The 57,671-nt window shown below is 48.6% G+C and carries 57 protein-coding genes and 1 pseudogene (2 of these 58 running past the window's edge); 40 read left to right on the top strand and 18 right to left on the bottom strand.

The features are described from left to right. The 7 genes from P401_RS0111540 to P401_RS0111510 form a co-directional block, all read left to right on the top strand. On the top strand, positions 1-224 hold the final stretch of the coding sequence (locus P401_RS0111540) for an Nramp family divalent metal transporter (protein WP_081834739.1). It extends 1,039 nt beyond the left edge of the window; only the last 224 of its 1,263 coding nucleotides appear in the window; its start codon lies off the left edge, out of view; it ends in the stop codon at positions 222-224. 200 nt (positions 225-424) lie between these two features. After that, positions 425-715, top strand: a complete 291-nt coding sequence (gene gatC / locus P401_RS0111535) for an Asp-tRNA(Asn)/Glu-tRNA(Gln) amidotransferase subunit GatC (RefSeq protein ID WP_023469336.1) — start codon at positions 425-427, stop codon at positions 713-715. A gap of 15 nt (positions 716-730) precedes the next feature. Next, positions 731-2,173, top strand: coding sequence for an Asp-tRNA(Asn)/Glu-tRNA(Gln) amidotransferase subunit GatA (gene gatA, locus P401_RS0111530; protein ID WP_029342575.1), 1,443 nt, complete (start codon positions 731-733; stop codon positions 2,171-2,173). Positions 2,174-2,187: 14 nt separating this feature from the next. Then, the gene (gene gatB, locus P401_RS0111525) at positions 2,188-3,621 is read left to right on the top strand and encodes an Asp-tRNA(Asn)/Glu-tRNA(Gln) amidotransferase subunit GatB (RefSeq protein ID WP_029342574.1); all 1,434 of its coding nucleotides are present in this window, start codon (positions 2,188-2,190) and stop codon (positions 3,619-3,621) included. A 147-nt stretch (positions 3,622-3,768) separates the two neighbouring features. Then, positions 3,769-4,731 (top strand): diacylglycerol kinase, encoded by a 963-nt coding sequence (locus P401_RS0111520; RefSeq protein ID WP_029342573.1) that lies wholly within the window; start codon positions 3,769-3,771, stop codon positions 4,729-4,731. Between the two features lie 25 nt (positions 4,732-4,756). Further along, a complete protein-coding gene (gene rlmD / locus P401_RS0111515) occupies positions 4,757-6,115 on the top strand; it encodes a 23S rRNA (uracil(1939)-C(5))-methyltransferase RlmD (RefSeq protein ID WP_029342572.1) in 1,359 nt (452 codons plus the stop codon). 128 nt (positions 6,116-6,243) lie between these two features. Further along, positions 6,244-7,167 (top strand): hypothetical protein, encoded by a 924-nt coding sequence (locus P401_RS0111510; protein ID WP_051656298.1) that lies wholly within the window; start codon positions 6,244-6,246, stop codon positions 7,165-7,167. Positions 7,168-7,224: 57 nt separating this feature from the next. On the opposite strand, the gene P401_RS18335 is transcribed toward P401_RS0111510, so the two are convergent. Both P401_RS18335 and P401_RS0111500 read right to left on the bottom strand, forming a co-directional pair. Then, positions 7,225-9,354 carry a bifunctional glycosyltransferase/CDP-glycerol:glycerophosphate glycerophosphotransferase gene (locus P401_RS18335; protein ID WP_081834738.1) on the bottom strand — a complete coding sequence of 710 codons (2,130 nt, stop codon included), beginning with the start codon at positions 9,352-9,354 and terminating at the stop codon, positions 7,225-7,227. A 101-nt stretch (positions 9,355-9,455) separates the two neighbouring features. After that, entirely contained in the window at positions 9,456-10,613 is a 1,158-nt protein-coding gene (locus tag P401_RS0111500; RefSeq protein ID WP_029342569.1) for a helix-turn-helix domain-containing protein, read from the bottom strand. Positions 10,614-11,058: 445 nt separating this feature from the next. Here P401_RS0111500 and P401_RS0111495 point away from each other — a divergent pair, with 445 nt between their 5' ends. Beyond that, complete coding sequence (locus tag P401_RS0111495; RefSeq protein ID WP_029342568.1) at positions 11,059-11,481, top strand: CBS domain-containing protein; 423 nt, start codon at positions 11,059-11,061, stop codon at positions 11,479-11,481. A 138-nt stretch (positions 11,482-11,619) separates the two neighbouring features. Further along, positions 11,620-14,406 carry a putative bifunctional diguanylate cyclase/phosphodiesterase gene (locus tag P401_RS0111490; protein WP_029342567.1) on the top strand — a complete coding sequence of 929 codons (2,787 nt, stop codon included), beginning with the start codon at positions 11,620-11,622 and terminating at the stop codon, positions 14,404-14,406. Positions 14,407-14,702: 296 nt separating this feature from the next. Here the strand turns inward: P401_RS0111490 and P401_RS0111485 are convergent, their stop codons facing one another. Next, positions 14,703-16,409, bottom strand: coding sequence for a M3 family oligoendopeptidase (locus P401_RS0111485; RefSeq protein WP_029342566.1), 1,707 nt, complete (start codon positions 16,407-16,409; stop codon positions 14,703-14,705). A gap of 175 nt (positions 16,410-16,584) precedes the next feature. Here P401_RS0111485 and P401_RS0111480 point away from each other — a divergent pair, with 175 nt between their 5' ends. From P401_RS0111480 to P401_RS0111445, 8 genes are all read left to right on the top strand, one after another. Then, a complete protein-coding gene (locus P401_RS0111480; RefSeq protein ID WP_029342565.1) occupies positions 16,585-17,088 on the top strand; it encodes a PTS sugar transporter subunit IIA in 504 nt (167 codons plus the stop codon). A gap of 157 nt (positions 17,089-17,245) precedes the next feature. Further along, positions 17,246-18,007 (top strand): ABC transporter ATP-binding protein, encoded by a 762-nt coding sequence (locus P401_RS0111475; RefSeq protein WP_029342564.1) that lies wholly within the window; start codon positions 17,246-17,248, stop codon positions 18,005-18,007. A gap of 16 nt (positions 18,008-18,023) precedes the next feature. Continuing rightward, on the top strand, positions 18,024-19,910 hold the full coding sequence (locus tag P401_RS0111470; RefSeq protein ID WP_236627115.1) for an ABC transporter permease: 1,887 nt from the start codon (positions 18,024-18,026) through the stop codon (positions 19,908-19,910). Positions 19,911-20,007: 97 nt separating this feature from the next. Then, the gene (locus P401_RS0111465) at positions 20,008-20,694 is read left to right on the top strand and encodes a response regulator transcription factor (protein WP_029342562.1); all 687 of its coding nucleotides are present in this window, start codon (positions 20,008-20,010) and stop codon (positions 20,692-20,694) included. Continuing rightward, positions 20,691-21,683, top strand: a complete 993-nt coding sequence (locus P401_RS0111460; RefSeq protein ID WP_029342561.1) for a sensor histidine kinase — start codon at positions 20,691-20,693, stop codon at positions 21,681-21,683. The genes P401_RS0111465 and P401_RS0111460 overlap by 4 nt, the downstream gene beginning before the upstream one ends. Next, positions 21,676-22,440: an ABC transporter ATP-binding protein gene (locus P401_RS0111455; RefSeq protein ID WP_029342560.1), complete on the top strand. Its 765-nt coding sequence runs from the start codon at positions 21,676-21,678 to the stop codon at positions 22,438-22,440. The genes P401_RS0111460 and P401_RS0111455 overlap by 8 nt, the downstream gene beginning before the upstream one ends. Continuing rightward, positions 22,406-24,337, top strand: a complete 1,932-nt coding sequence (locus P401_RS0111450; protein ID WP_081834737.1) for an ABC transporter permease — start codon at positions 22,406-22,408, stop codon at positions 24,335-24,337. The genes P401_RS0111455 and P401_RS0111450 overlap by 35 nt, the downstream gene beginning before the upstream one ends. 30 nt (positions 24,338-24,367) lie before the next feature. Continuing rightward, on the top strand, positions 24,368-24,997 hold the full coding sequence (locus tag P401_RS0111445; RefSeq protein ID WP_029342558.1) for a helix-turn-helix domain-containing protein: 630 nt from the start codon (positions 24,368-24,370) through the stop codon (positions 24,995-24,997). 48 nt (positions 24,998-25,045) lie between these two features. On the opposite strand, the gene P401_RS0111440 is transcribed toward P401_RS0111445, so the two are convergent. The 3 genes from P401_RS0111440 to P401_RS0111430 form a co-directional block, all read right to left on the bottom strand. Then, positions 25,046-25,474, bottom strand: a complete 429-nt coding sequence (locus tag P401_RS0111440) for a hypothetical protein (protein WP_029342557.1) — start codon at positions 25,472-25,474, stop codon at positions 25,046-25,048. Positions 25,475-25,540: 66 nt separating this feature from the next. Next, positions 25,541-26,740: an ABC transporter permease gene (locus P401_RS0111435; protein ID WP_029342556.1), complete on the bottom strand. Its 1,200-nt coding sequence runs from the start codon at positions 26,738-26,740 to the stop codon at positions 25,541-25,543. Continuing rightward, the gene (locus tag P401_RS0111430; protein ID WP_029342555.1) at positions 26,730-27,623 is read right to left on the bottom strand and encodes an ABC transporter ATP-binding protein; all 894 of its coding nucleotides are present in this window, start codon (positions 27,621-27,623) and stop codon (positions 26,730-26,732) included. Before P401_RS0111430 ends, P401_RS0111435 begins: the two co-directional genes overlap by 11 nt. A 178-nt stretch (positions 27,624-27,801) precedes the next feature. Between P401_RS0111430 and P401_RS0111425 the strand changes: the two genes are divergently transcribed. Next, positions 27,802-28,740, top strand: coding sequence for a VOC family protein (locus P401_RS0111425; RefSeq protein ID WP_029342554.1), 939 nt, complete (start codon positions 27,802-27,804; stop codon positions 28,738-28,740). Then, positions 28,737-29,333, top strand: a complete 597-nt coding sequence (locus P401_RS0111420) for an alpha/beta hydrolase (protein ID WP_029342553.1) — start codon at positions 28,737-28,739, stop codon at positions 29,331-29,333. Before P401_RS0111425 ends, P401_RS0111420 begins: the two co-directional genes overlap by 4 nt. Before the next feature lie 59 nt (positions 29,334-29,392). Here the strand turns inward: P401_RS0111420 and P401_RS0111415 are convergent, their stop codons facing one another. After that, positions 29,393-29,860 (bottom strand): hypothetical protein, encoded by a 468-nt coding sequence (locus P401_RS0111415; protein ID WP_029342552.1) that lies wholly within the window; start codon positions 29,858-29,860, stop codon positions 29,393-29,395. A gap of 333 nt (positions 29,861-30,193) precedes the next feature. Further along, positions 30,194-30,934 carry an SGNH/GDSL hydrolase family protein gene (locus P401_RS0111405; protein ID WP_029342551.1) on the bottom strand — a complete coding sequence of 247 codons (741 nt, stop codon included), beginning with the start codon at positions 30,932-30,934 and terminating at the stop codon, positions 30,194-30,196. Positions 30,935-30,976: 42 nt separating this feature from the next. Between P401_RS0111405 and P401_RS0111400 the strand changes: the two genes are divergently transcribed. Then, entirely contained in the window at positions 30,977-32,038 is a 1,062-nt protein-coding gene (locus P401_RS0111400) for an acyltransferase family protein (RefSeq protein WP_029342550.1), read from the top strand. A gap of 57 nt (positions 32,039-32,095) precedes the next feature. After that, a complete protein-coding gene (locus P401_RS0111395) occupies positions 32,096-32,428 on the top strand; it encodes an Asp23/Gls24 family envelope stress response protein (RefSeq protein WP_029342549.1) in 333 nt (110 codons plus the stop codon). 38 nt (positions 32,429-32,466) lie between these two features. Here P401_RS0111395 and P401_RS0111390 read toward each other — a convergent pair whose 3' ends face one another. After that, positions 32,467-33,228, bottom strand: a complete 762-nt coding sequence (locus P401_RS0111390; RefSeq protein WP_029342548.1) for an SLAP domain-containing protein — start codon at positions 33,226-33,228, stop codon at positions 32,467-32,469. Continuing rightward, positions 33,212-35,575 (bottom strand): accessory Sec system translocase SecA2, encoded by a 2,364-nt coding sequence (secA2, locus tag P401_RS0111385; RefSeq protein ID WP_029342547.1) that lies wholly within the window; start codon positions 35,573-35,575, stop codon positions 33,212-33,214. The genes P401_RS0111390 and secA2 overlap by 17 nt, the downstream gene beginning before the upstream one ends. Positions 35,576-35,854: 279 nt before the next feature. On the opposite strand from secA2, the gene pgmB reads away from it, so the two are divergent. Continuing rightward, positions 35,855-36,526, top strand: coding sequence for a beta-phosphoglucomutase (gene pgmB / locus P401_RS0111380; RefSeq protein ID WP_029342546.1), 672 nt, complete (start codon positions 35,855-35,857; stop codon positions 36,524-36,526). Between the two features lie 93 nt (positions 36,527-36,619). Here the strand turns inward: pgmB and P401_RS0111375 are convergent, their stop codons facing one another. After that, a complete protein-coding gene (locus P401_RS0111375) occupies positions 36,620-38,104 on the bottom strand; it encodes an N-acetylmuramoyl-L-alanine amidase (RefSeq protein WP_029342545.1) in 1,485 nt (494 codons plus the stop codon). 293 nt (positions 38,105-38,397) lie between these two features. Here P401_RS0111375 and P401_RS0111370 point away from each other — a divergent pair, with 293 nt between their 5' ends. The 4 genes from P401_RS0111370 to chrA all read left to right on the top strand — a co-directional run bounded on the left by P401_RS0111370 (position 38,398) and on the right by chrA (position 42,271). Then, positions 38,398-38,799 (top strand): Rok-like winged helix domain-containing protein, encoded by a 402-nt coding sequence (locus tag P401_RS0111370; RefSeq protein ID WP_029342544.1) that lies wholly within the window; start codon positions 38,398-38,400, stop codon positions 38,797-38,799. A 58-nt stretch (positions 38,800-38,857) separates the two neighbouring features. Next, positions 38,858-39,901 carry a glycosyltransferase family 4 protein gene (locus tag P401_RS0111365; RefSeq protein WP_029342543.1) on the top strand — a complete coding sequence of 348 codons (1,044 nt, stop codon included), beginning with the start codon at positions 38,858-38,860 and terminating at the stop codon, positions 39,899-39,901. A gap of 62 nt (positions 39,902-39,963) precedes the next feature. Continuing rightward, complete coding sequence (locus tag P401_RS0111360; RefSeq protein ID WP_029342542.1) at positions 39,964-41,067, top strand: DUF418 domain-containing protein; 1,104 nt, start codon at positions 39,964-39,966, stop codon at positions 41,065-41,067. Between the two features lie 52 nt (positions 41,068-41,119). Further along, the gene (gene chrA / locus P401_RS0111355; protein ID WP_029342541.1) at positions 41,120-42,271 is read left to right on the top strand and encodes a chromate efflux transporter; all 1,152 of its coding nucleotides are present in this window, start codon (positions 41,120-41,122) and stop codon (positions 42,269-42,271) included. Positions 42,272-42,327: 56 nt separating this feature from the next. Here the strand turns inward: chrA and P401_RS0111350 are convergent, their stop codons facing one another. The 3 genes and pseudogenes from P401_RS0111350 to P401_RS17765 form a co-directional block, all read right to left on the bottom strand. After that, entirely contained in the window at positions 42,328-42,744 is a 417-nt protein-coding gene (locus P401_RS0111350) for a GNAT family N-acetyltransferase (RefSeq protein WP_029342540.1), read from the bottom strand. Continuing rightward, positions 42,719-43,684, bottom strand: coding sequence for an LCP family protein (locus tag P401_RS0111345; RefSeq protein WP_231925653.1), 966 nt, complete (start codon positions 43,682-43,684; stop codon positions 42,719-42,721). Before P401_RS0111345 ends, P401_RS0111350 begins: the two co-directional genes overlap by 26 nt. Positions 43,685-43,819: 135 nt before the next feature. Next, positions 43,820-44,460: pseudogene (locus P401_RS17765) on the bottom strand (YigZ family protein). A gap of 99 nt (positions 44,461-44,559) precedes the next feature. Here P401_RS17765 and P401_RS0111335 point away from each other — a divergent pair. The 14 genes from P401_RS0111335 (at position 44,560) to P401_RS0111270 (ending at position 55,453) form a co-directional block, all read left to right on the top strand. Then, positions 44,560-45,732 carry a sensor histidine kinase gene (locus P401_RS0111335; protein ID WP_029342538.1) on the top strand — a complete coding sequence of 391 codons (1,173 nt, stop codon included), beginning with the start codon at positions 44,560-44,562 and terminating at the stop codon, positions 45,730-45,732. Beyond that, positions 45,729-46,421: a response regulator gene (locus P401_RS0111330; protein WP_029342537.1), complete on the top strand. Its 693-nt coding sequence runs from the start codon at positions 45,729-45,731 to the stop codon at positions 46,419-46,421. The genes P401_RS0111335 and P401_RS0111330 overlap by 4 nt, the downstream gene beginning before the upstream one ends. Positions 46,422-46,555: 134 nt before the next feature. After that, positions 46,556-47,404, top strand: coding sequence for a DegV family protein (locus tag P401_RS0111325; RefSeq protein ID WP_029342536.1), 849 nt, complete (start codon positions 46,556-46,558; stop codon positions 47,402-47,404). A 229-nt stretch (positions 47,405-47,633) separates the two neighbouring features. Next, a complete protein-coding gene (locus tag P401_RS0111320) occupies positions 47,634-48,842 on the top strand; it encodes a helicase-related protein (protein ID WP_051656297.1) in 1,209 nt (402 codons plus the stop codon). Positions 48,843-48,982: 140 nt separating this feature from the next. Continuing rightward, positions 48,983-49,480, top strand: coding sequence for a ComF family protein (locus P401_RS0111315; RefSeq protein WP_236627114.1), 498 nt, complete (start codon positions 48,983-48,985; stop codon positions 49,478-49,480). A gap of 42 nt (positions 49,481-49,522) precedes the next feature. After that, a complete protein-coding gene (locus P401_RS0111310) occupies positions 49,523-49,903 on the top strand; it encodes a hypothetical protein (RefSeq protein WP_029342533.1) in 381 nt (126 codons plus the stop codon). Positions 49,904-49,939: 36 nt separating this feature from the next. Further along, entirely contained in the window at positions 49,940-50,176 is a 237-nt protein-coding gene (locus P401_RS17760) for a flagellar biosynthesis anti-sigma factor FlgM (RefSeq protein ID WP_236627113.1), read from the top strand. 104 nt (positions 50,177-50,280) lie between these two features. Beyond that, positions 50,281-50,688 (top strand): flagellar protein FlgN, encoded by a 408-nt coding sequence (locus tag P401_RS0111300; RefSeq protein WP_029342532.1) that lies wholly within the window; start codon positions 50,281-50,283, stop codon positions 50,686-50,688. Between the two features lie 12 nt (positions 50,689-50,700). Then, positions 50,701-52,227, top strand: coding sequence for a flagellar hook-associated protein FlgK (gene flgK, locus P401_RS0111295; protein WP_029342531.1), 1,527 nt, complete (start codon positions 50,701-50,703; stop codon positions 52,225-52,227). Between the two features lie 7 nt (positions 52,228-52,234). Next, on the top strand, positions 52,235-53,173 hold the full coding sequence (gene flgL, locus P401_RS0111290; RefSeq protein ID WP_029342530.1) for a flagellar hook-associated protein FlgL: 939 nt from the start codon (positions 52,235-52,237) through the stop codon (positions 53,171-53,173). Positions 53,174-53,186: 13 nt separating this feature from the next. Further along, positions 53,187-53,765, top strand: coding sequence for a DUF6470 family protein (locus P401_RS0111285; protein ID WP_029342529.1), 579 nt, complete (start codon positions 53,187-53,189; stop codon positions 53,763-53,765). A 4-nt stretch (positions 53,766-53,769) separates the two neighbouring features. Further along, positions 53,770-54,210 (top strand): flagellar assembly protein FliW, encoded by a 441-nt coding sequence (gene fliW, locus P401_RS0111280; protein WP_029342528.1) that lies wholly within the window; start codon positions 53,770-53,772, stop codon positions 54,208-54,210. Further along, positions 54,210-54,434 carry a carbon storage regulator CsrA gene (gene csrA, locus P401_RS0111275; protein WP_029342527.1) on the top strand — a complete coding sequence of 75 codons (225 nt, stop codon included), beginning with the start codon at positions 54,210-54,212 and terminating at the stop codon, positions 54,432-54,434. Before fliW ends, csrA begins: the two co-directional genes overlap by 1 nt. A gap of 194 nt (positions 54,435-54,628) precedes the next feature. Continuing rightward, positions 54,629-55,453: a squalene/phytoene synthase family protein gene (locus P401_RS0111270; RefSeq protein WP_029342526.1), complete on the top strand. Its 825-nt coding sequence runs from the start codon at positions 54,629-54,631 to the stop codon at positions 55,451-55,453. 50 nt (positions 55,454-55,503) lie between these two features. Here P401_RS0111270 and P401_RS18595 read toward each other — a convergent pair whose 3' ends face one another. The 4 genes from P401_RS18595 to P401_RS0111250 form a co-directional block, all read right to left on the bottom strand. Continuing rightward, the gene (locus P401_RS18595) at positions 55,504-55,671 is read right to left on the bottom strand and encodes a hypothetical protein (RefSeq protein ID WP_156772520.1); all 168 of its coding nucleotides are present in this window, start codon (positions 55,669-55,671) and stop codon (positions 55,504-55,506) included. Positions 55,672-55,686: 15 nt separating this feature from the next. Continuing rightward, complete coding sequence (locus P401_RS0111260; protein WP_034786099.1) at positions 55,687-56,583, bottom strand: alpha/beta hydrolase; 897 nt, start codon at positions 56,581-56,583, stop codon at positions 55,687-55,689. Between the two features lie 23 nt (positions 56,584-56,606). Further along, positions 56,607-57,488: a YitT family protein gene (locus P401_RS0111255; protein WP_029342524.1), complete on the bottom strand. Its 882-nt coding sequence runs from the start codon at positions 57,486-57,488 to the stop codon at positions 56,607-56,609. A gap of 86 nt (positions 57,489-57,574) precedes the next feature. Continuing rightward, positions 57,575-57,671 carry the 3' portion of a sensor domain-containing protein gene (locus P401_RS0111250; RefSeq protein WP_029342523.1) on the bottom strand. 2,729 nt of this gene lie beyond the right edge of the window, so 97 of the gene's 2,826 nt are visible here — the last part of the coding sequence; its start codon lies beyond the right edge, outside the window; its stop codon occupies positions 57,575-57,577.

Below are 57,671 nucleotides of genomic sequence, written 5' to 3'. Positions count from 1 at the left end.
TGTTGCTGTTCTCCGGTTTTGATCCGACACGGGCACTCGTTCTCAGCCAGGTTGCCTTATCGTTCGGGATTCCGTTCGCGCTAATTCCGTTGATTCGGGCGACAGCAAGTGAGCGGTACATGGGAGAACACCGGAACAGTCGGTTCATGAACGCGTTAGCCTGGATCATCGTCTCGATTGTCATCGTCTTCAATGTCTATCTGCTCGTCGATGTCTTAGTATGAATATTCAGTATTTTTGTTTCGTCTGATTTAAAGCGGGTATTTCATAACTAGAAGCTTTCCGCCCGGAAGCTTTGCTACCCCTATAAGGACGATGGTGCGGACCTCCCCCCGATGCACCATCGTCTTTTTTGTCTGGACGAAAAGTGCTATGATTAGAAATAGTGTAAAATATATCGCAAAAGTTCCGGAGGTGGAATGACATGGCAAAGATTAATGAGGAGCAAGTCCGCCACGTGGCGCATTTGGCACGCCTTGCCGTGACAGATGAAGAAGTAGCACAATTCACAGGACAACTCGAGAAGATTCTTGGGTTCGCTGAACAATTAAATGAACTCGATACGACAGGCGTCGAACCGACGACTCATGTCCTCGATTTAAAGAACGTCCTACGTAAGGACGAAGTACGTCCATCACTTCCGCGTACGGAAGTAGAACGACTCGCACCCGATTGGGAAGACGGACAAGTCCGCGTCCCAGCGGTGTTCGAATAAGGAGGAAATGACCCGATGTCACTTTTTGAACATGGTGTCAAAACACTACACACACTCATTCAGGATGGCGAAGTCAAAGTTTCTGAACTCGTCCAAGAATCCTTTGATCAAATCGACCGCGTCGATGGAAAAATCGGTGCGTTTCTTTCATTGAACGAAGAAGCATTCGAGCAAGCAAAACGAATGGATGATGTCGCGAAACATGAAGCAAATCCATTGTTTGGTCTTCCAATCGGCGTCAAGGATAACATCGTCACGAAAGGGATGACGACGACATGTGGTTCGAAATTCCTCGAGAACTTCGTACCAGCTCATGATGCGACGGTCGTCGAGCGTCTGCATGAAGCAGGAGCGATCACGATCGGGAAATTGAACATGGATGAGTTCGCGATGGGTTCTTCAAACGAGAACTCAGCCTACAAACCGGTCCGCAACCCATGGAATACGAAACACGTTCCAGGTGGTTCTTCGGGTGGTTCAGCAGCAGCTGTCGCAGCAGGCGAAGTCTTGTTCAGCCTTGGTTCGGATACAGGTGGTTCGATTCGTCAACCGGCTGCCTATTGTGGTGTCGTCGGGTTGAAACCGACATACGGTCTCGTCTCACGCTTCGGTCTCGTTGCGTTCGCATCGTCGCTTGACCAAATCGGTCCGTTGACACGAACAGTCGAAGACAACGCGTATCTCTTGAGCGCGATCGCAGGACACTGTGAGATGGATTCGACGTCTGCGAACGTCGCAGCAACGGATTACACACAAGCGTTGACAGGTGATATCAAAGGGTTGAAGATCGCTGTTCCGAAAGAATATTTCGGTGAGGGTGTCAGTGAAGGCGTCAAAGCCAACATCCGGGAAGCAATCCAAAAACTCGAAGCACTCGGTGCGACAGTCGATGAAGTGTCACTTCCGAACTCGAAATATGCGCTTGCGACGTACTACTTACTTGCTTCATCGGAAGCATCATCGAACCTCGCACGCTTTGACGGCATTCGTTACGGAGTCCGTGCCGAAGCGGATGCACTTGAAGATGTCTTCAAGTATTCCCGTTCACAAGGATTCGGAGACGAAGTCAAGCGCCGGATCATGCTCGGAACGTACGCGCTCAGCTCAGGTTACTACGATGCCTACTATAAAAAAGCTCAACAAGCTCGGACGTTGATCAAAAAAGACTTCGACGATGTCCTTGCGAACTATGACGTCATCATCGGACCAACAGCACCGACACCAGCATTCGAACTCGGTGCACAACTGGATGATCCCGTCACGATGTATGCGAATGACATCTTGACGATTCCAATCAACTTAGCGGGTGTTCCAGCAATCTCGGTTCCAGCTGGATTCGTCGACGGTCTTCCGGTCGGCTTACAAATCATTGGAAAACATTTCGATGAGGCGACGATCTATCGCGCTGCGCATGCGTTTGAGCTTGCGACAGGCGGATTCGCGCTTCCGAAGTTATAAGGAGCGAATGTATCATGAACTTTGAAACGATCATCGGGATCGAGGTCCACGCCGAACTGAGCACGAACACGAAGATGTTCTGTGGTTGTGCGCGGGAATACGGCGCGGAGACGAACACAAAAACGTGTCCGATTTGTCTTGGACACCCAGGCGTCCTGCCGAAAGTCAACGAAAAAGCCGTCGAACTCGCTGTTCGTGCAGCAATGGCACTCAACTGCCAAGTAGCCGATCAAACGAAATTTGACCGGAAGAACTACTTTTATCCAGATACGCCAAAAGCGTATCAAATCTCACAGTTCGATCAACCGATCGGCTTCGATGGCTATATTGATGCGGAAGTCGATGGCAAAACGAAACGCTTCCGAATCGAACGTGTCCATTTGGAAGAAGATGCTGGTAAGATGAACCACACGGGTGCCAACCACTCGGTCGTCGACTTCAACCGGACAGGTGCACCGCTCATCGAGATCGTCAGTGAAGCGGACATGCGTTCACCGAAAGATGCGGTCGCCTACCTCGAACGTCTCAAGGAAGTCTTGCAATATGCAGGCGTCTCGGACGTCAAGATGGAAGAAGGATCACTTCGTTGTGACTGTAACATCTCCGTTCGTCCATACGGACAAGAGAAGTTCGGTACGAAAACAGAACTTAAAAACTTGAACTCATTCGGAAACGTCTTAAAAGGTCTTGAGTTCGAAGAAGATCGTCACCGTAAGTTGTTGCTTGCAGGTGGTGTGATGCGTCAAGAAACACTTCGCTTCGATGAGACGAAAAAACAAACCGTCCTCATGCGTGTCAAAGAAGGGGCGTCGGATTACCGTTACTTCCCAGAGCCTGACCTCGTCAAGCTCGTACTTGATCACGATTGGAAAGAAGCGATTCGTGCGGGTATCCCAGAACTTCCAGATGCACGTCGCGTTCGTTACCAAGAAGAACTCGGTCTTTCGGCGTATGATGCGAAACAATTGACAGTTACACGTGAGACGGCAGAGTACTTCGAAGCGACACTGGCAGCAGGCGCAGAACCAAAAGCAGCAGCCAACTGGACGGTCGGTGAGATCCAAGGTCACTTGAATAAATCGACGGAAACGTTCGAAACAGTCAAGATGACACCAGCTCGTCTGGCAGAAATGATCGACTTGATCGCAAGCGGAACGATTTCTTCGAAGATCGCTAAACAAGTCTTCACGGCCGTCATCGAAGAAGGTGTCGAGCCACGTGCATACGTCGAAGCAAACGGTCTTGCACAAATTTCGGACGAAGGGTTGCTACGTGGTCTCATCGTCGAGATGTTCGAAGCGAACCCAGCCGTCGTCGAGGAATTACTCGGTGGACGTGACCGGAAGAAAGGCTTCGTCATCGGTCAAATCATGAAGAAAACAAAAGGAATGGCGAACCCTGCCCTCCTTGATCAACTCTTCTATGAAGAGCTTGAAAAATTAAAATAAGTACCTGATCAAACAGCGTTCGTTCCTCCTTTACTTCTGCGAGGAAACGGACGCTGTCTTTTTTGGCTTTGTAATGTCTCGAGAGTTCATGTAAAATAAAACAGTTATGTATCAAATGAACGGTTGAGTCAAAAAGGAGAAAATCTTATGAGACCTAGAGCGCGCGTGATTTATAACCCGACTTCCGGGAAAGAGATGGTTAAACGAAATTTACCGTATATCCTCGACCGACTCGAAGCAGCGGGTTATGAGACATCTGTCTACTCGACGAAAGCGGTCGGCGATGCGACGTATGAAGCAGCACGAGCATGCGAAGCAGAATTTGATCTCGTCGTCGCAGCAGGCGGCGATGGTACGTTGAACGAAGTGATCAGTGGAATGGCTGCCTACAATAAACGTCCAAAGCTTGGTGTATTACCTGTTGGAACGACGAATGACTTTGGTCGGGCGATGCGTATTCCATTGACGATTGAAGGGGCGATGGATGTCATCTGCACAGGACATACGATGCCGGTCGATATCGGTAAGATCGAAGGCTCCGCAGGCGTCCATTACTTCATCAATATCGCTGGCGGTGGCATCATGACAGAACTGTCGTACGAAGTGCCTTCGAAGCTGAAGACGGCACTCGGACAGCTCGCGTACTACGTCAAAGGGATGGAGAAACTTCCGCAAATCCGACCGACATATGTCGAACTGGAGCATGAAAAGGGTATATTCAAAGGAGAAGTCATGTTGTTCTTGACATCCAATACGAACTCCGTCGGCGGATTCGAGAAATTGTCACCGAACGCGTCACTCAATGACGGTCGGTTCGATCTCTTCATTCTCAAGAAATGTAACCTCGTCGAACTGATTCGTGTCATGCGTCTTGCCTTGAAAGGGGATCATTTCTCGGACCCTTGCATCGAGCATGTCACGACCTCATTCGTCCGCATGAAGAATACATCAGAGATGAGCTTGAACATCGATGGTGAGTTTGGCGGCATTTGCGAAGGCGAGATGACGAATCTTCGCTCTCATTTCGAAGTCATGACACCAAAGTTCCGGATCGAAGAGATGGAACAAATCAATACACAACTACAAGAAGCAGAAACGAACCTCGCGTGAAGCGAGGTTTTTAAGGAGGATATTCATGATTCCAGTACAAAAGAACGATGAACACGTCGTCGAAATCGTCGACCTGACACATGAAGGGTCGGGGGTCGCGCGTATCGATGGGTACACGGTCTTCATCCCAGGCGCATTGCCGACGGAGCAGGTCAAGATCAAAATCACGAAAACGACGAAGTCTTACGGATTCGGTCGCATCATCCGTCAAAAGACGAAGAGTGTCGATCGTGTCGAGCCACCTTGTCCGGTTTACAACCAGTGTGGCGGTTGCCAATTGCAACATTTATCATACGATGCAGAACTCAAGTTCAAGCACAACCGTGTTCGTGATGCTTTCGCACGCCTAGCAGGTCTTGAAATTCCGGTCCACGAGACGATCGGGATGGAAGATCCGTGGGGTTACCGTAACAAAGCACAAGTACCGGTTGCATTCCAATCGAACAAATTGATGGCTGGCTTCTATCAAAAACGAAGTCACCGGATCATCGACATGGACTACTGCTTGATTCAAAACAAAGAAAACGACGAAGCTGTCCAAGCGGTGCGTAAAGTCCTCGCCGACTTAAAAGTCCCAGCATACGACGAGAAGAAAAAAGCAGGCGTCATCCGTCATATCATGGCGCGTCATGGCTACCATACGAACGAATTGATGGTCGTGCTCGTCACGAAGGTCAAACAACTTCGTGGGATCGATAAGATCGTCGAAGGGATCTTAAAGGCGTTACCAAACGTCACTTCGATCCAGCACAACATCAACCCGGATGATACGAACGTCATTCTCGGGAAAAAGAACGTCGTCTTGTACGGTCCGTCTGTCATCCGCGATCAGATCGCTGGATTGACGTATGAGATCTCACCGCATTCGTTCTTCCAAGTCAACCCGCTGCAAACAGAGAAACTCTACGCAAAAGCGCTCGAGTATGCTCAGTTGACAGGCGATGAGACAGTCGTTGATGCCTACTGTGGTATCGGTTCGATTTCATTGTCACTCGCTAAACAAGCGAAGCACGTCTACGGCATCGAAATCGTACCGCAAGCAATCGATGATGCCCGCCGGAACGCACAAGCGAACGGTATCGAGAACGTGACATTCGAGTACGGTGCAGCTGAGAAAGTCATGCCGGATCTCGTTAAAGCCGGTATCCAACCGGACGTCATCGTCGTTGACCCACCACGTAAAGGCTGTGACGAAGAGTTCTTGCGTGCTGCAGCAGATGTTGCACCGAAGCGAATCGTCTACGTCTCGTGTAATGCGTCAACACAAGCGCGTGACGCGAAGTTGTTAACAGAACTCGGTTATACACTCGTTGAAGTGACACCAGTCGATATGTTCCCACATACGACACACGTCGAGAGCATTGCCTTGTTCGTCCGGAACTAAATCGTTCATGCCTCTTTCCATTAGGAAGGAGGCATTTTTTGATTGACTTGGTGTATAAACGAAAGTAAATGAGAACCTCAATATGGTAAAATAATCAATTTATATATAAAAATATAGGAGGATTCGTGATGACGGCTAACGATGTTCAAGTGTACGCAACATTCCGATTGGAACAAGACGTATTGTATCGCTATCATACATACATTCAGTGGGGGGAAAGTGAGACGTCACTAGGGGCATGTCTGATGTTGAATCCAGGATCTGCGACAGTGGATCCGGCATTACGTCCACAACTTGAGATGATAGGACAAGCGACTGGTGAGGTTGGACAATTAGATAAAACGATGTGTCAGATTGTTCGTATCGTAGAAGGAATCTACGAAGGACAAGCCTTATCGGGGCGCTTTCATCTATACAATTTATTCCCTATGCAACACGGCAATGATGTCACATCGATCAATCGTTTCGAAGAACTCTGTCAGGAAACCTCCTTTGAAAAGCAGACGTTGTTTGCGTCAGTCGAAGAATTGCGTCGACATCCTTTCGTGATTACAGGATGGGGAGTGCAGAGACATCTTATCCGTTGGATACACTTACGACAAGCGAAAGTGGAGTGGATGAAGCGTCTCGAAGCATCAGGTATTCCGCACTTTGGTATCAAGCACCCACGAACAGATGATTTTTATCATCTGTGTCCGAATCTCGATGCTAGTCAGAAAATGATCAAAGAGCAAATCATCGCGCGACATCGTGAAGTCATGGTACCGAGTCGGAAGCGTCAATGGGAGCGAATCCTTCTGTACCGGATGGAAGGTGGACGTATCACCTTAATGGGACGCAAACGATCTGACGATACGTGGGTCTTCATGAGAACAACGGATGAGACAGCATTACTCGAAGAGGGGGATGTATCTGCGAAGACCTCTTCTGAAATCGTCGAACGATGGGACGACGTGGTAGAACATCTCCTCGGTGAGGTCGTCTTATCGTTACGTCCTAGTTTCGTCCATCCTGAGTTTAAAGAACGGATTGCACCGTATCGTAGACGATGATACGAAAAAGGAGAAAGAGCGCAAAAGCGCATCTTTCTCCTTTTTCATTGTGTCTCCTTATTCAGCATCTTCAACATCTGCTGAGCTTGTATTCGGGAACAACTCAGCAAGAACACGTTCACTTGCCGTACCATCGTCCAGACTGCAGAACCGTTCGAGGAAGCGGTCGTACTTTTCTTGGTAAGCGATGGATTTCGTATCGATCTGTTCGATATAATCGATGACTTGATCTGTCTCTTTCAAGAGTGGTCCCGGAACGACTGCTTCGAAATCGAAGTAGAATCCACGTAACGTCGACGCGTATTTCTCTAAGTCATACGTAAAGAAGATCATTGGACGCTGTAAGTGGGCGTAATCGAAGAAGACAGACGAATAGTCAGTGATCAGTACGTCACTGATCAAGTACAACTCTGCGATATCGCCGTACGAAGAGACGTCATAGGCGAATCCTTCGTGTCCACTGATGTCCATGTTTTGCGCGATCAAGTAATGCATCCGGAGCAAGACGACATAATCGTCACCGAGTCGGGCCTGCATCTCATTCAAGTCGAGCTGGAGATCAAAACGATATTTTCCACGAGCGATGAACTCGTCATCTCGCCATGTCGGTGCATATAAGACGACTTTCTTTTCAGCAGGGATGTCCAGGCGTGCTTTGATTTCACTGATGAGACCAGCTTGATCGTCTGCATACAAGAGGTCGTTTCGTGGGTATCCCGCCTCAAGCATCGTGTTTTGGAAACCGAACGCACTCTTGAAAATTTCGCTCGAATAGGCATTCGGAGAAATCAAGTAGTTCCATTCCTGTGCTTGGTTGTAGAAGTTCCGTTTGTAGCGGGTTGCATTCGTTCCTGCCATATGGACTTCTTCCATGTCGAGACCTAGTCGTTTTAATGGTGTACCGTGCCACGTTTGAAGGTAGATTGTCTCTTCGCGTTTCGTTAAGCTGAGTGGCTGACGCGTATTGAAGATCCAGTACTTCGCACGTGCCATCGCTTGGTAGTATGCGAAGCTGTTTTTGAGCACCCAGTTCGGGCAAGCTTCCTTGACGTCATCTGAAGGCTCATTCGCAAAAATCCAGACGAGCTCAAGTTCAGGACGTTGTTCTTTTAATTTCAGATAAAGAGCCTTCGGATTATCGGAGTAGCTTCGTCCGAGGAAACTCTCGAATAAGACAAGGTTCTCTTTGACCGGCATCTTTTGGAACAGACGATAGAGCATGAGACCGTTCTTGATTTTTTTACGTCGTGCCGTCCGTAACGTTTGTTTTGTCTTAACAGCAGTGATATATGAACGGAACATGATATACGAACCCGTTGACCATGCTTGCAGGTACTTACTCTGTGCCTTCGTTCGTCTTAAATCGTAAGCGACATGACGGAAGACGTCTGCCTGCTGACTTTTTGAAGAGCTTCGCTCAAGCAATGCGCGACCACGTTTTGAGATGAAACGTTTGTACCATGTATTCAAGAACTTTTGAACGTCATGATCCTGCGTATGGGCAGATAACATGCCATAAATTCGTGAGATATCGGACAAAGTCGTGATATCGCGTGCTTGGTAGAGCGATTGTCCTTCGAGTGGCGTACTGCGTGAGTTTCGACCATAGACAACGTAACTGACCGATGTCAGGTTCGTCAATTTCGAGATGATCGCATGGGCGATGATCGTATCGGCGAACCATCGTGTCTCAAGAACAGGTAGATCATTGAGCAAGTCCTTTTTAATCATCCAACCGTGAATCGTCGTCAAATGACGTGAACTGAACTTTGTACGGGTATAGAAGAAATAACGATCATCATCGATCGGCATGAGCCATTTCTTCTTGTTGTAGACGGGCGAGACTTTACCGATGATGACTTCACCGCGTGATTTCTCATAGGCTTTGATATACGTATAGAGCGCACGTGGTGCGAGGATATCATCGCTATCGAGGAAGGTAACGTAATCACCTGTCGCGACTTCAAGACCGCGTCGACGTGCAGCGTAAGTTCCTTGATGCGCCTGTTCCACGATCGTACATGTCGGATAGAGGGAACGGAGCTCATCGATGTATGTGCTCGGACCATCAAAGACGACGACGATTTCCACCGGGATAGATACCTTCTGGTCGAGAACGGATTGAATGGCTGCCTTCGTTTGTGATTCAGTTTGATAGACAGGAATGATGACACTAATTGAGTTCATGTTGATTCTCCTTTTTGATGAAAGAATCCGTCAAAAACGGATTCACGAAAATAGTTCCTGTTGAATAGGATATCACAAAACGAAAAAAAGGCACGACTCTCTTAAAATTCACTTCGTTGTCGATAATGCGTTGGGGTCTCACCGGTCGTCTGTTTAAAAGCTTGACTAAAATGACTTTGGCTCGAGAAATGCAACTTGTTTGAGATGTCAAGCAGCGAGTCGTCGGAAGAACGTAAGAGGCGCTTCGCTTCCCGGATGCGTTCCCGGATGACGTATCGGGCAAGTGGTAACCCTGTTTCATCTTTAAATAGAACGGACAAATAATTAGACGAGACATGGATGGCTTGACTGATCGATGAGACAGACAATGGTTCATAGAGATGTTGCTGAATATAGCGAATCGCAGCCAGTACATGTGGGGAATGCCGTAGCGCCTGAAGTTCCTTGACGGCTTCTGCAAATGACACCGTAATACGGACGTGACGATTGCGGAGTTTGGCAATACTCGTCGCTGCTTCGATCGTCTCGATCATCCGGTCGCTTAAAGAGAACGCTTCATCGGGTTCGAGTCCTCCGCGAATCGCAGCGCGTGCGCTCAACAGAACAGTTCCAAGCAACAGATTCTTTTCTGCACGTAACGGCTGATGTCGCGCGAGCGTTCCAAATTCACCATAAGCAGGTAAGGAGTAGGTCGTTGCGAGTCGCTCACTTTGACCCGTTGCGATCCAATCGATGATTTGTTGTTCCCGTTGCCATGCTTTACGATACGCGGTCACACCAGTATGCGAGGGAGCATCTGCGACGAGCGGAATTTCAGCTTCCTGAATCTCAGACAGCTGTTCGATTTCTCGCTTCGGCAATGCTTCCCCGTGCAACAAGCGATACATCAGATGGGCACAATCAATCAATCGGTTCTCCGTCGTGCGCGGCAAGACCTTATAAAACTGATGATACGCTTCGTCTTGAATGTGCGCCCGAAAAAGAGCGGATTGCAATAAAACAGGTCCAATCCGGTACATTCCTTGTTCCGGAACGTCTAAAAAGAGGTAAGCTGTTCCATCTTTCAGGGTATAGAGTAGAGGAGTCTTCTTAAGTACTGGCCATTCGTTCTCAATCGGCAAGGTTCCGGGATGAGGTGGAGCTTCTGGACGTAATGCAAGCGGAGTACCATGATGATCTCGGTACGTGACGAAAAAACCGGTCATCCCGTAAAGGTGCTCTGCGATTTGCGTCAAGTCAGATGTCGACAAGCGATTCATGACACGACTCCTTTCGAAATAAAGTGGATTGCTTCTAGTGTATGTCCTCTTTCACGGATAGTCGAGAACGAACCAAGAAAAAACGAAGCCTTCCGAAAAAGGCTTCGTCTGCACATGCAATCGGAAAAGCCGAGGGATCTTTTGAATCTTTCATCGTCCAGTAGTGCGAGAATGGATTCTTTACACAAAAATATTTCTTCTCAACAGGTAATCTCTTAAATGGATTCATCTGTCAAAGTAAGAATCTAGTCGGCAAGGCTTCTTCCGTTGCTTGCATCAACCCGTTGATGTTACCGGTCAGTTCATCTTTCATCTTGGAACATCGAAATAGTATAGCTAAATATGAAGGAATTATGTAGAGATTTTCATCATTTGAGAAATGAATCAACGCGGGGTTCATGATAAAATGAAAAGGGTGTCACAGAGTGGCTAGGGAGGAACAGAAATGAATATTGCTTTTTTCTTATTACCTAAAGATGAGGTGAAATATTTAGATCCTGAGTCAACGGTCAGACAAGCACTAGAAAAGATGAAACATCATCGTTTTACGTCGGTCCCACTCGTTGACAATAAAGGGAAATACGCAGGAACGCTGACAGAAGGCGATATCTTGTGGGCACTCGAAGCAAATCTCGAGCATGCCGATTATGACCACGTCTTGCAGACGCGATTAACCGATATCAAACAACGCGTCCGTTATAAACCAGTTTCAATTACAGCGCAAATGGAAGAGATGATTGAAGTCATTACCGATCAAAATTTCGTCCCCGTCATTGATGACGGAAGACATTTTATCGGGATCATCCGACGACGTGATATCATCGATTATTTTGCTAAAAAAGTAGCACGAGAGAATGTCAGTTATTAAAAATGAATAAAACTAGTAAAAAAAGCACTTATTTTCACAGAAATGTGGGAAGAAGTGCTTTTTATTGCCCCAAAACGACTTCACGAAACGGGAGGAGACGACGATATAGAAGCATAATGACAATTTAGGGAGGACGATGTGTTGCGACGTTTATCACCAGTCTTCATCGTAGAAGCTTTTCGAAGACGCTCCTACTATAAAACGTTCTCATGGATGATTGCGATCATCGGTTTGGTGGCGTTGATCGTCGCGTGTCAGCATTTGACGAAAACGTTGGATGAAGGATATCGTTTCAAGGAATCGGGTAAAACGATTGCCGAAGTGACACCTTTTAATCGTGCCGAACAAGAAGTGACGCGTTACTATTTTTCATCTTTGAATGACGACACTGATTTGGCGCAAGCTTCAGAACGGGCCAATCGATCGCTCGAACAATTGACGGACCGGCTTCCGAATATGAAAGCGACCGAGTCGACACGCGAAGAAGTCCTGACAGAAATCAAAAAACTACAACGACAAGGATACGAATCGAATCATCGCTTTTTCACGACGATGACGAACTTCAAAAGTGAAATCATCTTCAATCAGCTCGTGCTAAGTAAAGAAACAGGGTCTTATTATAATGTGTTCTCCAATCTGATTTTGATGGAAGAACAACTGGGTAAGTCCGCTGAAATCTTGAAGAATGCCCGACAAAAAGAAGAACCTAGTTCCATAGATCAGTTACGGATTCAACAGATGCGGATCGATTTACCTTTGCGACAGGAGTCGCTCATCAAATCCTTGTACGACGTGATTCCGCTTCAAAATGATGCAGGACGTCAGGATATCGCAATCATGCGGGAACAGATGGATGTCTACACACAAACGCTCGATGACCTATTACGTGCTCCGAAAGATTCAACGTACGTTGCGTTAGCAAATCAAGCCGAACAATATGAATCCAGCATGTATCGTCTATACGATCAAGAACTTAATCAAGTCGCGCAAGAAATGCAAGATCGAGGCAATCAAATCATTCGTAATGCCTGGCTTCTGTTTGGCGCGACCAGTGTCTTGATTCTTGGATTATTGATATTGACCTTATCGTTATTACGCGCGTTTCGCCAAGACCTTTCTTTACTGAAGGGAGAAGCGAATACCTTCGCGGAAGACCGCCGACAATCCGGTTATAACGTACCAGAGCGAAATGATTTCCAGCCCGTCGTCCAAGCCTTTCGGACGATGACGGCCATCATTGCTGGGTTATTAGACCATAGTGATGCGAAGACAAAAGAGATTAAACAAAAGAAAGCGGAAATCGAATCACTCTTTTCCCAAAATACCGATCCAATCTTTGCGATGTCATCGGATTACACGATCGTGAACGGGAATGAACGCTTTCGACAATTAACGGATGCGCCGGCGGGATGGACGATTGAAGAACTGATTCATCCGGCTGATTTGAACCGGATGCGCCGGGCGTTGAGACGATCGCTGGAAGGGCAGAGTCAGACGATTCGTTGTAAGATGCTCTTTAATGAAAAGATTTTGAACATGTTCGTCAATATCATCCACGTCGCAAACAAAGAGGATGACACAGGCGTCGCACTCTACTTATCCTGCCATGATGAGACGGATCAGTTCCGGCGGGAAGAACGAATCACACAACTCGCACTCTTCGATATGTTGACGGGCTTGTTGAACCGGAATGGTTTCGAGCAAAAGATGGCAGATGCCCTAAAAGCACCTCAACCGGGAGAACTCGTCACTATCAGCGTCCGGCAATTCCGACGAATCAATGATATCTACGGACATGGTGCGGGAGATCAGATTCTAAAAGATCTTGCGAATCGCCTCAAGCATCATTTCATCGGAACGGGACAAGCAGCACGGATTGGTGGAGATGAATTCGCCGTGTTGGTCGGACAACAGGATATCGTCGATTACCAGAAATTAAAGCAGGTCATCGAACATGTCTATGAGATCAACGGAGAATACGTCAATGTCAGTATCAGCATGAGCATGGTCCGTTACCCGGATGATGCAGTGGCGGTCACCTCCTTATTATCCTCAGTCGATATCGCGATGCAGCATGCGAAACAACAGACAGAGGGTGGACCAGTCTGGTTCGAGTCCTGGATGAGTGCCGAGTATCTTGAATCGGTCGTCCTCGAAGGAGAATTACGAGAAGCGATTGAAAAGAACGAGCTTCAACTGTTCTATCAACCACAAATCAATCTCGCGACAGGTCAAGTCGATGGCTGTGAAGCTCTCCTGCGCTGGTTCCATCCTGAACGGGGGATGATCAGTCCAGCAATCTTCATTCCGATCGCTGAACGATCGATGTTGATTGAAGAGATTGGGATGTGGGTCGTTGCTGAAACGGTTCGACAAGTCGAAGAGTGGAAGGACACGGAGCTCGGAATACTACGTGTCTCAGCGAACTTATCCGTCAAAGAGCTCGTCTCCGGTCGAATCGTCGATTACCTGACCGATGTCCGAGAGATTCATCCGGGGATTGAACAACGGATGGAACTTGAAATCACGGAATCGTTTGGTGTCTTTTCAGACACACGCGTATTTGATGCCTTACAGACATTGCACCAGATGGGATATCGTCTTGCGATTGACGACTTTGGTACGGGGTATTCTTCCTTGTCGTACTTAAGTCGATTACCGATCCAGCGGCTAAAAATTGATCGTTCGTTCATCAGTGGTCCGGATGCGTGTTCAAACGCACCGCTCATCGAGACGATCATCAAGCTTGCTCATACGCTGAAGTATGACGTCGTCGCTGAAGGAATCGAGGAACTTGAACAAGCGGATCATTTACGAGTGCTTGACTGTGAGTATGCGCAAGGATTCTATTATTCAAGACCGATTCCAGCTGACGAGTTTCGGGTCTGGTACGGGAAGTACCATGAAAAGCTTCTATCTGAATGAAATGAGTCCTATCGTCGTTTTACGAACGTTTTTGTCATCCTTGCTTTCCACAGGCGGGAGGTAAGCCGCGGCACCACGCACTCCATTCGGTGTGCCGGGTCTTACCTAACCCTGACGAAAGCGGAAGTCATGCTTTCTTTTCCTCTAGGAGTCAAGGATGAACATATACGTTCTATAATCATGTAGCAAAAAAGAAGAGGCGTTTTCCAGATGATATTCTGGAAAACGCCTCTTCTTTTATTGATGTTGCTCGAGATGTTCTGACTTTTAGCCAGTACGACCTTGCACGCAAAGAATTAAACGCGATCGAGCACGATGTCGTCTGCTTGTTCAAGGTAGGTTTTAACCGGTGCGACGGCTGCCTCGACCGTACCTGGTGCGAACGGAGACTTCAATCCAGCACGTTCGACGAGCGTGAGGAAGCTTTCCGATCCGCCGGCACGACAGAGATCGAGATACGACTTCCAAGCCGCTTCCCGGTCTTGTTCCATCCATGCATAGAACTGGAAGGCACAGACTTGAGCAAGTGTGTAATCGATATAGTAGAACGGACTACCGAAGACGTGTCCTTGTTGATGCCACCATGCACCTGAATCGAGATAATCATTCGCTTCGTAATCACGATGCGGCAGGTATTTCTTCTCGATCGTCCGCCATGCTTCGCGACGCTCAGCTGGTGTCAATTCCGGTTGGTTGTAGATGATGTGTTGGAACTCGTCAATCGCAACGCCGTACGGAAGGAATGTGACGCTTCCTGCGAGGTGATTGAATTTGTATTTCGCCGTCTCTTCACCGAAGAACTCTTCCATCCACGGATAAGCGAAGAATTCCATCGACATCGAGTGGATCTCACACGCTTCATACGTTGGGAAAGCACTCTCTGGAGCAGTCAGGTGACGGCTCTCATAGACTTGGAAGGCGTGCCCGACTTCGTGAGTCAGGACATCGATGTCGCCTGCCGTTCCATTGAAGTTCGAGAAGATGAACGGGAGTTTTTCGTCTGCGATGTAGGTACAATACCCACCGCCGGCTTTCCCAGGCTTCGCCGTTAAATCGAGTGCTTCCCGGTCGAGCATGTAGTTGAAGAACTCGTTCGTCTCCGGTGACATCTCCGCGTACATTTTTTTGCCGCCTTCGATGATGAACGACTCTTCGCCTTTCGGTGTCGCATTCCCAGACTTGAAGGCAAATCCTTCATCGTAGTAATACAACTGATCGACGCCGATCCGTCGTTGCTGGCGCTCTTTGAGTTGTGTCGCGAGTGGAACGATCGTCTCACGGATTTGTTCGCGGTATTGTTCGACCATCGATTGGTTATAATCGACGCGGAGCATCCGTGCGTATCCGAGCTCGACGAACGATGGGAAACCGAGTGTCTTCGCGATGTCTGTCCGGATCCGGACGAGTTTGTCATAAATCGTATCGATGGCTTCACCATGCTCGTTTAAATAGCCATAGCGTGCTTCAGAAGCTGCTTTACGGACATCACGATCAGGGGATTGAAGATATGGACCGAACTGCGATAAGTTGAGCGTCTTGCCATCGAACTCGATTTGAGCAGAAGACATCAGTTTCGTATATTCACTCGAGAGACGGTTCTCTTCTTGGAGTTTCGGAATGATCTCTTCCGAGAACGTCTTCAGGCTCGCTTCAGCAATCAGGAATAACTGTTTGCCTTGCGTCTGTTCGAGTTCACTGCGGAGTGGGTGCGTCGTCAACGCTTGATAATAGCTTGAGACATATCCTTGATAGATTGCACTCGCTTCATCAAAGAATCCTTGCTCCGTTTCGTAGAACGTATCTCGTGTATCGATCGTGTGGCGGATCTCGACGAGCTGGCTTGCCGTTTCAAATTGATTTCTGAGGGTATTAATCTCAGTGATGGCTGCGTTTGCTTCATCTACCTGTGTGGCTTCCGTCAGTCGAGCGATCGCTTGATTCATTGATGTTTCAAGCAAGGCAAGGTCAGGACGGACATATGTAATTTCTGAAAATGGTAACATGTAAGCGCCTCCTTATGATTTCTAACTATTATCACACAAAAATACTTGCAAAACTAGAGGGACAAACGTATGCTTTTTGTGAGAACGTGAGCGAGCTGTCTAACAGCTTACTCCTATAAAAAATCGAAACTTCCATTCGGAAGAAAAACGATCGAGAAAGTAGAGGGATAGTATCATGGGATTCTTAAAAAAATTGTTTGGTGGTAACGACGCAGGAAACGCGAAAATCGCTTCTGCACTTACAGGTAAAATCGTCAACATCGAGAACGTACCCGATCAAGTTTTCTCTCAAAAAATGATGGGCGACGGTGTCGCAATCGAACCAACTGAAGGTAAAGTCGTCTCACCGATCAACGCAACGGTCGAAACGATCTTCCCAACAAAACACGCAATCGGTCTAAAAGGTGAAGATGGTCTTGAACTCTTGATCCACGTTGGTCTTGATACCGTTAACCTCAAAGGCGAAGGCTTCACGGCTCACGTCCAGTCAGGTGACAAAGTCAAAGCAGGAGACGTCCTCGTCGAGTTCGATCTCGAGTACATCCGTGCGAATGCGCCATCGACGATCACACCGATCATCGTGACGAACCACGATCAATTCACGCTTTCAGCTGTACCAGCTGAAGGAACTTCTGTTGTCGCAGGAGAAACAGAACTCTTCAAAGCAACTCATAAATAAGATACGATACGCCTCCATTCCTTGCGGATGGGGGCTTTTTTGATGTCTCCTCCCGTGTCTTACCGTTTTGTAAGAGAAGTGAAAGCAAAGTCCATTTTGAGAAAAGCATGGAAGGACTAGACTGAGTGTAACGAATCAAATACAGGAGGCATTACAGATGAAAGCAATCTTACAAGCAGAACAGATTTCAAAAACGTATCAAACGAAAACCGCGCGCCACGAAGCACTGCGTCCGACGACGCTCCGTGTTCACGAAGGAGAGTTCGTCAGTATCATGGGTCCATCCGGTGCCGGGAAATCGACATTACTCAATTTATTATCGACGATCGATCAGCCGACGGACGGCTCGATTTTAATCAACGGAGCAGACGTGACGGCGATGAAGGAAAAACAATTGGCCCGCTTTCGCCGGGAACAACTCGGCTTCATTTTCCAGGATTTTAATCTCCTCGATACGATGACGGTCCGGGAAAACATCGCCTTACCGCTATCACTCGCGAACATTGATAAAAAGATGATCTTAGAACGTGTCGATCGTGTGGCGCGTCAACTTGGTATCCACGACTTACTCGATAAACGTCCGGTCGAACTATCGGGTGGACAAAAACAACGGACAGCTGCCGCGCGTGCGATCATTCATGATCCGTCGCTCATTTTAGCCGACGAGCCGACCGGTGCGCTCGATTCGAAGTCCGCGACCGGATTGCTCGAAGCGATGCGATCACTGAATGATGAAGGCGCGACGATCTTGATGGTGACACACGATCCGATGACGGCGTCTTACGCGGAACGAATTCTGTTCGTCAAGGACGGAGAGCTGTTCAAGGAAGTCCATCGCTTCGGTTCGCAGAAGGAGTTCTTCGAACAGATCATGGAAGTCCAGCGTGAACTCGGAGGTGCCGTCCGTGAGCTTGTCTAAACTGGCGTTTCAAAATTTGAAGAACATTCGTCAAAACGTGATGTACCTCGGTGCCGTCACATTTGCGATTCTGATTTACTACACGTTCCTCGCGATTCGATCGAATGAAGCGATGCTTCAGGCGAACGAATTGTACGGAAAACTGGGAACAGTCTTTACCGGAGCAAGTGTCATTCTAGCGCTTTTCTCTGCCATCTTCATCTGGTATTCAAGTGACTTCTTTTTACGCCGCCGTAAGAAGGAAATCGGACTTTATGCATTGCTTGGTTTAGAACGGGGGCAGATTGCTCGCCTGATCTTCCTTGAGACGATGGGGTATGGGGTGATTGGTCTGATCCTCGGGATTGCGATCGGTACCGTCGCTTCGAAATACTTCGTGCAGTTGCTGGCTTCCGTCATGGCGATGCAAGTCGATGCGACCTTTACGATCAGCGGAGCTTCCGTCATACAGACGATCGGTGTCTTCCTGTTGATTTTCTTAATCATCGCTTTACGTTCGGCACGAACGATTTATCGTTTTACATTGATCGAATTGTTCAAGGCAGAACAACAAGCGGAATCCCTTCCGAAAGTTCATCCGATTCTAGCCGTTCTTTCGGTCGTCTTGATCGGTGTCGGTTACTATTTAACGGGACAACCATTGATGGATCACTTTACGATCGTCGCACCGCTTTTGATGCTCTGCGTCATTCTCGGGACGTTCGGAACGATGAGTTATTTCACGATCTTCTTATTGCGCGTCTTAAGTAATCAAGCGCGGCATTTCAAAGGAACGAATTTAATTCTGCACGGGCAATTGTTGTCACGAATCAAATCGAATGCCGTCATGCTGTCGACGATTACGGTCATCACTGCCGTGACATTGACGACGGTCGGTACAGCGACATCGATCTATTATTTCATCGATCAGACGGTCGAGGAGCAAGTCCCGTACAGTCTGTCGATTGCGAGTAAACAAGCAGAAGCGGAACAGCTAATTGCGAAGTCCGACCAGAAAATCGACAGCCGGACGATGGTCAACGTCAAGAACGTCGACCATGAGATGACCGATCTGCCGAACCCTTTGACGTTTACACGTTACTACGCGACGTATGCATATGAAGACCAACCGGGACAATTCAGCTACGTCAACTATTCGGACTACGTCAAGCTCGCGAAAGCGAACGGGAAAACGGTCATCAAAGAACCGAAACAAGGCGAAGCGATCGTCCTTGAGACGTTCAAAGGAAACGATTTGTTAAAGATGAAAGTCAAATCGCCGGTCGGTGTTAAAATCAAGGACGTTCATGATTCCTTTCGTATCACCGCTGCGACGAATCTACCAATCGCTCAACTTTATGAGAAACAGCGACTTGCCTTCGTCGTAAACGATGATGCGTTCGCGAAGATCCCGGAAAAAGGCTTCACGCTGACGAATTATCAGTTCTCAGATGAACGTCATGACGATGGATTGATGAAACAGTTGACACAACTATATGGAAAACAAGCGGACACGGAGATGGCGGCTTATTATCCTGTCTACGCGATGACGACGGCAACGACCGGCTTACTCGCGTTTGCTGCCGGCTTCCTCGGACTCGTTTTCTTGCTTGCGACAGGTTCGATCATCTACTTCAAGATGCTCGCGGAAGCAGAAGAATCGAAACAACGGTTTGCCATCATCCAGAAGATTGGTGTCGATGAGAAGGAACAGACAGGCATCATCCGTCGCCTTGTTGGATTCGTCTTCTCTTTACCGTACGTGCTCGGACTCGTTCATAGTTTAGTGGCGATGCAGGTCTTGCAGAAACTGTTGAACTACAACATCGTTCGTCCGACATTACTTGCGATTGTTTGTTATACGATCGTCTATCTGATCTACTATATCGTCACGGTCCGTGCTTATCGCCGCATCGTCACGTGATGAACTAAATAGGGGGACACAGAACTGGAAACGGAATAATCGTTTCCAGTCCTTTTTGAGTTCGTTATGATAAAGGGAGAAGGAGTTGACAGAAACGATGCATACGATTTTATTAGTCGAAGATGATATGAAGATTGCTACACTATTGAAAGAACTACTCGAACGCTATGATTTTAAAGTCGTCGTTGAAGATGGGCGAGGGGATGTCGTCGCGGTCTATGAAGAGACGAATCCGGACGTCATTCTATTAGATGTCAATTTACCGAAGTTTGACGGTTTCTATTGGTGCCGGCAGTTACGGATGAAGACACGGGCACCGATCTTGTTCATCTCGGCACGGGTCGGGGAGATGGATCAAGTCATGGCGCTCGAATACGGAGCGGATGATTACATCGTTAAACCGTTCCAAGGAGCGGTCGTCATCGCGAAGATTAAAAGTCAGATTCGCCGGGCCTATGGCACGCTGTCGAACGAGACGGATGAGCGAACGGTGACGAAAGAAGGTGTCACGTTGTACTTAGATCGTTATATCGTAGAGTACGGGGAACAGTCAATCGAGCTGTCAAAAAAAGAGGGGTTGATCCTTGAGATGCTGCTGACGGCAAGTCCCCGGATCGTCAGTCGGGGCGATCTGCTCGAACGGATTTGGGATGACGAAGCGTTCGTCGATGAGAATACGTTGAACGTCAATATTACGCGTGTTCGCAAACGACTTGCCGAGATTGGTGTCGCTGGACTTGAGACGGTACGAGGCGTCGGTTATAAACTGGTTCTTGAACCATGAAGCTCTTTTTACGGCACGCGATACCAGGAATCCTCTTCTTTACCGGACAAATGCTGATTTTATATGCCGTCTTATGGCTCTATGATTTGTATCGCCCAGCAGCCTTCTTTTATATCGTACTTTTGAACAGTATCGGTCTCTTGATTTATCTCAGTTATCGTTTCTTCAGCATGCTTCCATTGCTACGACGGATGCAACAGCCGGTTCAATCGGTCGCAGAACCGATTCGCAGTGATAGTGAAGAACCGATTTCCGTTGCCGTCGAACAATTTTTAGAGCGGCAACAGACATTGTTTCGAAACAGTCTGTTTGCTGAGCGACGAAAAGAAAAGGAACGGCATCGGTATGTCGATCAATGGATTCACCAGATGAAGACACCGTTATCCGTCATCGAGTTGATCCTTGAACACCCAGGAGAACACTATCAAGCGGATTTACGTCAAGAGGTCGATCGATTGCGCAGTGGACTCGACCAGATGCTCTATTCGTCACGTTTAGAAGCGATCGAGACAGATTTGAAGGCGGAACGATTGGCACTGAAGCCGCTCGTCACGAGTATCATCAATCAAGAGAAACGATTATTCGTTAAAAATCAGGTCTTTCCGAAACTCGATATCGCTGACGACGTGTACGTATACACGGATGCGAAGTGGTTTCGTTTCCTCGTCCTACAGCTCGTGACGAACGCCATCAAGTACACGACGGGACATGGTCGAGAAGTCGTTCTGACGGCAGAAGTGACAAACGGGCAAGTCGTCCTTTCGGTTCAAGACGACGGTGTAGGGATTCCAAAACGAGACGTCCCACGTGTCTTTAATGCGTTCTTCACTGGCGAAAACGGACGACGTTACGGAGAATCGACCGGGATGGGGTTGTATTTCGTCCAGCAGGTCTGCTTGAAGCTCGGGCACGAGATTGAACTCGAGAGTGAAGAAGGGGTCGGTACGACATGCCGGATTCGATTAGTAGGAGGTCGCGCACATGATTGAGGTTAAACAATTAGGGAAAGTCTATCCCGGAAAGGTGACGGAACAACCGTTGACGGATATCAATTTCCGAGTCGAAGAAGGTGAGATGGTCGCAGTCATGGGACCATCCGGTAGTGGGAAATCGACGCTGATCAACTTGCTTGCAACACTCGACGAACCGAGTTGGGGATCGATTTTGATTGACGGCGTCGATACGGCGACGTTCAAACGAAAAGAGATGACACGTTTCCGGCGCGAGACGCTCGGGATCATCTTTCAGGAATTCAATCTACTCGATTCGTTAACGCTCGGCGAGAACATGCTCGTCCCGTTGATGCTATCGGGGAAAAAGACGAAGCTCGCGCGGGAAGAGATGGAGGAGTTGGCACGTCGTCTACAAATTGATGATCTGCTAGATAAACAGGTCGATGAGGTCAGTGGTGGACAACGACAACGGACCGCGATCGGTCGTGCCTTGATTCATACACCACGTCTGATGCTTGCGGACGAACCGACGGGAGCACTCGACTTCCAAGCGACAAAACACGTCATGGACGTCCTAGCCGAGTTGAACGCGACGGGGATGACGATGGTCATCGTGACACACGATCCACAAGTCGCGTCGTACTGTAACCATGTCTTGTTCCTAAAGGACGGTAGCATTCAGACGGAGTTATTCCGCGATGAACCACGCCGCATCTTTTTCCAACGGGTCATCGAATCACTATCGCTGCTAGGAGGGGATGAGCATCAATTATCTGCAATACGCCCTACGTAATATCCGGCGTTATCAGCGCTTGTATTACGGCTATGCCTTGACGATCATCATCGCGATGACGATCGTGACGAGTTATTGGAACTTGTTGACGAATGGATCATTCCAAAACGTCGCCAAAATCCTTAGTCAATTGAACCAAGTCATCGAGATGACGATCTTCTTCGTCTTCATCGCGGAGCTGATCATCCTATTTTTCAGTGTACTGTTCATCTATTCGACGACCTATACGATGCTTGAGCACCGCAAGAACGATTTACGGACAATGCGGACGCTCGGTAGTGGTCTGTCGCATTTTTTAAAGTATTTTTTGATTGAAGTGTTGATCGTCGGTGGTTTAGCCATCACTGCGGGGATGATTCTAGGTAATGTCTTGACGAAGATGCTGTTGCTGTCCGTCGTCAAAGTTATGTTCTTACCAGCAATCGAATTCGAATTATCCTTTTATGCGATTCTTGCTTTGATCGGTGGCGCCTTCCTTGTGTTGCTGACGGCAACGGTCCTTGCGATCTATCGCTTTCGTCCCGACCGACCGACGCGTTCCCGTTCGCTATTTCGAAAACGAGTCTGGATTCTGACGCAAATCGGAGCGTTACTTCTGTTGATCTATGGTTATGCCTTAGCCTTTGTTCGGACGGAAGGATTTTATATATTTTTCCCACTTGTCATCTTCATCGGCTCCTTCTTCATTTGCCGATATGTCTTACCGTGGTTGACCAAGTTATATCGACCACGTCGTTTGTCGCTGCGGAAGCTGATCGTCTCGGAAATCGCCAATCAACTCAGAACGAATAGTACGCTCATTGCCCTTGGAACGATTCTGACATCGTGTGCGCTAACAGCAGTCGGACTGGTCTTCTTGTTTCAATTGATCGGACTCGACTTATCATCCCAAAATCAATTCGGTCTCGTCTATTACGAAGAATCCGCTCAACCGACGAAGCGATTGAAGGATATCAAGCAGACGATGACGGAGGCATTCCCGGATCGCTACCAGCAGGATATTGAAGTAAAAGCAGATGGCACACGTGTCCTCTTACCGATTTCGTCGTACAACAAGATGATGCGTCAACTGCATCTTAAGGATCGAACGGCGACGGGGCGACAAAGTTTCTTTGTACCGGCACGTCCGGTACAACTTGAAGAGAATACACCGACGATGAAAAAAGAGAAGCAGGCGATGAAGAACGCTGACTTTGAGTTACTTCCCGCTGCTTCTCACGATTTAGTATTTGGTTACAATTATCAAATCGAGACGATCTTCGTCGTCAGTGATGCCGTTTTTCAAACACTCAAGCAACCCGTCCGGCAAATCGTCGTCTTCGATACGCCAGCCTACCATGATTATGGAACGAAGGACTGGAAACAGTGGATGAAAATCGTCCGCAACATCCAGTCGGCAGCGAAGCTAGATGAGAAGCAACCGGTTCCTTATCAGTTGATCAATGAGACAGAAGATGAAATCGACGGAATCCGAATCGTGCGACTTGTCACGTTCGTCGTCGTTCTCTTGACGATCTGGTTGTTCGTCATCAATGCGAGTTTTCTACATGTATGGATGCAGATGACGGCGGAACAGGAACAAAAGCGGATGAAGACGTTGTTTGCGTTAGGGTTCGGTTCCGGGAACATTCGCAGCTACTTGTTAATGAAGTATGGTGCTGTTCTGCTTATTCCGTATCTAATTTCTGTCTTCCATGCCTTCTTATTGTTCCAAGTCGTCGTGACACAAGCCGGACTACAGCCGGGATCATTTCTTAACTTAGCTGTATTTTGGATCAGTATCGTCACGGTTGGGTACTTCTTGAGTGTCCTACCGATTTGGTTGCGTTACCCGCGGCATCTGTTTCGGAATTCATCCGAAAGTTCGATGTATCCGACACCGGATTCAAGGGTATGATGATACCATAGGAATAAGGGAGGGAATCGTATGCTAGACCATTCACCATATCGGGGTTACGGTGACCGGATTCGTATTTTACGGGAGCGTGCCGGGATTACGATCGAACAGCTGGCTGAACGACTCGGCGTCGCACCGTACTTCATCCGCCGGACGGAGCTCAGCGAAGTCTATCCAACCAAACCCTACATCGAAGCATTGGCGGACGTCTTGAACATCGACGCCAGTTATTTGGCACGGCATATCTGGACGGGAGAGTCATTGAAGTTCATCATGCAACAGAATACACCGCTTGAAGAGATGAAGCTTGCTTATGAACAGACGCTCGGACAAGACGGGACGTGGGTCGAAGAACAGCTCGAAGAACGGATGCGCCTGTTTGATTTAATGTATGACGAGGACGTCAAACGGATCGAGCAGACAATGAGTGCGACCGAGCAACGGATCTTCCATGAGCTCGTCGAAGCCGTGATGGAAGCAGGGGAGTTGCAACGCGATCAAGCAGAAGAGACATATGAGTTGTTCGAGGATAAGTTACCATCGATGATGCAACTGGATGAATACCTCGACCGCATGACGGACGGTGTCTCTTTATCCAGTTCGACCTATTATGCGGATTACAGTGACCGGAAAAGTCGTTCCCGTTATCACCGAAAATAAAAAAAGTCGCTGTCTTCTGATTGACGTTCAGAAGACAGCGACTTTTTATTAACGTTGTGGCATCGGGCGTGGACGACGCGTCTTTTGACGGATCCGACCGATGATAAAACCAATGATCGCATTTGCAATGACGAGTACCCAACCGACATAGCCGAAATTGAGAGTTAAGCTACCAAGCATCGCTTGCCATTTGAAAATCATCATCACATCACCACGCAAGACGAATCGCGCGATACAGACGAGTAAGACAGTCAGTCCGGCGATGAAGACACCGACCCAGCTTCCGTATAAACGGGAAGAGTGGCGGCGCACCGCAACGAAGGACCAGCAAAAGAGGCTAGAGACGAACGCCATGCCTCCATAGGCAAGGACGAGTTCCCATGTCGCACTCGCTTGCGGGAATTTCGTGAACATGACAAGTGACGAGACCATGGCAGCAGCTGTGAAAAGGATCGCTGCCCAAAAACGAGACCGCATAACGTAGTTCCTCCTAAAGGCTTTTTCTCACCTAACGATAGCGGAAACGATTCGTCTTGTAAACTGTTACCGGCGACCGCTTAAGATCCGGCGCAACTGTTTGAGTGGATTCGATCCATAGAACAGAACGCCACCCCGGTAGAATTTGGTTCCGACTAATAAGGCGAGCGAGATGCTGATCAGCATCAAAATGAGCGAAATCGACACTTGCCATAGCGGTACATCGGTCAACATGACGCGCAGGAACATGACCATCGGTGTAAAGAACGGAACGAATGACAGGACGACGACGGCTTGGTTCGTCGGTGCATTCAGACTAAACATCGAAATCATGAAAGCAGCGACGATCAACAAGATGACCGGTAACGTCACTTGCTGCGCATCCTCGACCCGACTGACGAGTGAACCGAGTGCCGCGAGGAGCGTCGCGTACAGGAAGTATCCGAGCAGGAAGAAAACGAACAGATAAATGATCGTTCGGGCACTCAGGGAATCGAGTGATAACTGATCGAATAAACTGCTGCTTTGAGCACTGTAGTAGCCGACACCAACGAGAATCGACAATTGTACGAGACTGACCGTAGCAATCGAAAGAATCTTCGCGAGCATGTGTTGGATCGGACTCGCTGCTGAGATCAGCAGCTCCATGACACGGGATGATTTTTCGTTCGCGATTTCTGTGACGATCATTCCACCGTAGATGGCAATCGTGAAGTACATCAAGAACAGCAACACGTAGACGAGCGCTGAGGCAGCGAATAATTCATCCTCGCTTTTTCCGCCAGTCGACGTCAATTCTTGCTTGATGGGAACGGGTTCAGCGAGCGAAGCAAGAACGTTCGGATCGATTTCAGCATCCGTGATGACGGCTTGGTCACGGACTTGTTTGACGACTGTTGCGACCTGTGTCTGTAATTCAGACTCAGGACTAGCGCTGACGAGTGTCACGTCATACGAATCCTGAACGATTGCCACGGCATCGAATGTACCGCGGTCGATTGCCTTTCGTGCTTGTGCGACCGTATAGTCCTTCGTCGTGATGTCTGAAGTGACACCAGCCTTCTTCAAGGCTGGACGAAGATCGGTCGACAATTCACTGACAAGAGCAACTTTCGGATCGTCACCCGAAAACCAGTCGAGAATCCGTTCGATATTGCCGAAGCCGACGAGGAACAGGACCATCAGGACAGTCGAGATCAAAAAGCTTTTCGCACGCAATTTTTGAAGTAGATTGAAGCGATATAAAGTCAGGAATTTACGGTTCATAACGTTTGCCGACCTCCTCGATGAAGATATCCTGCAGGGATAACTGATCCCAAACGAAACGATCGACATGGTGTCCTTGACTGACGATATGTTGGAGAAGTTGATCAGCCGTTTCTTTCGAAGAGACTTGGACGATATGCCCATTGTTATCTGACTCGACCTGGAGCACACCTGGTAAGCTATCCCATAGGAGTGGCGGAGCATCTGTCGTCAAAAGGACACGTGTTTTTCCGTATCCTGCCTTGATGTCAGGAAGATAACCGGCGACGACGGGTTTCCCATGATCGAGGATCGCGACATGTTCGCAGAGTTCTTCGACGTGGTCCATCCGGTGACTCGAGAAGACGATCGTCGTTCCGTCGACGGTCAACTTTTTGACAGCACGTTTCAACTGTTCGGCGTTGACCGGATCGAGTCCGCTGAACGGCTCATCTAAAATCAGCAGTTCGGGTTTATGTAGGACGGCGGAGATCAACTGGATTTTTTGTTGATTTCCTTTTGAGAGTTGTTCGACGCGCATTTTTTCATACTGCGGAATTTGGAAATACTCTAGCCATTCCGTCAAGGCTCGTTTCGCATCCTTCCGTTTCATATCGCGAAGTTCAGCAAGGAACAAGAGCTGTTCATCGACGCGAACTTTTGGATACAGCCCTCGTTCTTCCGGAAGGTATCCGATTTTTGAAGTCGGGATGCGCTCTCCATTCCAGGTGATCGATCCTTCAGTCGGTTGCAGTAGACCGAGCAGCATCCGGAACGTCGTTGTTTTTCCGGCACCGTTCGCACCAAGCAAACCAAAAATTTGCCCTGGTGGCACCTCGATCGTCAAGGCATCAACGGCCGTGAAATCGCCGAAACGCTTCGTGATGTGTTTGATTTCTAACATAAGAACCTCCTTTAAAGACGTCTGTTGCACGACAAGTGTACCATTGTTACATAGTGTCCTACGGTCGGAAATGGATAAAGGTTCCAAAAAAGAACGAGGGAAGGCTTATCAGTTTACTTTTTGTTCTTTAGTTACTATTATTGTTTTAACAGATACGACTGAAGGAGGAACGCATCATATGAAAACGCAAGGTATCCATCATATCTCAGCGATGGTTGGCGATCCACAAGAAAATCTCGATTTTTACGGAACGATTCTCGGGCTACGATTCGTCAAAAAAACGGTCAACTTCGATGATCCAGGAACGTACCACTTCTACTTCGGTAACGAATCTGGAGCACCGGGAACGATCATCACGTTCTTTCCGTTTGAAGGCATGGCAAAAGGACAGGTCGGTGCCGGACAAGTCGGAACGACAGCTTACGCGATTCCGGTCGGTGCAGCAGATTTTTGGAAAGCGCGACTGACAGAAAAAAACGTCTTGTTTGAAGAAACGGTTCGGTTCGGAGAGCAACAGATCGCCTTCGAAGATCCACACGGTCTTCAGATTGAACTCGTCGAACGCGAGGCGGGACAAGGCAGTCGCTATGAAATCGACGGCATCACACGTGATGTCGCCATCAAAGGATTTGCGGGAGCGACGTTACTGTCAAGGGATCCATCAGACACAGCAAAATTACTGACAGACACATTCGGACTGACACTCAGCAAACGGACGGAAACCGTTGACCGGTACATCGCAGAAGGCGAGTTCGGGAATGTCGTTGACGTCGTTCATGGTCAAATGCCAGTCGGTCGTCCGGGGACTGGAACGGTTCACCATATTGCGTGGCGGGCAACGGATCAAAAGGAACAACTCGACTGGATGAACGCCATCAACACGTTCGGTTTGTTGACGACTGAAGTGAAGGATCGCAACTACTTCACATCGATCTATTTCCATGACCGCGGTCGGATCCTCCATGAAATCGCGACCGATAATCCAGGGTTCGCGATCGATGAAGAGTTCGAGATGCTCGGAGAAGACTTGAAGTTACCGGAACAATTCGAAGCACATCGTACGGCGATCACAAATCATGTAACACCTATTACTGTACCGAAGGGGAGACTCGTATGATTCATTTATACCAAGCACCAAAAACAGCAGACGCACCGATCTTTTTATTCTTACATGGCACAGGCGGAACGGAACAAGATCTCGTTGGACTCGTCTCGTTGCTCGATTCGGAAGCAGGCTACTTGTCCGTCCGTGGGGAAGTCTCGGAAAACGGGATGCCACGCTTCTTCAAACGACTCGCAGAAGGTGTCTTTGATGAAGAAGACCTCGCTTTACGGACAGCACGTTTAATTCAGTTTTTACGTGACCAGGCAGCGGAGCGCGGTTTTGATCTCGATCGTCTGATTCCAGTCGGGTACTCGAACGGTGCGAACATCGCGGCGAATATGTTGTTCGAAGAAGCTTTGTTCAAACAAGCGATTCTGTTGCATCCGATGGTACCACGTCGTGGTGTGACGCTACCTGACTTATCGGACGTGCGCGTCTTCATCGGCGCCGGAAGCAATGACCCGATTTGTCCGGCTCAGGAAACGGAAGAGTTATCAGCACTCTTGAAGCAAGCCGGTGCATCAGTCGACGTCACGTGGTCGAATTACGGTCACCAACTCGTCATGCCAACGATTGAAGCGGCAACGGATTGGTTAAACCACTAAAAAAGGGCTGTCCCATCTGCTTCTTTCATAGAAGATGATGGGGCAGTCCTCTTTTCGTTTCAAGCGGGATGATCACTTTTTGGTCGGGAGTAGACGATCAGAACACCACGCTCGACGAGCTGGAGTGCAAGAATCTGTTTCACTTCTTCCGATGCTTTCGTCTGCGCAAGATGCCGGTAGAGCAAGCGAAGTTCACGGCGCATCGTCTTACGGATCAGCCACATGCTATCAATCGTCGTACACCAACCGGTCACGGTCTCGTGTCCGATATAATACTGCGTCTGACGTTCGAGATAACGAATCCACCACTCGTCACGCGCCATTTTTAGTACGACACCCGTGAGACCAAGTACAAGGATGGCGAGGGGAATGCTTTCATATAAAGGAAGACGACCAAGAACGGTACCAACATTCGTGACGAGGGCAAGCATCACCCATCCTATGCATCCGATGACAAGCCAATATCCAAAGTTGAGAGTACTTCGATGTCGTAACGTCACTTTCGGCGTAAGCAATGAAGTGGCCATCAGAAACACCTCCTTGTTAAATAATCGAATTTTCTGACAATTTGTAGTTGTCCTTCTACTATAGTTACTTTTTCCCGAATCGTCTAGTCATTAGACATGGAAAATGTGTTTCTTTCTTGACGAAATTCGTGTACGCTAAATGAAGAAGCGAGCGTTTACATAAAGGGGGATATAAAGAAATGATGGATCAAGTGATTTGGATTGCTGTCGGAATCGTTGCCGTTGCTGTTTTCTCAGCATCGAGCGTCGCAGCCTACATGGGTGTCAAAAACCAAGAAGATTAATAATCAAAAAACGGCTCATCTCGGAAATCGGGATGAGCCGTTTTTTGATTTAGTTATTTGCTGTCAAATCGGTTTTGAGTGCATAGGGTTTCAGCGCATCACTCCAGCGCAGGTAACCGCCACCGACGAGGTGGAGTCCGTCGTACGTCATCCGATTTTGTAGGTACCCCTGTTTATTCGTCAAGACAGGTCGCAGATCAACGAATGGTACTTCCACGGATTGAGCGAGGTTTTGTAAATTCCGATTCAATGCTTCGACGTCCCGGTTGATTCGGACGGAGTCCGAATATTTCGGTGCGACAGGAACGGTTGACTGAATGACGACGTCGATGTTATTTTTTCGAAGTGTCGTCACGATCGTCGTCATGTTCTCAGTGATTTGCGGAATCGGTGTATAGTGACGAATATCATTGATACCGCCCATCAAGAAAACGCGTTTTGGTTTCATCTCAATGATCAAGTCGAGGCGAGTCAAAAAGCCTTCTGTCGTATCACCAGGAATCCCGAAATTCACGATCGTCGGATCCTTCATCAAGATACGCCAATCGGCAAAATTCGTCATCGAGTCGCCTAACATGACAGCATTCGCAGATTTTGGGTATTGATAAGTATGGAATAGACTATTCAGACGGACATAGTTTGGATTCTTATCGTATTGGAAGGTCGTGACTGGAGTCGTACTCGTTGCAGGTAAGACGCTTTCGAATAGTTCGAGCGGTTTACGTCCCAGTAACAATGCAAGGAGAACGACGTTCAAGACGACAGATAGAATCAAGAGTGTCTTTTTCATAAACATTCGTTCCTTTCGAGGGAGTATAAGGGGTAGTGTAACATGAATCGGAATCCGTGGTTTGATAATATCAAAGGTTTTCTTGTCATTTTTGTCGTCATCGGTCACATGCTGACGGATTTACGGTTTGATTATGACGGAAAGCTACTCGAGACGGTTTATCTGTTGATTTACTCGTTTCATATGCCATTATTCATTATTTTAAGCGGTTATTTCTTCCGCGAAAACAAGTATTTACGTGTCATCCAACTATTTGCCGTCTACTGCGTCTGGCAAATCTTAATTGGATCGTGGGCGACGATTGGGGAAGGATTGCCACTCTTTTCTGGTGAAAACATCGGTACGCATCTACTACGTCCCTACTGGGCACTTTGGTATCTGTTCGTCATGGTCGTCTGGTACATCGTGACACCGTATGTCGTTCACTTGCGTGGATACGTCTGGTTTGGTCTTGCCTTCGCCTTGCTGTATGGATTCGAACTCGAAAATACGGGATTCTTGGCACTTCGGAAGCTGATCATGTTCTATCCCTATTTCTTACTCGGGAACTATCTATCGGAACACGAATTCATCCGCATCTTCGAGATGCCGAAGAACTTCAAGCGCCGGATGAACGTCCGCTTGATCGGTGGTGTGACGTTTGCTGCCGTCATGGGCTTCTTATTGTTCGAGGCGTGGCGTGACACACCGCAAGAGATCGTCGATTTCGCGAATGCCTTCAAGCATCGTTTCCCGTACGCTGAACAGTATGACAGCGATACATGGATTGGTGTACTCAAGCATAGCGTCATCTATCTCTTGTCGATCGCGGCCTCGCTCGGTTTCATGATGTTGGTTCCGATGCGTCGCCTCCCGCTCATCACACGCGCTGGGGAACTCAGTCTCTACGTTTATCTACTCCATGTCTTCTTCGTCATGGCGTGGCGTCAATACGTGACGGATGCATTCGTACCGCAACCGTGGCTCGCCTTACTGATCATGATTGGCGTCGCCTTGTTGATCGTTGGTATCATCATACACCCGCTCGTCGTCCGTGTCCTCCGTCCTTTGATTGAGATCGACATTCGTCCGATCGTCGAGAAACGGGTAGACCTTTCAAAATAAGGCGGAATGCATTACACTTTAAGATAGATGGATTACTAGACGAAGGGCGTGGAAGGTATGTCATATAATTTAAATAATGCGGACGGTGTCGTGAACGTCTCGCAACAAGTCATCGAGGTCATCGCAGGGGTAGCCGTTCAAGAAACGGAAGGCATCGCCTTTACAGCAGATGATTCGAAACTGCAGGAAAAACAGATGGTCAAACTCGTGAAAGTCGAAGATGTCGGCGGCGATATCACGGTTAGTCTGTCCGTGCATATTAAATACGGCATGTCGATCATCAAGACAGCTGGAAAAGTCCAAGAACGGATCGCACAAGACATGGAAAACATGCTCGCGTTCCAACCAAAAGCAATCAACGTCCGCGTCATCGGACTCTTAAAAGGATAAGCAAAACGTCTCGGCATCTTGTGTGCCGAGACGTTTTTTTAGGAAGAGGGAGGAAGATAACGGAGACCGAATGCCGGAACATCTGTTGCGGTGCAGGCGAAACGGAGACGAATCGCATGTTGGCTATGAGCGGGTAACGACAGTCCAGGATGGGTGCCGTCTGCGAGTGGCGTCTCGTCATCCATTAATTCAAACGTGAGCGCCTCGAGCGTCAGTGTCTGATCGCTCGCATTACGGACGAGGACAGTCGCCGTCACAGTATCCGGCTCGCGCATAATCGAGACCGGTAATAACGACCAGCCATCTGCTGGAGGTGTCGGGTGCGAATAAGCGACTTGACGGATGATGCGTCGTTCCGATTCCGTGAAGTCATCTTCGAAGAAGAGCTCCGTCAGCGTCTCGCTTGAGAAGACGAGTTGCAACGGCTCCGTCAACTGTTCGAGATCAACGAAACAGTCGTCTTCTTCGAACGTCAACCAAAGCGGTAGCGTCGCCATAGGAAGGATGACCGGGACTTCTTCGATACTGAGTACTTTACGAGCAACGAGTTCGTCGCCGGATAAGGCAAGGACGACAAGATCATTCAGATGAAACGATCGGTCTAACGTGTTTTGGAACAAGGCGATGACGTGAAGCGGGCGACGCGATAAGACTTGAAACAGATGGATTGCCATCTGATTGACTTGTAACTCAGGTAGTTGTTTTGCGACGTGACGAAAGACGTATTCGTCTTCCTTGACGATCGGCATGTCCTCCGTGAAATAGAGCGGGGGACGGAACACTTCATTCGACGTGTGCATGATGCAGTTCTCCTTCGCTATCGTGTGTCTGTTCGGCGCGGCAGATACCAGAAAGGACCTGCTTTTCGAAACTCGCAATGGCATATTCGAAGTAATCCATGCCTTCCCGCTCAAAGATGCGCACTGGTTGCTCTTGTCCGTAACTCCGGAGGTGGATTCCTTCTTTTAAGCTGTTCATGGCTGTTAAGTGGCGCGTCCATTGCTCATCCAGTGCAAGGAGGATGAAGCGTTTGACGGTCTCTTTTTCAGCCGCAACATGGGCAACGAGTAAGGCTTCGGTGTCAGCAATCAGCGGCTCAAGTTGGCGTTTCATCTCGTCGATCGTTTCCAGTCGTTCCAACGTGACCGGTTGATGCAACAGTTGCTCGAGTTCTGTCGTGACGAGAGCCAGCGGCCATTCTTCCGGGACGAGATCGTCAGAAAGTGTTTGGTCGATGATCGACGGCAAGACACGTCCGGCAAACGGTTGGACGATGTCTTCGAGTGACGTCGCATCAACGATTCTGTTGCGGAGATGATAGATTGCTTGCCGTTGTTCGCTGATGACTTCTTCGAGCTGGACGAGTTCATCCCGAACACTCCGATTGACGGATTCACACGTCGACTGAGCGAACTGCAATAGATCCCGAACGTCACGTGAAGCCAGTAGACCGGAAGCATCTCGTACTTTTTGTTGCACGCGTGCGAGACGGTCGCGCGCGAAACGACGAGGCAGTTCATCTTCGAGCGAGAGATAAAATTGCGTCAATCCGGGATCGCCTTGGCGACCTGCCCGACCACGGAGTTGGTTGTCGATCCGAATAGATTCATGGCGTTCGGTTCCGATGACGAACAAGCCGCCTTGTTGTTGTGCTGTTTCATCAAGTAAAATATCCGTTCCGCGACCTGCCATGTTCGTGGCGATCGTGATTCGACCGGCTTGTCCGGCTGAAGCGATGATCCGGACTTCCTGATCGACGGTTTTTGCGTTCAGGATCTCGTAGGTGAGTTCATGTGTATCAAGTGTCTTCGCGACGCGTAAGGACTGTTCAATCGACGAAGTACCGATCAGAACTGGTCGTCCCGTGACGTGTGCCGATTTTGTCGCCAGCGCGATTGCCTCTAATTTTTCGTCACGCGTCGCAAAGATGACGTCCTCCGCATCGATCCGGATTTTCGGACGATTTGATGGAATCGTCACGACATCCATCCCGTACGTCTTTTGGAACTCCTCCCGTGACGTCGCCGCTGTACCCGTCATTCCTGCCACCTGGTGATAAAGACGGAAATAATGCTGAATCGTGATTTGTGCCGTCGTCCGGTTCTCTTCCGTGACGGGAACACCTTCTTTTGCTTCAAGTGCCTGATGTAACCCGTCGGATAGACTGCGTCCTTCCATCAGACGACCCGTGAAGAGGTCGACGAGCGCGATTTTTTGATCCTTGACGATATAGTCGACATCTCGCTTGAGGACGACATGGGCACGTAAGGCTTGAATGACGTAATGGAAGAGGACGGAGTGCTCAGCAGCAAACAGATGATCAATCGCAAACGCCTCCTCGATCGTCTCAATCCCCTGATCAGTCAAGGCGACCGCTTTAATCTCTTCGTCGAACGTATAATCCCGCTCGTCTTCGAATGTCTGCACGACATGACGGACGAGTTGCTGTAACCCTTCGTGGACACTGTCTCGTTCCGCCATGATGAGTGGTGTTTTCGCTTCATCGATTAAAATGCTATCGACTTCGTCGATCAAGGCGAAATGAAGCGGACGTTGTAGACGTTCCGTCGGCTCCATGATCAGATGATCGCGCAGGTAATCGAACCCGAATTCAGTCCCGACACCGTATGTAATGTCTGCTGCGTAGGCGATCCGTTTTTCCTCAAACGTAGCTTCAGCGGAATTGATTCCGACCTGCAACCCTAAAAATCGGTGAATCTGACCGATTTGCTCCGCATCGCGTTGTGCCAGATACTCATTGACGGTAATGACGTGGACACCTTTTCCGTGAAGCGCCTGAGTGAAGCTCGCGAGTGAAGCAACGAGCGTCTTTCCTTCACCGGTCGCCATCTCGGCGATTTGTCCTTCAAGTAACGCCAGACCGCCCATGAGCTGCACATCGTAATGCCGTAAGCCGAGCGTTCGTTTACTCGCTTCTCGGACAAGGGCGAATGCCATTGGTGTGATCGCATCGATTCGTTCCCCAGTTTGTAGCCGCTCACGTAATGAGGCGGTCAATTCACGTAACGCTTGATCGGATGTTTGTTCCATTTCTCGTTCTAGGCTATTGATCGTCGTTACGATTTTTTCATAACGATGAATTCTTCGACTTTGATCATTCAACAACTGTTTAACACGTTGAAACATCTTCGTCACTCCCTCATATGCTATGAGATCCATTATAGCAGTTAAAAAATGTAAAACGAATAGTAAAGAACGAAATAAGTAAAACATTCCCTTAAAATTGAAAGCGTTATCAAAATTAACGTGTTTCGTGCTTAAAAATAGAAAATCAGAAATATTTGATAACGCTTGCAAAGATTCGGAAGAACCAGTAAAATTATTCATAAGGCAAGTGCAATCGTTTGCGCAAAGTCATTCGATTTCTTGCCTTTCATGGACGATGGAAGAAAGGATGGATGTCGGATGGCACCAACGATCGAAGCGGTCATTTTTGATTTAGACGGCGTAATTACCGATACAGCAGAGTATCATTACTTAGCGTGGAAACAACTTGGAGAGGATTTGGATATCCCGTTCGACCGGGAATTCAATGAGACATTAAAAGGTGTCAGCCGGATGGATTCACTCGAGCGTATCCTTGCGCTTGGTGGAAAACAGAACGCTTTTTCGGAGGAAGAGAAGCTAGCACTTGCTGCGAAGAAAAACGAACACTACGTCACATTGATCCAACATATTTCTGAACAGGATCTTCTTCCTGGAATCACTGCATTCCTCGATGAAATCCGAAACGCTGGGCTGAAGATCGGAATGGCGTCCGCCTCTAAAAATGCGCTGATGGTCGTCGAGGCACTAAAGGTCCGACACTATTTCGATGACATCGTAGACGCTGCGACCGTTGCACAATCGAAACCACACCCTGAAGTGTTTCTCCGTGCTGCAGAAGCACTCGACGTCGAACCGAGCCGTTGCATCGGTGTAGAAGATGCGACAGCTGGCATCACTGCCATCCACGCTGCCGGCATGTATGCCGTCGGAGTTGGACCGGAGTCGGCGCTCCATGAGGCAGACTATCGTGTCGATTCGACAGATTTGCTATCCCTTGAGCAAATCCTCGCTAGTCGCTCCCTTGTCTGAACCATTCCCTGATGGTGAAGGACATTCCTTGAAAGTTATGTGTATGCAAAAAGGATCGCTTCCCTGAGCGATCCTTTTTGATATGGCGTTGATTTAAAGTGAGGCGAGAATGCCGTCTGCGATTGCTTGCGCGTAACGTGACTGATACGATGCGTTTGTCAGTTTCGCCCGATCCGCGCTGTTCGAGAGGAAACCGAGTTCCGCTAGAATCGACGGTGCTTTCGTACCACGAATGACAGCGTAGTTTGCATAGTGGACGCTTCGGTCGCGCATGCCCGCGTAGGAGACAAGGCGTTGTTGGACGTTACGAGCAAGGTTGATCGAAGAGGCGCCTTTATAGTAGAAGGTCTCTGCTCCGTATGCTTGCGTACTCGTTGAAGCATTGATGTGGACACTGACGAAAGCAGTCGTTGCATGACTGTTCGCAAGGGCACTCCGCTCTCCAAGAGACGGATAGTAGTCGTTCGTATAGCGTGACATCGTCACATCGACTTTTCCGGCAAGGCGCTCGGCGACTTGTTTCGTGACAGCAAGGACGATGTCACGCTCTGTCACACCGTAACGAACTGCACCTGCGTCGTGTCCGCCGTGACCCGGATCAAGGACGAGAAGTGGACGATTCGATGGTGCCGGTTGGAACAACGTCAGATACGTCGCATCGACATAACCGCTTTGACCACTTGCTGTCCGGACGGCGACGAAGCCTTTTGTTTGATGACGCGAATTCGTGACGACGACAGGAGTACCGCGTCCAAGACGAGCGATTTGACCACTGAGCGTCGACGCACTCGCACGAAGCGCGACACTATTGCCTGACGGGATCAACACATACATCTTTGAACCACTATAATCGACGTTTCCAGTCGTCGAGGCAGGAACGGAAGTCCCTTTCTTCAGGTACGTTCCCATGACATACCCCGTTTTCCCTTGGTACTGGACCGTGTGCCAATTCGATTTAACGGCGAGAGAATTGACGGCAGTTCCACTTGGAATCGTCGTCAGGACTTTTCCGGATGTCGAAGGAGACGAACGGAAATTCAAGCGATCCGTCGTCGTATAGACCGTCGTTTTGGCTGGTGTAGTCACTTTCTTTAAATACGAACCAGAAACATAACCGGTCTTATTTGCATAGGTCACTTTGTACCAATTCCCGCTTTTGAAACTTGATTGTACACCGGCTCCCTTAGGAATCGTCAGTAATCGAGTAGAAGATGTCGTTGCGGCACTACGTAAGGATAGCGCATCCGTCGTCTTATAAGACGTCTTCGAAAAAGAAGTGCCAGTCTCGATTTTTTTCAGATAAGATCCGGTCACATATCCCGTCTTTCCTTTATATGACAACTTATACCAAGAGCCTTTTCGATAGCTCGATGTGACTTTCGTCGTCTTTGGGATCGTCAGCAATTTTTTAGAAGACGTCGAGTTCGAACTGCGTAGATTCAAGGCATCTGTCGTCTGATACGAAGTTTTCGTAAAGGTTGTACCAGAAGCAGCCGATACAGTAGAAGTAGAAGCGAAGCAACCGGATACCAACGAAAGTACTAGAGCGGTACGAAGTGTTTTAGGTAATTTGCCCATTAAATTTCCAGTCTCCTTTTCGGTAAAATAAGAAAGATATATATTGGATTAGTAGAACTTAAGTATTATTAAAATAGTTAAATGTAGAAATTATATGTTCCGTTTTCACTCCTTTCTGTTAATATGAGGTGTAGCCAATTTATCGGTAAGGATATGAAAATATTACAGTATAATTAAATAATTAAAGAAATTATATATTATCAAGGCAAATTATAGTTTAAAATATTTCAAAACACATACAACTGAAACACGATTGAAACATTAATGTATAAAAAAGGAAAGAGGGGCAAGGAATGGGTAACAGTGAACACATCTACCGCGAACTAATGGAAATCGAAGAGGAATATCGTCGCTTACAGCGACGTGCCGAGTATTTAATCTCGGAATTAAGCCGTGGAACGGGGGAACATTCGCAAGAAGTCGCCGTCACGCATGAACGTCCGTTAAAACAACGTCGTGTCAACCAGCGGTATCCACTAGAAGTCTACGTGCACCAAATCAGCGATTTGATGCGCGAGCGGGAATCGATGACAGCACGTGACATCCAAATGGAGCTTGAATTGCGTTACCGTCACCAAATTAGTAACATCTACCAATTGATGGCGAAAGTCGAACAGGCAAACCCTGCCATTAAAAAAGTCGGGCGCGGTATCTATACATATGATCCAGCTGCTGAAGTACCGATCTTCATGTAAGAGCCGCTCGTCGGCTCTTTTTTTTATGATATAATTCGCGCAGGAGCGTGATGTTACTATGTTATGGACTGCGTCCATCGTCTGTTTTATCGCCGCCTTACTGATCACACCCGTCGTGAAACGCTTTGCGATTGCAGTCGGTGCCGTTGACAGTCCGGACGCGCGAAAAGTACACGTCCGAATCATGCCGCGACTTGGCGGATTAGCGATCTATATCGCTTTTATGATCGGTTATTTTATCTTACAACCTTCGAGTCCGTACGCGACGCATATTTTAGTCGGTGGGTTCGTTATTATTTTGACCGGTGCACTGGATGATCGATTCCAACTCAATGCCCGTTTGAAGCTGATGGGGCAAATCGTTGCTGCCGTCATCGTCCTAAACGGTGGGATTCGGATCGAGTTCATCAATCTACCGTTCGATCAGCAGTTATATCTTGGATGGTGGAGTGTTCCGCTGACGTTCCTTTGGGTCATCGGAATCACGAATGCCGTCAATTTGATTGATGGATTAGACGGGTTAGCAGCGGGTGTCTCGAGCATCGTCTTGTTGACATTGATCAGTCTTGCCGTCATTCAAGGAAACGTCTACGTGACGATCGTCGCGATTCTCTTATTGATGAGTACGTTCGGTTTTCTGTTTCATAACTTCTACCCAGCGAAAATCTTCATGGGTGATACCGGTGCCTTGTTCCTCGGCTATATGCTTGGTGTGTTATCACTTCTTGGATTCAAGAACGTGACACTGTTCTCGCTTGCCGTTCCAGTTATTTTGCTTGGGATCCCGATTTCCGACACGTTGTTTGCGATTGTTCGACGGGTATTGCAAGGAAAACCACCATTTGCGCCGGATAAGGCCCATCTGCATCACCGGTTGCTTGATCTCGGCTTTACGATGCGCCAAGCCGTGCTCGTCATCTACGGACTCTGTGCCATCTTCGGGATGACGGCGATTCTGTTCTCGCAGACGAATTCGATTGGTGCTCTCGTCTCACTCGTCATGCTGTTGCTCGTTCTTGACATTCTTGTCGAGTCACTCGGTTTGCTTGGTGAACGCTATCGACCATTGTTGAATTTGTTGGAACGTTTTACATCGAAATAACGTATATCAAAAAAGACCGCTCATCCGTGTGAGCGGTCTTTTTTCAGAAAGGGAGTGTTGGAATGAATCAATCATTGAATCAACGCATCGTCTATTTGGATGTGTTACGTGGTTTTGCACTATGCGGGATTTTATTCGTCAACATGCCGAGTTTTCTCGGTGATCGACCGAATGCGATGATGGGGGAGATGGATCAATCGATTCGTCTCATTTTCGATCTCTTCATCCAGACGAAATTCTATACCCTGTTTAGTGTTCTATTTGGAGCCGGTTTTTACCTGTTCATCAACCGGTTACGACAACGTGGTCTACCGATGACGATCTTCGCAAGGCGGCTCGGAATTCTGCTCATCATTGGTCTTTTGCACCTGCTTGTCTGGCAGGGCGATATCTTACATACGTATGCGTTGACGGGCTTCATTTTGTTATTGTTCGCTAAAACAAAGCCAATCACGAAGCTCTTGTTTGCGATAGCATTTCAAATCTATGCCATTTTGCTCTATCTACTTATTTTCTTTGGGGCTCGTCAACTCGGCGACGCTCCCGTCGTCGAGCTGGATAAGACACTTCAGTCGTTCGTCGCATCGCGCGATCTCCTCGGATTTTTAGCGCATCATGCGACAGTTCAATTGCCGGAAGCCCTCATGAATTCCGGTGTCATTTGGCCAGAAATTCTATCACTGTTCTTGATCGGAGCCTATTTGATGGAACGCTTCAGTGCAACGCCCCCGACGAATCGTTTCCTGTGGTGGACGCTTGGCATTAGCTTATTACTGACACTTCCATCATTCGCTGGAATCATACAAGCGCATGCTGACGTACCGGACGGATCAATCAATCTATTTTACGTTTGGCTCTCAGGGCGCACGCTTGCGATCACCTATGCTTGTGCCGTAGCGTTACTCGTTCGTGCTGGACGTATGCAATGGTTTGCTGGACTGGGGCGGATGGCATTGACGAATTATTTGATGCATACACTCGTCTTTACCGTATTTGTCTTCTTCAGTGGACAACATGGAACGATACCGTTATGGCAAGGACTGTTACTCGTTTTCCTGCTTTTGATCTCACAAGGGGTTACATCAAACAGATATCTCCAGTCTCATCCACAAGGTCCCATGGAGAAATTGTGGCGAAAAGGGACTTATGGTAAGAAAAAACGTTGAAGTTCACAGGAACTTAACATTTTTTGTTTAGAATGAAGGATGGAGGTGAAGCATGAATCGTCTAATCGAAATCTTTCTTGTATCGTTCAAGCTCGGACTAACGTCGTTCGGAGGTCCGGTCGCCCATCTTGGGTATTTTTATGAAGAATATGTCAAACGGAAAAAATGGATTGATGAGAAAGCGTATGCTGACTTAGTTGCGCTCTGTCAATTCCTCCCGGGTCCCGCTTCGAGTCAGGTCGGAATGGGAATTGGTTTGATCCGTGGAGGAGTAGCAGGGGCAATTATTTCCTTCGTCGGCTTCACGTTACCGTCGAGTATCGCTTTGATTCTATTCGCGATTCTTGCGACACAATTCGATGTCGCGGAAGCCGGATTCATTCATGGCTTGAAACTTGTCGCTGTCGCGATCGTTGCTGACGCCGTCCTTGGCATGGGAATGAAACTTGCGACAGGCGTCAAACGGATGACGTTGATGCTACTAGCGCTAGCAGGGGTACTGTTGATCGCACATCCACTGGCGCAAGTCGGTGTCTTGTTGTTCGCAGGTCTTTTTGCGTTCTTCTGGTTCAAAGAAGAGACGGAGACGGGTGGATCCCTGTCAATTCGCGTACCACGCCTACTTAGTATCACGGCACTCGTCTTATTCTTCGTCTTACTCGCCGTCACACCATTTCTCGCGCAATCTGCGACGGGAACCGTCCAGCTGACGAGTATCATGTACAGTGCAGGTGCCCTCGTCTTTGGTGGTGGACATGTCGTCTTGCCATTCCTTGAGCAAACACTTGTACCTGGATTGATGAACACGGATACGTTCCTTGCCGGTTATGCCGCAGCACAAGCGGTACCGGGTCCACTCTTCACGTTTGCGACGTATCTCGGTACGGTCGTCTCTGGTATTTCTGGAGGGATTCTTGCGACGCTTGCCATTTTCCTACCAGGATTCCTACTCGTCATCGGTGTTTTACCGTACTGGGATCGTATTCGAAAGAATCAATCGGTCGGACGAATATTGATTGGTGTCAATGCCGCTGTCGTCGGTATCCTACTTGCTGCTCTCTACGATCCGATCTTTACATCAAGCATCAAGAGTGGTCTTGATTTCTTGATTGCCTTCGGTTTGTTCTGTTTACTTCGTTTTTATAAACAGTCGCCGTTACGAATCGTGTTAATCGGAGCCGCTCTCGGATTCCTTTTCTTCTAAACGACACAAAGAAGCAGTAGACCCGGTGTCTACTGCTTCTTTGTTGTTCCTAAACGTCAGGTTCGCATCAAAAAGACAAGTTCGATTCCACTACGCCACTCGCGCCGGACTTCTGAAAAGCCGAAACGATTGTAAAGAGAAAGCGCTGGCAGATTACGTGCACCGGTCATGACGTGTTTGGCGAGACTGTGTTCGAACACGTGTCGTAGCAAAGATTGTGCGATTCCTTGACGGAAGTATGACGGATCCACGACGAGTCGCGTGATCGTTCCATCAGCAATCGTGACAGCACCAACAATGTCGTCATCAATGACGTAAACGAAACCGATTGGCTCTTCAACGTCGATCTCATCGATCGTTTCGCGTAATGGCGGGAAATCAGTCGCATTGAGTAATGCGGCTTCTATCTGATAAGCGCGACGTTGTACTTCCAGTAGTGACGCATGATCAGTTGCTTGGAGTGAACGAATCATCTACAGCCTCCGACGTGATGCTGTCTGTCGTCTCATCGATTGGCAAATTAAGTTGTTCCTTCAATGTCGTCTTCGCGTCAGCCAGTGATGTTGGATCGAGCTGGTAATAATAAGCGCCATTGATTTTCGCATCGGTACCTTTTAAATCAATCCGGTTGATGGAACCGATTTTTTTGATGAACGGTTGCAGTTGGAACGCTTCCGTCAACGACATGTTCGTCCGGAAGTTATCCCCGGTCGCATCCATCAGCGTATTTAGTTTGGTGATTGAACCGAACGATGTCGACTGATCAACGATGGCTTCGACAATCTGTTGTTGACGTTTTGTCCGTCCGATATCTCCTTCAGGATCTTGATAACGCATTCGAGCATAAGCGAGTGCTTCTTCGCCGTTCAACGTTTGTTGTCCCGGTTCCAATTTAACGCCATTGCGCTTATCGGACGAGTCGAGTGTATCGATCGGTAACTTGACGTCGACATCGATGCCGCCTAATGCGTCGACGATCGCGACGACACCATTGAAGTTGATCGATGCATAATAATCGATTGGAATATCGAGCAATGTCTCGACCGTTTCAATCGTTGAATCGATGCCACCAAAGGCATAAGAGTGATTGATTTTATCCTCGTAACCGACAGAAGGAATCTCGACGAGTGAATCGCGGGGAATGCTGACCATATCCACAGTTTGATCGTCCTTGTTGAATGTCGCGACGATCATCGTATCAGCACGCGATGAGGTGTCACCAGGTCGTTCATCCGTTCCGACGAGCAGAACGGAAAAGTGATCTTTCGTCAAATCAATGGCTGCTTCTCGTTTCTCGGACTTGTCACCGCGCGCTAAATCAACGTTTGAGTCGTTTGCGGTCTGGAACGTTTTATATGCAACGTAAGCGAAGGTTGCACCTCCACCCACAAGCACGACAAGAAAACTGATCACGAACACTTTAAACCACGAACGTTTTTTCTTTATCTTTTTTTTATTACTTCGGGTTCGCTCTTCCACTTTTATTAACTCCTAACATTAACTGAATTTTAAAAAAACTTTAAATTTCTTTACAATCAGTATAGCAGGTCAGGAAATAATGTCACGTTCGAGGTAGCGGGTAGAGCCGCTTGACAAATCAGCTTGACCGTTCGTCATGTTCGTCATCCAATCGAGAAAATCAGGGACATCGGCTGTCTTGACGAGGACGTCGATCTGGACTTGATCGAGGTAATGAATCTGATCAATCGGATGGACACTCGCCCGTAATTCGTTCTCGAGCTTTCCAAGCCATGTGTAGTCGACGTTGACAGAAATGACGGTATGTTCGATCCGCTCGACGACACCGACTGCGTTCAATGCTTCAGAGACACTCGAACCATATGCTCGAATCAGTCCACCACCGCCTAACTTGATGCCGCCGAAATACCGTGTCACGACGACGACCGTATCGCGTAAGTCACGCTTCTTCAATACTTCAAGCATCGGAACACCGGCCGTTCCGCTCGGTTCACCGTCATCATTCGCTTTTTGGATCTCATTACGCTCACCGATGACATAGGCGGAGCAGTTATGGTTCGCATCGTGATGTTTTTTTTCAACTCGGAAATGAACGCCTGGGCTTGTTCTTCCGTCGTTGCGCGAGCTAAATAAGTGATGAATCGTGACTTTTGGATAATGATTTCGTGGAAACCGTTTTCTTTTACTGTATAATAATTAGATAATGTCATAATCAAAAATGTCCTCCTCGTTAACTAGTTCTTTCTAGCATAACGACGTTCCAAGAGAGAGACAACCGTAGACGACTGGCAAGGAATGGAGGGAGTACCATGACGAATGAGATGAGGGAGCGGCTATCCTTGAATGATATCGTACAGAACATCATCGGCGTCGTAGAAGAGAGTCGGGAAGAAATCGTCCGGATCACGGAAAGTTCTCGCGAACAATATGCCGAAATTCAGCAAGAACTGCGTGACCTGAAGATTCGGGTGCACGACTATATAAAAGAAGCAGAACGACTCGAACGCCATATCAAGGATGCGAAGGCGCGACTCGTCGTCGTCAGTAAGAACTTCGACAGCTACTCGGAACAGGATGTCCGGTCGGCCTATGAGACAGCGAACGCGTTGCAACTCGAATCGTTCATCAATCAACGAGACGAGATGAATTGCCGAAAGCGTCGCGATGAGCTCGAACGCCGACTGATTCAGCTCGATGAGACGATTGAACGAGCAGATCAATTGATTGGACGCGTCTCGGTCGTCTTGAACTTCTTGACGGACGATATGCAGATGATGAATGAAAAATATGAAAAGGCGATGCAAAAACAAGAGATGGGCTTAAAAGTCTTCCAGTCCGCCGAAAATGAAAGGCGCCGGCTATCGCGCGACATGCATGATGGTCCGGCGCAGACGCTCGCCCACGTCTTGATCCGGGCGGATTTGATTGAAAAGATTCACCAGCACAATGGGGCAGAGGCAGCTTTTGAAGAGATTCACCGTTTGCGGACGTTGATTCGGGATGGACTTGCCGATATCCGTCGCATCATATACGATTTACGTCCGATGACGCTTGACGATCTCGGATTTGTTCCGACGCTTGAACGCTATCTTCGTCATATTCAAGAAATTTCGAATATTCCGGTTCACTTCAATTATCTGGGAGGTGGTGAACGGATCGATTCGACGTATGAAGTTGCCGTCTTCCGAATCGTTCAAGAAGCCGTCCAAAATGCAGTAAAGCATTCCAAAGCGAGTGACATTCGTATTATCATAGAACAATATCAACATTCCGTACGAATCCACGTGAAGGATAATGGCGTTGGATTTGATTTCGATTCCATCGTCGCATCATGCGACGAGTCATTCGGACTCGTTGGTATGCGTGAACGGATCGAATTGATCGATGGTGAATTCGATATCGAGACGCAGCCCGGAAAAGGTACGGTCATCAAGGTCAAGATTCCAATCGAGGAATCCGAAGCGAGAGGGGAAACACTGTGAACAACGAGCAAGTGAAAGTAGTCATCGTCGACGATCATCAGTTATTCCGCGAAGGCGTTAAACGAATTCTTGATTTCGAAGAAGAGTTCGTCGTCGTAGCGGAAGGGGAAAGCGGAGCGGAAGTCATCTCGCTCGTCGAAACCCATCAACCGGATATCGTCTTAATGGATATCAACATGCCGCAAGTCAACGGTGTTGAAGCAACAAAACGTCTGATGGAAGTCTATCCGGATGTGCGTGTCATCATCTTATCGATTCATGATGATGAGACGTATGTCATGCACGCCCTTGGTGCCGGTGCAGTCGGTTACCTCTTAAAGGAAATGGCAACGGATGAACTCGTCAATGCGATTCGTTCCGTGTACCGCGAAGGCGGATACGTCCACCCGAAAGTCACACCGAACTTATTGCAGGAATATCGTCGTTTGATGAAGATGAAACAAACGATGGCGTCACAACCTGTTGAAAAACGAGTCGCGGAAGCACCACTCCACGTCTTGACGCGTCGCGAATGTGAAGTCTTGCAATTGTTAGCGGACGGCTTCTCGAACCGTGCGATCAGTGATACGTTATACATCAGTGAAAAGACGGTCAAGAACCACGTTTCATCGATCCTCCGGAAGATGAATGTGCCGGACCGGACCGGTGCTGTCGTCGAATCCATCCGTCGTGGATGGGTCGTCGTTTAATATCTCGAAAGACAGGAGCTCTCGCTTCCGTCTTTCTTTTTTTATCCAGTAAAAAATGCTACACTTAAAAGCGATTGTGGCGTGTCACATTTGGCAGCGTCACGACGGAACTATAAAAGCGAGGAAATTCACGGATGAGCCAGATTGTGATCTTAACGGATAGCACAGCCTATCTGCCAACTACCTATTGTGAAGAACATCAAGTGCACGTCGCACCACTTAGTGTCATCTTCGACGGTGACGCCTACCGGGAAGGGTTTGATATCTCGGTAGCGGAATTTTATGAACGCATCCAGACGGGCAGTCTCCCGACGACCTCACAACCGAACATCGGTGATCTCGTGTCGTCGTTCGAGCAGTTGCCAGAAGGAACAGATATCATCGGTATCACACTATCAAGTGGGATCAGCGGAACGTACCAAGCGTTACATACGATCAACATGATGGTGGATCATGTCAACGTCCATCCAGTCGATTCACGTATTTCCTGTATGCCGCAAGCGTTTCTCGTCCAAGAAGCCGTTCGTTTGCGAGATGCAGGAGCGACGGCAGAGACGATCGTCCAGCGTCTTGAGACATTAAAGGAACAGATTCGTGCGTATTTCGTCGTCGACGATCTCGAACACCTCCAGCGCGGAGGACGTTTGAGTGTCGCGCAGGCATTCGTCGGCTCGTTCCTGAAAATCAAGCCGGTCCTTCATTTCGTTGATGGAAAAATCGTTCCGTTTGAAAAGATTCGAACGTTTAAGCGGGCAGTCAATCGGATTGAGGAAATGATGAAGGAAGATATTAATGGTGACGGAGCAGGTTATGTCATCGGTGTCATCCATGCCGAGGATTCTGCGAAAGCAGAAGCGGAGATTGCTGAACTGAAGGCACTTTTCCCGAAGGCACGCATCGAGATGAGTGTTTTTGGACCCGTCATCGGTACACACCTCGGACCAGGGGCAATCGGTGTCACATGGTATCACGCAGCAGAATAAGATAGGAACGGAAGCAGTAGGAATTCTCTCCATGAGGATACCTGCTGCTTTTGTTTTGTCAAAATCCTCGAAATTCATGAATGATCCTAGGGAAACGACTTTTTAGAGCTTGAAGAATGACGTTATCTCGAATTCTGCGAGTCAAAAGCTCGAGTTGAGTAGTGGAACGCTCACAAGGAGATGCCGAACGCCCGCGAGAAAGAGACGAAACAGAAAAGGAGAGATGACGATGGATCTTCGAGGACGACTCGTACCTGTTGAATGGCTCGACGCACCACAAGCGACACACCGATTCAGACCAGCTGTGACATGGCGTTGCCAGCGGTGTGGCGCGCTTCCAGTGCGAGGGGATTGTACTTGTGGTAAAGCCTGTTATTATTGTCGGAAATGTCTCGCTTACGGCAAACTGCGAAGCTGCGGACGACTCGTGACGGATCGGCGGGCGCTTGATCCGGTGACACCAGCCCAACATGGACCGTTGACGTTGACGCCGGCGCAACTACGCATTGCTCAAGTGATCCAACGAACGGTTCTAACTGAAAAACGGCTTCTCGTTCATGCTGTGTGTGGTGCCGGGAAGACACCGATGCTTTTCCCGGGAATCGCAGACGCTCTCGCTAGCGGACGCCGTGTGCTTGTCGCAGCACCACGGGCAGACGTCGTCCGGGAATTGACGGGACATTTGAAGCGGGCATTCGCTGACGCTTCCATCGTCTCCTTGTATGGTGGTTCATCGGACCGTCTTGAACTGGGTGACATCACGGTCAGTACGACACATCAATTGATTCATTACCGGAATTGTTTCGACGTCGTCTTTTTGGATGAGGTCGATGCGTTTCCGTACCGGCTCGACCGGACGTTACATCAATACGTCAAGCGCGCGATGACGAAAGATGCCGCGCTGATTTTATTAAGTGCAACGCCTTCGTTTTGGCATCGACGGTTTCCCACGGTTCGGCTGATGCGACGTTATCATGGCTATCCGTTACCGGTCCCAAAGCTCGTCGTACCGTATAGCGAACAGCTCGTGTTCGATTGGTTGGCGCGTCATAACGCTGTACCACGGCTCGTCTTTGTTTCACGGATCGCAGAGCTCGAGCGATGGCAAAACCGATTCGCGACAGCGGGCTATGACGTCGAGACCGTCCATGCCGCAGATTCGGAACGAGTCGAGAAGGTCCAGCGTTTTCGACAATCGACAGGAATCTTACTGACGACGACGATTCTTGAGCGGGGTGTGACGATTGAAAACGTTCAAGTCGCGATTCTGGATGCTGATCAAGGATTCAGTACGGCAGCCCTGATTCAAATCAGCGGACGAGTCGGACGATCGTCGGCATATCCGGATGGTGACATTTTATTTTGCGCCAATGACCGGAGTGATGCGATGTACGAAGCGATCCATGAGATCAAGAAAGCGAACGCCGTGCAACCATGAACCGATGTCTATTCTGTCAAGAGGTCTATCTACCTAGTTGGGAACTTGGAAATCTCTGGACTAGGCAAGTGACCTGTCCGACCTGTAAAATAAAGTTTGTAAAAAGAGGGGAATGCGTCGATTGTGGAAAGCCGGGTCCAGTGTGCTGTGCAGACTGCGCAGAATGGCGAAGACAAGGACTGACGCTTCAAACAGCACCTCTTTATTTATACAATGATGCAGCGAAGGATTTCATGCATCGCTTCAAGTTTCTCGGTGATACTGCGTTGCTTGAGATGTTTACCGATGACTTGAAGAAGGTAAAAATCAAACAAGCAGTTCTTGTGCCGATACCGCTAAGCATCGAGCGTCTCTCGGACCGCCGTTTCAATCAAGCAGAGCTGATCGCACGTCGGATGCGCGGAAAGATTGTTCCGTGTTTAAGTCGTCTCGATGGTCCAGAACAAAGTAAGGCGGGACGACAAGCGCGACTTGCGCGTAGCAACCCGTTTTGCGTAACGAGTGACGTCAAGGGGAAGAACATTGTACTTATCGATGATGTCTATACGACAGGTACGACGCTTCGCCAAGCGATGTTTCGACTCAAGGAAGCGGGAGTGAAAGAAATTTCTGCTGTAACTTTATTTCGAAGTGTTTAAGAAAGTAACATTCCTGCCGATACTCTATGTGAGGTGAAGGAAATGGATGTCATCAATTGTAAATCTTGCGGGAAGTTAGTCGTGCGTCAATCTTCAGAACTGTGTATTGATTGCATACGAAAGGATCATACGGATTTTGAGAAGGTACGCGAATTTCTGCGAGAACGACGAAAAATCCGGACTTCACCTAAAGATGTCGAGATCGGAACGGGTGTTAGTCGAGATACCGTCTTCCGTTACATCAAGGAAGGGCGCTTATTGATCTCCGAGATTTCCCAGATGGAAATCATGTGTGAGAGTTGCGGGAAGCCCTCCCGTGAAGGCACGATTTGTGCCGCATGTCGTGATCGTTTACGACGTGACCTCGCCCAGGCGATGCTTGACTCTTCTGACTCTTCGAAACCAAGGACGTATCGGACTTGAACTAAGAATCTTGTAGTCTAGAAAGCAGGTGTTCACATGCGAATTGATTCTACGAAATGGGTGAACATGCCCAAAACGTACGAAAGAACTCAATCAGTAGAAGGAACAAAAAACCATACGAATCGTCCGGACGAAGTCAGTATCTCTACAGAAGCGCGTGCGCGTTTCAACGAGACACAGTCATCACGGACTGAAAAGATTGAATCCCTCAAACAGGCGATCCAGGATGGAACCTATAAACCGGATGCGAAAAAATCGCGGAACGTTTCTTGAACCTGTAAGTTGGACATCGTAGACAATGGAGGCGACTCGGGGCACGGATGCGCGGGTCGTTTTTTATATGAATGGAACCTTTTCAATTCGGAAGGAGAAACCGAATGCAACTCATCAATCAGCTTAACGAAGCGCATGCTCATTTACTTGCGCTCGCAGAAGAAAAGAAGCAAGTCTTGATTGCAAATGACATGCGTCGTTTGTCTGAAATCGTTAAAGAAGAACCCGTACATATCAAACGGATCGAAGCACTAGAACAAGAGCGGCTCGCACTGATGGGGAGCGTGACGATGACGGAATGGATCGCGACGCATCCGGAAGATGTCGACTCACTCCGAACGTTGTTGCAGACGATCGGTCAACTGCGGCAGCTCAACACACTAAACGCGGAGTTGCTGGAGCAATCCCTGTATTATTTGGATTGGCATCTCCAACTCTTGATTCCAGAAGCGGACGACTTCACATACGGACAGTCCGCACTGAACCAGACACACTTCAATCGAAACGCGTAAGGAGGAATACGGATGGGATCGACTTTCATGGGGCTTGAGACAGGACGTCGGGCATTAACGACGAACCAGTGGGCTCTGCAATCGACTGGAAATAATATTGCGAACGCCGGAACGGAAGGATTCTCTCGCCAGCGTCTCGTCATGGGAACGACGGAACAACTTTCGATTTCACTTGGATCTGGACGAAATGGACAAGTCGGAACTGGGGTCCGCGGAGAAATGCTCGAGCGAATTCGAGACGTCATGCTCGATAAGCAGTACCGGGATGAAGTGACGAAGGTCTCTTATTACGGTACGAAACAAGCGGCATTCGGGCGGATGGAAGATATCATCAATGAACCGTCTGACACCGGTCTTGCAAAAGCATTCGATGGATTCTGGGAATCACTCCAGACCTTGTCGACGAATCCGCAAGATTCAGGTGCACGCAGTGTCGTCCGACAAAAGGCGGAGACTCTTACGCAGACCTTCAATTACATGGCAAAAGCGATCAATCAAGTCAAAACAGACTTAAAAAGTGAAATCGAGGTCTCGACGAAAAAAGTCAACGACCTCTTACAAAAAATCCATAACATCAATACGGAAATCCACGTTGTCGAACCACTTGGTGCTTTACCAAACGCACTCTACGATGAACGAGATCGTTACTTTGATGAGCTTGCTCAATATGTCGATTTCGAAAAAGTGACAGTAGATGCTCAGGCGATCGAAACAGGACAGATGGGGAATGCGTTGCGCAATGCGGAAGGGCGCATCGACGTCAACATCAAGTTTCCGAACGGGGACAAGCTGCTTGCTGTCGACTCCGATTTACCGAAAGCGGGCACACTGACGTTCACGACGAACGAACAGGGACTTTACACCGGCTTTAAGTCTGAGACACAAACCTATACGTTTGATCAGCTCGGCGGCTTCTCAACAGGACGTTTATCAGGACTAATTGAGATGTACGGGCAAGAGCGAGACGGAAAAGCCGTCGGGGAATACGTCAAGATGGAAAGTCAACTCAATGAGATGGCAAAGACATTCGCGAATGCCTTTAACGCTGCGCATGCGACGAACTTGAAGAAAGATGGTACAGCGGGATCAAACGCCTTCTTCGCATCAACAAGCGGTGACATCACGGCAGCAACGATCTCCGTCGGTTCGGACATCAAGGCGAGTCTTGATAACATCGCGACGTCGACGGACGGTAACATCGGGGATAGTCAAGGGGCATTGAAACTGGCGAAGATGAAGACAGCGAGCATCGAATTCACGGAGTCGAAAACGACGACGACGATCGGCTCGTTCTATCAAAACGTCATCGGCGATATGGCGGTCTCGACCGATCAGGTCGGACGCCTTGGTAAGAGTGCTGCTGTCTTGATGGAAAGTGCGGATCAGCGCCGCATGTCGATGTCTGCCGTCTCGATCGATGAAGAGATGACGATGATGATTCAGTATCAACACGCTTATAATGCAGCAGCACGAAATATTACGACCGTCGATGAGATGCTTGATAAAATCATCAACGGTATGGGACTCGTAGGACGGTGATGAATAGATGAGAGTAACACAAACGATGTTGACGAAAACGAATATCGGGCACTTATCCTCAAGCTATCAGCGCTTGAGCACGCTTCAGGAACAATTGATCAGTGGGAAGAAGATTCAACGTCCGTCTGAGGATCCAGTCGTTGCGATGCAAGGCGTGCGTTACCGGACGGAAGTACGAGAAGTCGAACAGTTCAAGAAAAATGCCAGCGAAGCAACGGGCTGGATGGACTTGACGGATTCTGCCCTTAACGAAGTCACATCAGCGATGAGTCGGATTCGTGAGTTGACGACACAAGCGGCGACGGATACGTATGATGCAACACAACGTAAAGCGATCCAAAGCGAAGTCGGTCAATTGATTGAACACATCGGAACGCTCGCGAATACGAAATACAATGAAAAAGGCATCTTCAACGGAACGAAGACGGATACGGCATTCGTCTCGATGGACGGATTGCGTGATTACTTAGCGAGTACAACTGGTCCTGTTGACGGTGTCTTCACGGATGGGGATCCGACAGGTAAGGAGACGGAATCCATCAATTATGAAGTTTCTTCTGGTATCGAAGTCCAAGTTAACATTTCACCACTCAGCGTCTTTGGACCGGAAACGTTCCAAACGTTGAAAAAAGTATATGATGCACTCGGTACGAACGCTGATAACAACGGGGCTACCTTATCCGGGATGTTGAAAGATATCGATGAGATGGTCAATGGAACGGTCGAGACACGTGCAGATCTCGGAGCACGGGTCAACCGGATGGATTTGAACACATCACGGCTCGAGGACCAAGAAATCATCGCGAAGACGGTCATGTCGGATAACGAAGACATCGAGGCAGAAAAAGTCATCATGGAGCTGAAGTCATACGAGACGTTACACCGCGCAGCACTCAGCGCCGGGGCACGAATCATTCAGCCGACATTACTCGATTTCCTACGATAAGGGGTGAAGGCAGATGAATCTTCCGCATCTTGAAATACGTCAGACGGCGGCACGAATCGGGATGAACATCACGCGTCCGCAAATCGAGCAGAAGCAGACACCTGCCTCCCTGTCGATCGAACAACCACGTGGGGAACTATCGATTGAAACCGTCGCGGCACGCCTTGAGATCGATTCGACGCAAGCCTGGATCGAGATGGGGCGCGTTCCTGCGCTCGAATCCGTTCGGCAGTATGCTACTTATGGACGACAAAAAGGGCAGGAAGCTGTCGCGAAACGAGCCTCTGAAGGCGATCAACTGATGCGGATCGAGCAGGGCGGTGGAACTGTCGCGCGGATTGCGAAAGCCAATGATACACCACCTGCTGAAGTGGCGACTCTCGGATTCATTCCGCGGAGCCTCGATCGAGTCAAGACGACCTATACACCGGCTGAGGTACGATTAAGTTATACCGCGAATCGTCCGAAAATCGATGTCGAAACGCATCGACCGGAACTGACTGTGAAAGAAGGTCAGGTCGACATTTATCTACAAGAACAAAATCAACTGAATATGTGGCCGGTTGGTGGCATATTCGATGGGGAAGGATAACGACATGCAGATCGAAACGGATTTTTTTGGAACCATTACGATTGACGAGACGGAAATCATCACCTTCGCGTCCGAATTACCAGGTTTTCCGGAAGCAAAACGCTTCATCTTGCTCCCGTTCGGAGAAGGCGTTCCGTTCTGGTCGTTTCAATCGATTGATCAGCCGGAGTGTGCCTTCGTCGTGACGAACCCGTTCTGGATTGATCCAGAATACGTCTTCGAGTTGCCGGAAGCAGCAAAAGAGCAACTCGGAATCGAGGATACGGCGCAAGTCGCCGTCTATACGACGGTCACATTACGCGATCCATTCACGACGTCGACGACGAACTTACGAGCACCTTTCGTCATGGAAACGAAACAACGACTCGCAAAACAAATCATCCTAGACGATACATACACGAATCGTCATCTGATCGGTAGTCTGACGGAAGTAGGTGGTCGCTGATGCTCGTACTGAAACGAAAGACGGGAGAAGCGATTCAAATCGGTGACGACATCGAACTGACGATTCTTGCGATCGAAGGTGACCAAATCAAGATTGGTATCAAGGCACCACGGCAAGTCGACATCCATCGTAAGGAAGTCTACTTGTCGATTCAAGAAGAGAACACGGAAGCGTCTCGTAGTACTGGATTGATCGGACAACTCTTGAAACAACAGGAAAAATGATTCCATTTGAATGTCATCGGAACGTATCTTTTTGATGAACGATGCGCTTCAAACGAGGACGAAAAGACTCCCTTTGCCCGAATGTGCTGCAAAGGGAGTCTTTCTTATCATGAAACAAATGCTGAAACGCGTTGAATCGTGTATAGTAATGAAGAGAAAAGAAACCTTTTGAGCCAAAGAGGGAGTTGTCAGGAATGAATGAGACGAAGCAGCTGAAAAAAGACGCGAACCGTGTATTAAAAGCGACGAGTCGCACCTTCTATATCCCGATTAGTCGACTATCGCAAGACTTACAGGAAGCGGTCGGTGCTGCTTATCTATGCATGCGTGCCATCGATGAGATTGAAGACCATGAGGACTTGGCGACGGACGTCAAGACGATGTTACTTCGCGAGACGGCGTTATTGATGCGGGGCACGTTCTCCGCTACGACCTATCTCGAGTTGATTGCGCCTTACACGGCGCATCTACCGGAAGTAACACTCCGTCTACCGGAGTGGATCGCCTATTGTCCGGCCGCGATTCGTCCGAAGGTCCTCGATTCGACGGCGGAGATGGCAGAAGGGATGGCGGTCTGGGCAGAGCGTGACTGGACGGTCGAGACGGAAGCGGATCTTGACGAGTATACGTATTATGTCGCTGGACTCGTCGGTGTCATGTTATCCGACATTTGGTACTGGAAGGCTGGTATCGTCACTGATAAACAGCAAGCGATCGGATTTGGTCGTGGTTTACAAGCCGTCAACATCCTGCGTAACCAACAGGAGGATGCGGAGCGTGGTGTCGGTTACTTCCCGCCTGGTTGGACGACGGATACGATGTTTGCTTATGCGCGTGAGAATCTCGCAGAAGCCGATGCCTACCTTGCGTCCATTCCGAAGGAGACGACGATTTATGAATTCTGTCACATTCCACTTGCACTCGCACATGGAACGCTGGATGCCCTTGCAAAAGGGAAAGAAAAACTCAGTCGTCCGGAAGTCTTGAAGATCGTCGGCGCTGCCGTACTAAAACGATAAGCACAAACAACAGCCGCTCGTTTCCGTCAAGGAAGCGGGCGGCTGTTCGTTTAACGTAATAAGTAAAGGGTCAGTCCGATCAGGGCGGAACCCGTCCAAATCAAGGCGATCGTTCGTCCGTACGGTAAACGATAGCCGGCACGGCGGGAGACGAGCAGTCCGATCGTCATGACTGTCAGTGCGACGAAAAAGGTCAGGAACAACGATAACTGTTGCATGTCAATCTCCTTTCATCAATGCAGATCTGACAAGTACGTCATGACTTTCTCTTCATACGCTTTTCGGTCGTGCGCATACGACTGGACGTGTCCACCGTTTTCCGTCACGTAGAGCTCGGAGCGCGGCGCCGCCTTTTGAATCTTCATGCTTTCCGTGACTGGAATCGCATCGTCGTCCTTCCCGTGGATCAACAGGATTGGATACTCAATCCGTCGAACCGCTTCAATCGGTTTCACCCGTTCTGGATTGAGACCCGTCAGAGGTGGCGTGATCTCCAGAATGATCGGGGTGAACGGGAAGTTCGGTAATCCGCTCCAGACAGGCAGGTTCGTTGCGAGATAGTTCTCGAGATCGCTAAACGGGCTGTCGGCGATGACACCGACGACGTCCGCCTTTGGAGCGGTCACGAGTGATGTTGCAGCACCCATCGAGATCCCGTAGAGGACGACTGGTTTTGAAGACCGTGACTTCGCGTAGCGAACGGCCGTCAGCAAATCATCTTGTTCCTTTGCACCGACCGTGACGCGTTTTCCGTCCGATTCACCGGATCCCCGGAAATCAAACGTCAAGACATTATAGCCAGCGTCGTGGAACTTCTTGAATAACGGGAAGACTGGAACATCTTCTTGCTCCCGGTTCTTGCCGTAACCATGGGCGAAGACGACCGTCAGTTTTGCGTCCTCGCTAGGCATCCACCAGCCAGACAAACGTGTCCGGTCTTTATAGGAGCGGAAGGTGACGTCCTCATAGTCGAGTCCTTCCGCTTTTTTCGGTGTCGTCGTCAATGCTTCGCGCTCCGGTTGCGTCAACGATGAGCCGACATAAGCGGAAATCCCGATGACGACGATGACGGCAAGCGTCACGATGACAATCACCCCGCCGATGATTTTCTTACGATGTTTTTTCCACACCCGTGTTCCTTCCTTTCGTTCGGTTAATGGATATCTTTTTTCTTGAAGCGACCGCCGTGGACATCATGGATGTTGCCGATCGCAATGAAGGCTTGCTCATCGAAGTCGCGGACGATGTCTTTGAGTTTCGATTCCTCGAGGCGACTGATGACGCAAAAGATGACTTTTTTGCCGTCGCCGGTGAAGGCACCTTCTCCGTTTAAGTACGTCATGCTTCGACCAAGTCGGTCCATGATTGCAAGACCAATCTCTTCATAATTCTCCGAAATGATCCAGACACTCTTCGACTGATCGAGTCCATCGATGACGACATCAATCGTCTTGAAGGCAACGAAATAGGTGATCAACGAGTACATCGCCCGGTCCCAACCGAAGACGAATCCAGCGGCGCCGAGGATGAAGACGTTGAAGAACATCACGATCTCACCGACTGAAAACGGTGTCGAGCGGCTGAAGGAGACAGCGAGAATCTCGGTTCCGTCGAGTGAACCGCTCGAACGGATGACGATTCCAACGCCGATTCCAAGAATCAAGCCACCGAAGACGGTCGCGAGCAAATCCACGCTCGTCAGCGGACCGATGTGTTCGAGGAGTTTCGTTGCGATCGCCATGACGAAGATTGCGTATAACGTCGATAGGGCGAACGTCTTTCCGATTTGTTTGTAGCCAAAAAAGATGAATGGAATGTTCAAGAAGAACAGCCATAAGGCGAGCGTCGTATCGGTCACTTTTGAGCCGATGATCGAGATTCCGACAATCCCGCCATCGATGATGTTATTTGGAACAAGGAATCCTTTCAGTCCAAGCGCGAAGATGATGGCACCGATCGTCAGCATCAGGAATCGTCGAAAAAGCTGACCTTTCGTAGAACGGCGATGATGTTTCGTAGGTAGTGGTGACTGCATGCCATTCCTCCCTTCTGAAGTAAAACGCTTTACGATTACTATAACAAAAAAGCACGAAGACGTGTGTGAACGTCTTCGTGGAGAGGTCAAGGGCGATAGCGTAACGACTGGAAGAAGCGCATGATCTGTTCCGCTTCTGTCGGATTCGTGTATTCGCCGATATATTGTTCATCTTCCTGTCCG

Source organism: Exiguobacterium acetylicum DSM 20416 (assembly GCF_000702605.1).
GTDB lineage: Bacteria > Bacillota > Bacilli > Exiguobacteriales > Exiguobacteriaceae > Exiguobacterium_A > Exiguobacterium_A acetylicum.
The sequence above is the reverse complement of the archived record's forward strand: the minus strand, read 5'-3'. Positions and strand labels throughout refer to the sequence as shown.

Bases quoted from the DNA above. Each gene is read 5' to 3' on its own strand.
- P401_RS0111430 (WP_029342555.1), bottom strand. From the start codon at position 27,623: ATGTTAGAAATCAAACACATCACGAAGCGTTTCGGCGATTTCACGGCC.
- P401_RS0111455 (WP_029342560.1), top strand. From the start codon at position 21,676: ATGATTGAGGTTAAACAATTAGGGAAAGTCTATCCCGGAAAGGTGACG.
- P401_RS0111300 (WP_029342532.1), top strand. From the start codon at position 50,281: ATGCAACTCATCAATCAGCTTAACGAAGCGCATGCTCATTTACTTGCG.
- P401_RS0111485 (WP_029342566.1), bottom strand. From the start codon at position 16,409: ATGTTACCATTTTCAGAAATTACATATGTCCGTCCTGACCTTGCCTTG.
- P401_RS0111425 (WP_029342554.1), top strand. From the start codon at position 27,802: ATGAAAACGCAAGGTATCCATCATATCTCAGCGATGGTTGGCGATCCA.
- P401_RS0111390 (WP_029342548.1), bottom strand. From the start codon at position 33,228: ATGCACACGTCGAATGAAGTGTTCCGTCCCCCGCTCTATTTCACGGAG.
- P401_RS0111395 (WP_029342549.1), top strand. From the start codon at position 32,096: ATGTCATATAATTTAAATAATGCGGACGGTGTCGTGAACGTCTCGCAA.
- P401_RS0111500 (WP_029342569.1), bottom strand. From the start codon at position 10,613: ATGAATCGCTTGTCGACATCTGACTTGACGCAAATCGCAGAGCACCTT.
- P401_RS0111335 (WP_029342538.1), top strand. From the start codon at position 44,560: ATGACGAATGAGATGAGGGAGCGGCTATCCTTGAATGATATCGTACAG.
- P401_RS0111255 (WP_029342524.1), bottom strand. From the start codon at position 57,488: ATGCAGTCACCACTACCTACGAAACATCATCGCCGTTCTACGAAAGGT.
- P401_RS0111370 (WP_029342544.1), top strand. From the start codon at position 38,398: ATGGGTAACAGTGAACACATCTACCGCGAACTAATGGAAATCGAAGAG.
- gatB (WP_029342574.1), top strand. From the start codon at position 2,188: ATGAACTTTGAAACGATCATCGGGATCGAGGTCCACGCCGAACTGAGC.
- flgL (WP_029342530.1), top strand. From the start codon at position 52,235: ATGAGAGTAACACAAACGATGTTGACGAAAACGAATATCGGGCACTTA.
- P401_RS0111435 (WP_029342556.1), bottom strand. From the start codon at position 26,740: ATGAACCGTAAATTCCTGACTTTATATCGCTTCAATCTACTTCAAAAA.
- P401_RS0111495 (WP_029342568.1), top strand. From the start codon at position 11,059: ATGAATATTGCTTTTTTCTTATTACCTAAAGATGAGGTGAAATATTTA.
- P401_RS0111310 (WP_029342533.1), top strand. From the start codon at position 49,523: ATGGATGTCATCAATTGTAAATCTTGCGGGAAGTTAGTCGTGCGTCAA.
- P401_RS0111415 (WP_029342552.1), bottom strand. From the start codon at position 29,860: ATGGCCACTTCATTGCTTACGCCGAAAGTGACGTTACGACATCGAAGT.
- P401_RS0111450 (WP_081834737.1), top strand. From the start codon at position 22,406: ATGAGCATCAATTATCTGCAATACGCCCTACGTAATATCCGGCGTTAT.
- P401_RS0111475 (WP_029342564.1), top strand. From the start codon at position 17,246: ATGAAAGCAATCTTACAAGCAGAACAGATTTCAAAAACGTATCAAACG.
- gatA (WP_029342575.1), top strand. From the start codon at position 731: ATGTCACTTTTTGAACATGGTGTCAAAACACTACACACACTCATTCAG.
- csrA (WP_029342527.1), top strand. From the start codon at position 54,210: ATGCTCGTACTGAAACGAAAGACGGGAGAAGCGATTCAAATCGGTGAC.
- P401_RS0111440 (WP_029342557.1), bottom strand. From the start codon at position 25,474: ATGCGGTCTCGTTTTTGGGCAGCGATCCTTTTCACAGCTGCTGCCATG.
- P401_RS0111320 (WP_051656297.1), top strand. From the start codon at position 47,634: ATGGATCTTCGAGGACGACTCGTACCTGTTGAATGGCTCGACGCACCA.
- P401_RS0111510 (WP_051656298.1), top strand. From the start codon at position 6,244: ATGACGGCTAACGATGTTCAAGTGTACGCAACATTCCGATTGGAACAA.
- P401_RS17760 (WP_236627113.1), top strand. From the start codon at position 49,940: ATGCGAATTGATTCTACGAAATGGGTGAACATGCCCAAAACGTACGAA.
- P401_RS0111445 (WP_029342558.1), top strand. From the start codon at position 24,368: ATGCTAGACCATTCACCATATCGGGGTTACGGTGACCGGATTCGTATT.
- P401_RS0111400 (WP_029342550.1), top strand. From the start codon at position 30,977: ATGAATCGGAATCCGTGGTTTGATAATATCAAAGGTTTTCTTGTCATT.
- P401_RS0111285 (WP_029342529.1), top strand. From the start codon at position 53,187: ATGAATCTTCCGCATCTTGAAATACGTCAGACGGCGGCACGAATCGGG.
- fliW (WP_029342528.1), top strand. From the start codon at position 53,770: ATGCAGATCGAAACGGATTTTTTTGGAACCATTACGATTGACGAGACG.
- flgK (WP_029342531.1), top strand. From the start codon at position 50,701: ATGGGATCGACTTTCATGGGGCTTGAGACAGGACGTCGGGCATTAACG.
- P401_RS0111375 (WP_029342545.1), bottom strand. From the start codon at position 38,104: ATGGGCAAATTACCTAAAACACTTCGTACCGCTCTAGTACTTTCGTTG.
- secA2 (WP_029342547.1), bottom strand. From the start codon at position 35,575: ATGTTTCAACGTGTTAAACAGTTGTTGAATGATCAAAGTCGAAGAATT.
- pgmB (WP_029342546.1), top strand. From the start codon at position 35,855: ATGGCACCAACGATCGAAGCGGTCATTTTTGATTTAGACGGCGTAATT.
- P401_RS0111350 (WP_029342540.1), bottom strand. From the start codon at position 42,744: ATGATTCGTTCACTCCAAGCAACTGATCATGCGTCACTACTGGAAGTA.
- P401_RS0111465 (WP_029342562.1), top strand. From the start codon at position 20,008: ATGCATACGATTTTATTAGTCGAAGATGATATGAAGATTGCTACACTA.
- chrA (WP_029342541.1), top strand. From the start codon at position 41,120: ATGAATCGTCTAATCGAAATCTTTCTTGTATCGTTCAAGCTCGGACTA.
- P401_RS18335 (WP_081834738.1), bottom strand. From the start codon at position 9,354: ATGAACTCAATTAGTGTCATCATTCCTGTCTATCAAACTGAATCACAA.
- P401_RS0111365 (WP_029342543.1), top strand. From the start codon at position 38,858: ATGTTATGGACTGCGTCCATCGTCTGTTTTATCGCCGCCTTACTGATC.
- P401_RS0111360 (WP_029342542.1), top strand. From the start codon at position 39,964: ATGAATCAATCATTGAATCAACGCATCGTCTATTTGGATGTGTTACGT.
- P401_RS0111460 (WP_029342561.1), top strand. From the start codon at position 20,691: ATGAAGCTCTTTTTACGGCACGCGATACCAGGAATCCTCTTCTTTACC.
- P401_RS0111480 (WP_029342565.1), top strand. From the start codon at position 16,585: ATGGGATTCTTAAAAAAATTGTTTGGTGGTAACGACGCAGGAAACGCG.
- P401_RS0111405 (WP_029342551.1), bottom strand. From the start codon at position 30,934: ATGAAAAAGACACTCTTGATTCTATCTGTCGTCTTGAACGTCGTTCTC.
- P401_RS0111420 (WP_029342553.1), top strand. From the start codon at position 28,737: ATGATTCATTTATACCAAGCACCAAAAACAGCAGACGCACCGATCTTT.
- P401_RS0111325 (WP_029342536.1), top strand. From the start codon at position 46,556: ATGAGCCAGATTGTGATCTTAACGGATAGCACAGCCTATCTGCCAACT.
- rlmD (WP_029342572.1), top strand. From the start codon at position 4,757: ATGATTCCAGTACAAAAGAACGATGAACACGTCGTCGAAATCGTCGAC.
- P401_RS0111270 (WP_029342526.1), top strand. From the start codon at position 54,629: ATGAATGAGACGAAGCAGCTGAAAAAAGACGCGAACCGTGTATTAAAA.
- gatC (WP_023469336.1), top strand. From the start codon at position 425: ATGGCAAAGATTAATGAGGAGCAAGTCCGCCACGTGGCGCATTTGGCA.
- P401_RS0111520 (WP_029342573.1), top strand. From the start codon at position 3,769: ATGAGACCTAGAGCGCGCGTGATTTATAACCCGACTTCCGGGAAAGAG.
- P401_RS18595 (WP_156772520.1), bottom strand. From the start codon at position 55,671: ATGCAACAGTTATCGTTGTTCCTGACCTTTTTCGTCGCACTGACAGTC.